Here is a 56,456-nt window from a genome sequence, read left to right on the forward strand (position 1 = left end):
CCTAAATGGCGTTCGCAGCTGTCGCTTCAATGAACGGATCGTTCAGAATGTGACAATTTTCTTACCTGTGTTATTTTTACCACACGGTATATAATGGACGTGCAAAAGCGCGGCCAAAAATGTGGCGGAAAAGCTCGGATTTTCGTGATGTTCGCTTGGCGCAGCGAAGGGCGATCAGCCCAACGCCGCCTGTTTCTCTTCCGCAATCCGGTCGAGTTCGGCGCGGGTCGGCTTGGTTGCGGCGCTTTTCAGCTGGCCGCACGCCGCCATGATATCGCGCCCGCGCGGGGTGCGGATCGGGGCCGAAATCCCGGCCTTGAAAATCAGGTTGCTGAACGCCTTGACCCGCTCGGGCGACGAACATTCATAGATCGCTCCGGGCCAAGGGTTGAACGGGATCAGGTTGACCTTGGCATGCAGGCCATATTCGCGGATCAGCCGCACAAGCTCGCGTGCGTCGTCGTCGCTGTCATTCTTGTCCTTCAGCATCACATATTCAAAGGTGATGCGCCGCGAATTGCCCGCGCCGGGATAGTCGGCGCAGGCTTTCAGCAGCTCGTCGATCCCATATTTGCGGTTGAGCGGCACGATCTCGTCGCGGATCTCCTTCGACACCGCGTGCAAGGATACCGCGAGATTGACGCCAATCTCTTCGCCCGCGCGTGCCATCATCGGCACCACGCCGCTGGTCGACAGGGTGATGCGGCGGCGCGACAGCGCCAGCCCGTCGCCGTCCATGACAATCTTCAGCGCGCCCTTGACCTCGTCGAAATTATAAAGCGGCTCGCCCATGCCCATCATCACGATGTTGGTCAGGATGCGGCCGTCGGCGGTGTAGTGGCCACCCTCTTCGTCATCGTCATCCTCGGGGTCGGGGCCGAAGCCCGCCATCGTCCCCTTGGGCCATTCGCCGAGTTCGTCGCGCGCCAGCATGACCTGTCCGACGATCTCGCCCGCGCCCAGATTGCGGACCAGCCGCATCGTCCCGGTGTGGCAGAAACGGCAATTGAGCGTGCAGCCAACTTGGCTCGAAACGCACAAGGTTCCCCGATCGGCGTCGGGGATGAAGACCATCTCATACTCTTGGCCGTCGGCGGCGGCGAGCAGCCATTTACGCGTGCCGTCGCTCGACACCTGCGCCTCGCGCACCGTCGGACGTCCGATGATGAAGCGGTCGGTCAGCCAGGGGCGCATCGCCTTCGCAATATCGGTCATCGCCTCGAAATCGGTGACCCCGCGGTGGTACATCCAGTGCCAGATCTGCTTGGCGCGCAGCTTCGCCGCCTTGGCGTCCAGACCCGCCTCGACCAGCACCCCGCCGATCGCGTCGCGGCTCAGCCCGACCAGGTCGATGCGGTTGCCCCCGCGCAACGGGACGGTGCCCGTGGTGACGGGGTCGATGTGGCCGGGAATCTGCATGATGCGCGGCCATATAGGGGGGAAGGGGGAAATGTGCAATCTGCTGAACCGGTACATGATTGCGGGTGCCGACGACACGCCGCGCTCCCTAGAATATCGGCAGACATTGAAAAGGTTATGCCATGCGCCGCGCGCTTTCCCTTGCCGCCTTGCCGTTCGTGATCGCGCTCTCCCCGACCGCGTCGGCGGAGGCGGGGCAGAAAATATGTACGCGCCATTCGACGATCGTGCTGGAACCCGGCGAAACGGCGGAGGTCAATGGCGCGGGGGCGAGCGGGGTCGAACTGTTGATCTCCGGCCCTGCGGGGCAGTGGATTTTTGTCGATTACAACGGGCTGCCCGCTCCCGGCGCGGGTGACGTGCCGGTCGCATCGAACAAGACGCAAACGGTCGTCCGTCGCGGCCACACGCCGCTAATCTATGCCATCTATTCGAAGGCGTCGCGGCTGATCGAGGGCAAACAGCTCACCGCGTTCATCAGCGGCCTGTACATCGACCGGCGACCGCTGGCCCAGCCGCGGATCAAGGGCAATGACGCCGACAAGGCGGTGTGGAGCCGCATCCTGCTGGGGCAGACGAGCAGTTGCGACCTGCGCTGGGTGCCGGGGCAGGGGCTGGTGAACTAGCGCGGGCGTCGCACCGTCGCCGCCAATAGGGTGGCGGGGCAACGCCCGCGATATGCGATCATGCCGCTGTGACGGCTTATTTCCGGATCGACGAGACCCGGATCATCTGCGGGCGGGCCGCGTCGGCGATCACCTGTTCGGCCTGTGCCGAGGCAAGCTGCCGCGTGTCGGCGCGGCACTGGCGGACGTCATTCTTGCCTTGAAGGTCGTAATCGGGTGCGCTTCCGCACACTTCGACGACGGCGCGCCAGATGCGGCGATCGAGGCTCTTGGCCCCGGCCTCGGTGCTGAGGTCAAGGTCGCGATGCTGGACGGTGACGCTCGGGTTCGCGAGCGGCGCCGGTTGGGCGAAGGCTGGCTGGCCCACCGATGCGGTAGCCAGCGCGGCGAGGATCAGAAGCTTTTTCATCTTGTGTCTCCATCGACCGGCTGAAGAGGAGGGGAGGAAGCCGGTATCGGAGAGATAAGCGATTGGTCGGCGCGGCAGGAGCAACGATGTTGCGCGGCCATTCTGCAAAATTGCAGAATGCCGCGGCCACGCTTATGACGCACAAGACGCCATGTATGATTGGAACGACCTGAAAGCCTTTCTGGCGGTGGCCGAAACGGGCAGCACCCTGTCCGCGGCGCAGGCGCTGCGCGTCAGCCAGACCACCGTCGCGCGGCGCATCGCGGCGCTGGAGGAAGCGACCGGACTCAACCTGTTCGAACGGCGGCAGGCGGGCTATGCGCTGACCCCGGTGGGCGAGGCGATGCTGGGCAGCGCCGCGGCTGTCCGCGACGCGGCGGCCCGGTTCGGCGAAGCGGCCAGTGCTTCATCGCGCGAAGTCGGCGGCACGGTCAGCCTGACGACGATGGAGATTTTTGCGGTCACCATCCTGCCACCGATCCTGCGCGATTTGCGCGCCGCACATCCCGGCATCCATATCCAGCTCGATACCTCGGACGAGGCGCGCGATCTGGCGAGCGGCGCCGTCGACATCGCGATCCGCAGCAGCAAGCAGCCGACCGGCGCGGGACTGGTCGGGCGCCGCATCGCCGACAATCCGTGGACGGTCTATTGCAGCCGAGATTACGCCGACCGCCACGGCATCCCGCACAGTCGTGAGCAACTTGCCGCGCATCCGTTCATCGGCGGCGGCGGCGGGGTGTGGGAACCCTATCTGGCGTGGCTCAGGCAATATGGGCTCGAGGAGGCGGTGGTGATGAAATATGACAGCGCCACCGGCCTGCTCGCCGGGGTGCGATCGGGCATGGGGCTCACGGTGCTGCCCGCCTTCATTGCCGACCGGGAACCCGATCTGATCCGCTGCATCCCGCCCAAGCAGGAAGACACGACAGGGCTGTGGCTGCTGACGCATGAACGATTGCGCCATGTCCCGCGCGTACGGCTGGTGCTCGATTTCCTCGCGGTCGAGCTGACGAAATTGGCGCGCGCCTAGGCGTCGCCACCCGTCTCGCGATCAACGGATCTTGGCGCACCCCAATGCCGCGGCGTCGATCGCCGTCGCCGCACCACGCAGCCGATAGGTATCGGCGATCGCACCGCCGGTCGCCGTGCTGCTCGTGACGCTCATGCTGGGGGCCGATCGCATCGCGGCGATGATCGCGGCGTCCATCCGCGCGTCGCTGGCCCAGCCATGCGCGCCGTTGCCGGTCAGGATGAAGCGGCGGCTACCGATCGTCAGGCGCAGGTCGCGCCCCGGCGCGCGCGCCTTTGACAGGCGGACATAGAATTGCCCGCGGATCCGCGATTTCGGCCAGTAGCCGACGCTGGCATAGCCCTTGACCGTCGGCGTGCCGATCGTCGCCGCGGGTGCCGCCAGCGCGTAGCAGCGCGGGGTGGCGGGGTCGCGGAAGGCGCCCCAGCCGTCAAAAATGCCGAGCGCGGTCGGGGTGGCGGCAAGCGTCGTCGCCGGCAGCGCCGCCAATGTCGCAATTAAGAAAGTCCGGAGCCGCATCGCGCCTTCGTTCGCGCGATTGGGGATGCTTTGCAAGCATGGCTTGCACGTGCTGATGCGTGCGTTAAGGAAGGTGGGCATTTTCAGGGGCCGGGAATCGGGGCAGCGAATCGCCGCCGACGCCTTGTCCCTCAGGGACTTTTCCCGCGGAACACAGGGATGGCGGATTAGAATGAAAGCGACGATCGAACGCGCGGTGTTGTTGAAGAGCCTTGGCCACGTCCAGTCGGTGGTCGAACGGCGCAATACCATTCCCATCCTGTCGAACGTCCTGATCGAAGCCGACAGCACCGGCCAGCTGAAACTGATGGCGACCGACCTTGACCTGCAGGTTGTCGAAACGATCGCGGCCAAGGTCGAAACCGCGGGGACGACCACCGTGTCGGCGCATACTTTGTTCGAAATCGCCCGCAAGCTGCCCGAGGGCGCCGAGGTCAGCCTGGCCGCCGCCGAGGGCAAGATGCAGGTCAAGGCCGGCCGTTCGAACTTCAACCTGCCGACGCTGCCGCGCGACGATTTCCCGGTGATCGCCGAGGGCGACCTGCCGACGAATTTCGAGTTGCCGGTCGCCGAACTGATCCAGATCATCGACAAGACGCGCTTTGCGATCTCGACCGAGGAAACGCGCTATTATCTGAACGGCATCTTCCTGCACGTCGCCGAGGATGCCTCGGGTCCGGTGCTGAAGGCCGCGGCGACCGACGGCCACCGCCTCGCGCGCTACACCGTCACGCGCCCCGATGGCGCGGCGTCGATGCCCGACGTCATCGTGCCGCGCAAATGCGTCACCGAAATCCGCAAGCTGCTCGACGAGGCCGAAGGCAATGTCGAAATCAGCCTGTCGGCGTCGAAGGTGCGCTTCCAGCTTGGCAATGCGATCCTGACCTCGAAGCTGATCGACGGCACCTTCCCCGATTACAGCCGCGTCATTCCGACTGCGAACGACAAATTGCTCAAGGTCGATCCCAAGAGCCTCTATCAGGGTGTTGACCGCGTTTCGACGATCGCCAGCGAAAAGACGCGCGCGGTCAAGGTCGGGCTCGACAAGGACCGCATCACCCTCAGCGTGACCAGCCCCGAAAACGGCACCGCGGCTGAAGAAGTGGCGGCGGCCTATGACAGCGACACGATGGAAATCGGCTTCAACGCCCGTTACCTCAGCGACATCCTGGGTCAGGTCGACGGCGACAGCGTCGAACTGCACCTCGCCGATGCGAACGCGCCGACGCTGATCCGCGAGAGCGAGAAGAGCCCGGCGCTGTATGTGTTGATGCCGATGCGGGTTTGATGCAATTTCCTTCTCCCTGGATGGGAGAAGGATACGGAGCCTTATCGCGAAGCGATTAGGCGGAGTTGGATGAGGGTGACGGCGCGCCCTTTCGCCGTCATGTCAGGCCGACAGCGCACCCCCACCACTGCGACTAGGAAGCAAGCTTCCAAGTCTCGCTGCCTCCCCCATCAAGGGGGAGGGAACTTTTTTACCCCGCCTTCGCGACCCGCCAGATCACCCCGCCGGTGTCGTCGGCGACCAGCGCGCTGCCGTCCTTCGCGACCTTGACGTCGGCCGGACGGCCGCGGGTGGTTTTGCCGTCCTTGCCCAGAAACTGGTCGAGCAGGGTGACGGGCAGCGCGTCGACGGGCTTGCCGTTGGCACCGAATTTCACGAACACGACGCTGTAACCCGCGACCGGCTCGCGGTTCCATGACCCGTGCAGCGCGATCAATGCGCCGTTGGCCCAGCGCTCGCCGAGGTCGAGTCCCTGGGTAAAGGTCATGCCCAGCGGCGCGGTGTGCGCGCCGAGCCCATATTCGGGGCGCTTCACATATTGGCGGCGATCCTCGGCCTCGGGTTCGACGCGCGGGTCGACGAACCCGCCCCAATAATACCAGGGCCAGCCATAAAAATCGCCTTCGGTGACATCGGTCAGATAGTCGGGGACGAGGTCGCTGCCGAGCATATCGCGTTCGTTGACGACCGCCCACAGTCGCTCGCTGCCCGGATGGAAACCGAGCCCGACGGGATTGCGGATGCCCCCGGCGAAGGTGCGGATATATTTCTGTTCGGGCCTGACTTCGAGCACGCTGGCGCGGCGGAATTCGCGGTTCATGCCCGCTTCGCCGATATTGCTGTCAGCCCCGACGCCGACATAGAGCCAGCCGTTGGGGGCAGCGACAAGGCTTTTCGTCCAGTGACGATTGGTGCCCTTGGCGGGCAAGTCGACGATTTTCGTGGGCTTCCCACTCATCTTCGTTTCCCCCGCGACATAGGGGAAGGCGAGCAGCGCGTCGGTGTTGGCGACGTAGAGCGTCGTCCCGACCAGCGCCATGCCATAGGGCGAGTTGAGCCCGGTCAGATAGGCAGTCCGGACCTCGGCCTTGCCGTCGCCGTCGGCATCGCGGAGCAGGGTGATGCGGTTCGCCGACGGACGGCGGCTGGTGCCGCCCTTGGTCATCAGGCGGTTCATGATCTTGCCTTCGATCCCCGACGTATCGCGCGGCGGGCTCTGCGATTCCGCGACAAGCACGTCGCCATTGGGCAGCACGAGCATCGTGCGCGGATGATCGAGCCCTTCGGCAAAACGGGCGACTGCCAGCCCCTGCGCGGCGCGCGGCGCCTGCCCCGCGGGCCAGCTTGTCGCTTCGGGGACGTTGATCGTCGGGAATGTCTCGGTCTTTTGCGACGCCATCACCGGTACCCGGCCGCTGAGTTCGGCGGTCGAGAAGCGCGCCACGTCGGGCCGCGACATGATGTACAGCGTCACGCCGCCGACGATGATCAGCAGCAGCAGGGCGAGGGCGACATATTTCAGGATCTTGCGCATCGCGCTTATCTACACGGCTGATGCGCGGCGGCAAAGGGTTGAAACATCGGCGGCGCGGCGACGAACGCGGTTAACAGCGGAGCGATCGCGATTAACCTTACCCGAATCTTCATCATGGTTGGGAACGGCGCGGTGAGGGGCGCGGTTTAGAAGGGGCGCTCCAAGGCAACGGACGGGGACTCCATGCATCTGCCTGCACCATTTCTGTCCGATCGCGCCGCGGTCGAGGACGCCCATGCGCTGATTCGCATGCACGGCGAAGAGGCCGGCTTCGCCGCCGCCGCGCGCGCCGAGCAATATCGCGTGCTGGGCAATCACGTCCATTTCGCGCGCTGGCGGCAGATCGAACGACTGATCACCTATCTGGCAGCCGAGGATGTTCTCGACACGGTGCATTGAATATCCTTCCTCCCCCTTGATGGGGGAGGCAGCGAGACTTGCCAGCTTGCTGGCCTAGTCGCAGCGGTGGGGGTGCTGTATCGGCCTGAGATGACCGTGCAAAGACGCACCATCACCCCCATCCAACGTCGCCTAATCGCTGCGCGATAAGGCGACGTATCCTTCCCCCATCAAGGGGGAAGGAGGTCAAATCCGCAGCCCTGCCGTCTCCGGCAATCCCGCCATGATGTTGAGGTTCTGGACACAGGCACCGCTTGCGCCCTTGCCCAGATTGTCGAGCCGCGCGACGAGGCGCGCCTGGCTGGCATCAGCATTGGCAAAGACGAACAGCGCGATCCGGTCGTCACCCGCGTCCGAGGCGCGGAGCAGCATTTCGCCGTCGGTCGGCGCTTCGCCCATGACGACCACCGGGCTCGCTCCGTAAAAATCGGCGAGCGCCGTGCGCAAGGCGTCGGGCGACGCGGCACCGGGCATTACGCCGAGCGGTAGCGGAACCTCGACCACCATCCCGCGATGCGCGGGGATCACTGCGGGCGAAAAGAGCGGGCCGATCGCCAGCCCGCACTGCGCCTGCATCTCGGGCACATGCTTGTGGCAGAGCGTCAGCGCATAGCCGCGCCAAGCGATGTCGCAGTCCGCTTCGAAGCGTTCGATCAGCGCCTTGCCGCCGCCCGAATAGCCGCTGACCGCGTGGCAGATATAGGCCCAGTCGGCAGGGAGCAGACCCGCGCGCACGAGCGGTGCGACGAGCGCAATGAAACCGGTCGAATAACAGCCGGGGTTCGACACGCGCGCGGCGCCGGCGACGGCGTCATGTCCGCTGACCTCGGGAAAGCCATAGACCCAGCCAGGCGCGACCCGATGCGCGGTCGATGCGTCGATCACCCGGGTGCGATCATTGGCGATCATCGCCACCGCCTCGCGCGCGGCATCGTCGGGCAGGCAGAGGATGACGAAATCGGCGTCGTTCAGTGCTTCGCGCCGCGCATCCGCGTCTTTGCGGCGCGTATCGTCCAGCGTCAGCAGCGAAAACTCGCGCCGTCCGGCAAGCCGCTCAGCGATTTCGAGGCCCGTCGTTCCCGCCGCGCCGTCGATGAAAACCGTCTTTGTCATATCTTATCGCAGTCGTTTATATCCGCTCACCGGCGGATCATGATCCTTGGCAGCCGATCGCGCGATGACGTCGGCCAGCGGTTCTGCTTTCACCGCCATCCATCGTCGGCTGGCATGGATGATGTTGCGCTCGTCGGCCATGATGCCGACATGGCCGGGGAAAAATACGAGGTCGCCGCGCGCGAGCGCCGCCGGGTCGACATCCTTGTCCGCGCCGAGCGATGCGAGTTGCAGGTCGCTGTCGCGCGGCAACTGGACCCCCGCGGCAGCCCAGCTCAGCTGGACGAGGCCCGAACAGTCGATGCCCTTCGACGTGCGGCCGCCCCACAGATAGGGCGTGCCGATCAGCTCCTCGGCGCGTCCTGCGGGGTCGCTGTCTTCGGCGCCAACCTCGACCAGCGCGGCCAGCGGAAAATAACCGTGCGCGGTCGCCAGCCATTCGCCCTCGATCTCGCCCATCACCAGCGCGCCGCGCGGCAGTACCGCGGGGCCGCCGCTCGCGGCGTCAGGCGCATTGTGCAGGATCGCCTCGATCATCTCGACGCGGTGCGTCGGCGCGATCGGCGCGGCGAGCGCGTCGGCCGACAGATAGCCAACATAATGGTCGGCAAGGCAATAGCCCCACGCCCAGCCGCCGGTGAGGTCGAGCAGCGCAAAGCCTTCGCCGAACAGCAGCTCGCTCGTCTGGTCGGCGTCGAGCGACGGCGATCCGCGCAGCACCGCGGCGGGCAGGATGCCGCTGCGCATCATCGGCGCAGCATAATGCGGTGCAAAATGCTGCCCCGCGACCGCGATGTCGGCCAGGTCGGGGCGGATCGCGACGATGCGCGGGTCATAGGCCTGCGATGTGCCGGTCAGGCCAAAGCGATCGCGACCCGCGCCGACGGCGCCGGGGCGCCCCATGCGAACGCGATTTGCCGCTGAATTGTCGCCGCTTTGACCTGTCACTTGCCGTCCTGTTGTCATCCGACGTCCGCCGGGCGCGGACAGTCGCGCGCCATTAGACCAGCCGGGGTCCGCATATCAAGAATGTTCAACCCCTGCCGCGCCGGTCGTATCGCGCCTGCAGCATGGCCCATGCGGCGCGCAGCCCCAGCGCGGCGCCGCCCTTGGGCCGCCCGGGCTTTGCCGACGGGCGCCAGGCAAAGGTGTCGAGATGCGCCCATAGCGCGCCCTCGGGTACAAAGCGTTTGAGGAACAGCGCCGCGGTGATCGTCCCGGCAAAGGCCGAGCTGCCGGCATTGCCAAGGTCGGCGACGTCGGTTTCAAGGAGCTCGGCATAGCCGTCCCATAGCGGCATCCGCCACAACGGATCGTCGCGGTCGGTACCGGCGGCCAGCATCCCGTCGGCCAGCGCGTCATCATTGGCGAACAGCGGCGGGAGGTCGGGGCCGAGCGCGACGCGCGCGGCCCCGGTCAGCGTCGCGAAATCGATGATCAGCTCGGGCTTGTCCTCGCCCGCCTTCGCCAGCGCGTCGCCCAGCACCAATCGGCCCTCAGCATCGGTGTTGCCGATCTCGACCGTCAGGCCAAGACGGCTCTTCAGCACGTCACCGGGACGGAAGGCGTCGGCGGAGATGGCATTTTCTGCCGCGGCAACCAGACAGTGCAGCCGCACGGGCAGCCCGCTCGCCATCACCAGCTCGGCAAGCGCCAGCACATGCGCCGCGCCGCCCATATCCTTTTTCATCAGCCGCATGCCCGACGCCGGTTTAATGTCGAGCCCGCCGCTGTCGAAACTGATCCCCTTGCCGACCAACGCGATGCGCGGGTCGCCGTCCTTGCCCCATTCGATCTCGATCAGCCGTGGGGCGTGGTGCTTGGCGGCGGCACGTCCGACCGCGTGGATCATCGGATAGCCCTGTTCCAGCGCCTCGCCCTTGGTGACGGTCAGCTTGCCGCCATGCGCCTTGGCGATCCGTTCGGCGGCCTTTTCGATCGCGGCGGGTCCCATATCGGCGGCGGGGGTGTTCACCATGTCGCGAACCAGCGCGACCGCGCGCATTTCGGCGACCATCGGTGCGATCGCGCCGACATCGCTGGTCAGCAGCACGCGCGGCCCCTTGCTCTCGACCTTCGTGCGATAAGTGTCGAAACGATATTGCGCGCTCATCCACCCGAACAGCGCCTTGCCGGGTTGCTGACCTTCGAGCCGATAGCGTCCGGCGGGCAGGATCTGGCCCAGTTTGGCAAGGCACCACGCCGACAGGCTGTCGACCTTCGCGACGGTGGTGACGACCGCCCAATTGTCGGGGTCGTCACCCGGCAGGATCGCTTGGACATAGGGGTCGGGCTTGAAGCCTACGGCGGCAAGGTGCGCGCGTTCGCGGGCGCTGCGGCTCTTGAGCCATTCGTCATAGCCCTTTTTGTCGACAAGATGGATCGTGCGCGCGTCCTGCCCCTTGTCGGGCTGGATCAGGTCGGAATAGTCGGTCATGCCGACGGTGCTAGGCCGCCGGGGATATTTTGTCGATTCCCGGCGTTATGCTGACATGACGACAGAAATTCGGCCCCGTTCCGCCCTGCTGCTCCTGACCGGTGCGGCGCTGCTTGCCGCCTGTGCCGAGGATCCGCCGACGCCCGCCGAGCAGGCGGCCGCAGCTGCGGTTCCCGGCGCGCCGCCTGACGGCGTCGCCGACGTGGAGGCGAAAAACGCGGCAGCGTCCAACGTCAGCGAAAGCAATGACCTGATCGAGTTCGCTTATGCCTATCCGCGTGATGCCGCCACGATTCCGGAACTCGCCGGGTGGCTGGACAATGACCGCGCGACGAGGCGCGATGCGCTGATCGCGGCGGCGGGGCGCGACAAGGCCGCAGCCGAGAAAGCGGGCTTTCCCTATCGCAAGCATAGCCATTTGCAGACATGGCAACGTGTGTCGAACACGCCGCGCTTCCTGAGCCTGTCGGCGGAGATCCAGACTTATACCGGCGGCGCCCATGGCATGACCAGCTTTGCGACGCTGTTGTGGGATCGCAATCGCGCCAGGCGGCTGCAACCGCTCGACCTGTTCACCAGCGGCGAGGCGTTCGATGCCGCGATCCGCGAGCCTTTCTGCGCAGCGATCAAACGCGCCAAAGCGGCGAAGGGCATCGTCCGCGAAGAGGCGCCCGACAGCCCGTTCGCGGGCTGCCCCCCGGCCTCGGCGCAGACGGTGTGGATCGGATCGTCCGACGGACGTTATCTCGACCGCATGACGATCGCGATCGCCCCCTATGAAATCGGTCCCTTTGCCGAGGGCAGCTATCGGGTGAACGTGCCAATGACCGGCGCGGTGGTCGCGGCGGCGAAGGACGAGTTCAAGCGCGACCTGCTCCCCATCAACTGAGGTGGCCGCACGCCCCGCGCTGCATCGCCAAACGCTATTCGGCGGCTTCGAGTTCGCTCGCAGCGGCTGCCGCTTCGCGCGCATTGGAAAAGGTCAGCACGCCGTCGTCGATCGCTCCGCTGCGCATGTCGATCCGGTCCTGCACATAATTTTGGCTGAGCCGCCAGGGCAGCGCCACCGTGCTCTTGGGCATGATGTGCAGCGAACGCTGGATATAGCCCGACGAGAAGTCGAAGACGTTCTCTTCCTCCAGGCTCGCCGGATCGGCGAGCGCGGGGGTTGCGACCGTCGTCCCGGTGGCCTGCATATGGTTGAGCACGCGGCAGACATATTCCGACACGATGTCGGCGCGTAGCGTCCAGCTGGCGTTGAGATAGCCGAATACCGCCGAGAAGTTTGGCACGTTCGAAAACATGCACGCCTTGTAATAGAAATGATCGTGCCAGTTGACGGTTTCGCCATCGACACGCACCGGAATCTTGCCCGCGACGGCCAGCTTCAGCCCCGTCGCGGTGACGATGATGTCGGCGTCCAGATGCTGGCCCGATTTCAGCTGGATGCCCGTCGCGTCAAAGCGTTCGATATGGTCGGTGACGACCGACGCCTTATCGGCCTTCATCGCCTCAAAGAAATCGGCATCGGGGACGAGGCACAGCCGTTGATCCCATGGGTTATAGGGCGGGGTAAACGCCTTGGCATCATAGCGGTCGCCGAGGCTCGCCTTCAGCTTGTTGGTCAGGAATTCCTTGACCTTTTCGGGCTTTTCGCGCGCGCGCCGAAAGGCGATGTCTTGCAGGCGGACATTCTTGAAGCGGGTGATCTTGTACGCCAGCTCCTCGGGCAGGAATTTACGCAGGAAATTTGCCAGCCCGTCCTTTGCCGGGCGGATGAAATACCAGGTCGGGGTGCGTTGCAGCATCGTCACATGCGCGGCCTTGTCCGCCATTGACGGGACGATCGTCACCGCGGTCGCCCCCGATCCGATCACCACGATCTTCTTGCCCGTATAATCGAGATTCTCGGGCCAGAATTGCGGGTGGATGATCTGGCCCCGGAAATCCTCGCGCCCGGTGAAATTGGCGTCGAACGGCTCGTCATAGTCATAATAGCCCGCGCCGAGGTACAGCCAGCGCGCGGTGGTGGTCGATGTCGCGCCCGCGGCATCCTCCAGCGTCACCGTCCAGCGCGCAGCCGTGCTGTCCCAATCGGCCCCGACGACCTTGCGGTCGAAACGGATGCGCTCGCGGATATGGCGTTCGTCGACGATGCGGTTCAGATATTCCAGGATCGACGGACCGTCGGCGATCGATTTTTCATGCTTCCAGGGTTCGAACACGAACCCCAGCGTATGCATGTCGCTGTCCGACCGGATGCCGGGATAGCGGAACAGGTCCCAGGTACCGCCCAGATTGGCGCGGCGCTCGACCAGGGCAAAGCTGCGATCGGGGCAATGCATCTGCAAATGCACCGCCATGCCGATGCCCGAGATGCCCGCGCCGACGATCAGCACATCCTGATCGACCGGTGCAGCGTTCGCGTTCGCGGGGCGTTCCATCGTCGCCGTGCCTGCCATCATCCTGTCTCCCGACTATGTTTGGAGGCAGATTACGCACCGCGTTGCATTTTGCAATCGAATTGACGTTTACGGAAAGCAGCGACGCGGTGAAGCCCGCTTGTCGCTGTCACAATATTGTCATAGGGGCGTAACGATTTTGTCACCTTGGGCCGCCGCGCCCGCCCTTGCAGGAAAGGATAGAGCCCGTGCGTCAGATCGCTGTCCTTCCCTATCGCTTCAGCGGCGCGGCGCACGATGGCCCGACCGAAATCCTGTTGATCACGTCGCGCGAGACCAAGCGCTGGGTGGTGCCAAAGGGCAATCCATTGACCGGAATGACGCGCCATGCCGCGGCGGCGATCGAGGCGGAGGAGGAAGCGGGCGTAACCGGCTCTGTCTGTCCGACCCCGATCGGCAGTTATGAATATCGCAAGCGCCGCGCGAACGGCGCGGCGATCATGTACAATGTCGAAGTCTTTCCGCTCGCCGTGACCAACGAGCTCGCCGAGTGGAAGGAAATGGACGAACGCGAACGCAAATGGTTCTCGTTCCGCGATGCCGCTTCGGCGGTCGAGGAACCCGATTTGCAGGCGTTGATCCGCTCGTTCGGCGATGGCGGTTTTCGCGCCGTCGCCGCACCGCGCAGCGTTGTCCTGGATGTAGCCGAAAAAGCAGGGGTAAGCCGAATGTTCGCATGGTTTCAGCGATTGCTGCCGCGACAGGGAAATTTCTTTGAATTGTTCGAAAGCCATGCCGCGACGCTGGTCGCCGGCGCCAATGCGCTGTCGCGCATGTTGCAGGGCGGCGAGGGGATGGCCGACCATGTCCAGGAAATCATCGAGCGCGAACATGACGCCGATGCGATCACCCGCGAAGTGCTCCAGACGGTTCGCCGCACCTTCCTGACCCCGTTCGACCGCAGCGCGATCACCGATCTGATCGCGTCGATGGACGATGCGATCGACGAGATGCAAAAGACCGCGGGCGCCGTCGATCTGTATGATGTCACAGAATTCGAACCCGAAATGCGCGACATTGGCGGCATCATCGTCGACGCGGCGCGCTTGACCGCGGAGGCGCTGCCGCTGCTGCGCAATATTTCGGCCAACGCGACGCGCCTGCATGAACTGACCGAGCGACTGGTACGGATGGAAGGTCATGCCGACGAAATCCACGCGGCGGGGCTCAAGCGCTTGTTCAAGGAACATGGGCAGTCGAACAGCGCCCGCTTCCTGATCGGGCGCGAACTCTATCGTCATCTGGAGCGCGTCACCGACAGCTTCGAGGATGTCGCGAACGAGATCGACGGCCTGGTCATCGACCACGCATAAGCGGGGGCGCAAACCATGCACGAACTCGCTTTCCCGCTCCTCGTCGGCCTGATCATCCTGGCGCTGGCGTTCGATTTCCTGAACGGACTCCACGACGCGGCGAACAGCATCGCGACCGTCGTTGCGACGCGCCTATTGCGTCCGGTGCAGGCAGTGGTTTTTGCCGCCTTCTTCAACTTCGCCGCCTATTTCCTGTCGATCATCTTTCCCGAACTTCACAAGGTTGCCGAGACGATCGGCAAAGGGATCATCGACAAGGATCTGGTGACCCCGGCGGTGGTGTTCGGGGCGCTGGTCGGCGCGATGTTCTGGAACATCGTCACCTGGCTGAAGGGCATTCCGTCGTCGTCGAGCCACGCGCTCGTTGGCGGCATCGTCGGCGCAGGCGTCGCGCACGCGGGGTTCGAGGGGATCGAGTGGACGGGGCTCAACAAAACCGTCATCGCGATTTTCCTCTCGCCGATGCTCGGCATGTTGCTGGCGATGCTGGTGATGCTGGTCAGCAGCTGGGCGCTGCACCGCGCCACCGCCAAATTCGCCGAAAAAACCTTTCGCCGCCTCCACCTGCTGTCATCGGCTGCCTATTCGGTCAGCCACGGGCTGAACGACGCGCAAAAGACGATGGGGATCATCGCGGTGCTCCTATATTCGACCGGCTATCTGCAGGGCGAGTTTCATGTCCCGCACTGGGTGGCGTTCAGCTGCTATGTCGCGATCGCGCTAGGCACCCTGTCGGGCGGGTGGAAGATCATCGAGACCATGGGCGGGCGGATCACCAAGCTGTCGCACCATCAGGGTTTCGCGGCCTCGACCGGCGGGTCGATCATGGTGTTCACCGCCAGCCTGCTTGGCATCCCCGTGTCGACGACGCACACGATCACCGGCAGCATCATCGGCGCCGGCGTCGCCCGCCGCGCCAGCGCCGTACGCTGGGGCGTGGCGAGCAATGTCGTCGCGGCGTGGTTCATCACCATTCCCGCGAGCGCGGTGGTGGCGGCAGCGTTCTACGGCATCACGCGGCTGTTCTGATCAGCGCGCCGGGCGGTAGTCGACGCGCGCGCCGCCGACCATGCGCACCGGCAGGTAAAGTCCGTTGCCATAGGCCTTGATTGCGCCGATTTCGAACCCGTCGATCTGGGTACGAATGACAAAGGCGCCTTCGCGGCGCTGGTCGACCGCGCGCTTGATCTTGCCCTGCAACTCGCCAAGGTCGCGGGTGAAATTCTGGGTCAGGGCGTCGGCGATCAGCGGCGCAAAGCCGGGATTCTGTCCGAGCGCGATGAGCAGGTCGCCGCCGACTCCGTCGGTATCGCCGGTGATCAGCAGGTCGGCAAAGCGCACCTCGGCCGACCCCGGTTTGTTGACCGGTACCGCGGTCATCCAGATGCGGCCATGGGTCGGTTCGCCGCTGCGACTGGCGAGCCGCATCGCGACATCGACGCCCAACGCGACGCGCCCGTCCGGCGCGCCATAGATTGTCGACGGCCCGAACTTGACCATCATCGGGCCGACCTTGGGCAGGTCGAACGGCCGCGCCGACCGTTTCTTGAGCGCGCGATCGACGACGGGTTGCAACTGCGCATAGTCGGCGAGCACGGGCACCCGCACGTCAAAGTGCGGCGTCGGTTTTTCGCGAACCATGGTCGGCAAGGGCGTCGGGGTGGGATCGGCGGGTCGGCCCGAGACAAAGGTTTCGGTGATCGCCTCCAGCCCTAGGTTGAGCCGCATTTGCTGCCCTTCCATCCGATACCCGCCATAGAGGATGCGCTGCGGCGTGACGCGCATCCACACCGGCGGGTTTTCGCGATTAAGCTCGAGCGCGGTGAAGCTCTGCCGCCAGACATCGGCGGCTTGTTTGCGGATGTCGATGCGGGCTATTTCGCGGTTCACCTCACGCTCGACGTCGCGCACGACGGGCTTGAGCTTGGCATCGGCCTCGTCGGTAAAGGTGATGCGCTTGCCCAGGAAATCGATCCCGGGCGCCCTGGTCCAGCCATAGCTGATCCGCGCCGTGCCGCGCGTACGCCAGTCGGGGGTGACGTCGATCCTCACGCGCGCATGCGCCATCGCGGCGCCGGTCGCGGTCTCGCCCTTCAGCACCCCGCCGACGTCGCGCGCCGCGATCGTGGCATTGAGCGGCACGTCGACGATAATTTCGTCGCCCACCCCGCGCAGCCGCAACGCCCCGCGCGTGACGCGCCCGACGATGGTGCAGGCGATCGGCGGCGTCACCTTGACCTTCTTGCCAAACACCTTGACCCGCTGCGGCTTGACGCACGCGCGCTCGTGCCGGTTGATCGTCCACAGCGTCTTGGGGACAGCACGCTCCAGCGCCCGTTTGAGCGCGCTGGTATCGGCGTTGATAGGGACCGCGATCAGCGATTTTTGCGACGGGGAAGGGGCTTTATCGGTGGATCGCGGTGGCGGTTCGACATCGACCTTGCGGTCGCACGCCGTGAGCATGCTTGCCGACGCTATGGCCACGGCCAACAAGTTGATCGCCCGCATGTCTCAGCCCCCGATTGATGCCCCCATGGTAACACCAGTCGGTAAAGGTTGTTCCAACAAATGCGCGGATCAGGCGCGGACGACCCCGAACAGGTCATGCTCGTCGGCGTCCTCGATTTCGACGTCGACGATATCGCCCGCCTTCAGCGTCGCCGCGACGTCGCGAAGGTAGACGTGGCCGTCGATCTCGGGCGCGTCGGCCTGTGACCGGCCCGTCGCACCGATGCTGCCATCTTCGTCCGCCTCGCCAACCTCGTCGATGATCACGGGCAGCGTGCGGCCGATCTTGGCTTCGAGCTTCGCGGCGCTGATCGCGGCGGTTTTCGCCATGATCCGCTGGAAGCGTTCTTCCTTGACCTCTTCGGGCACCGGATCGGGCAGGGCGTTCGCCTGCGCGCCCGCGACTGGTTCGAAACTGAAGGCGCCGACGCGGTCAAGCTGCGCCTCGTCGAGCCAGTCGAGGAGATATTGGAAATCTTCTTCGGTCTCGCCGGGGAAGCCGACGACGAAGCTCGAGCGGATTGCGATGTCGGGCGCGATCGCGCGCCAGCTTTTCAGCCGCTCGAGCACCTTCGCCTCGTTCGCGGGGCGCTTCATGCGCTTGAGGACGCTCGGGCTCGCGTGCTGGAATGGGATGTCGAGGTACGGCGTCAGCAATCCCTCGGCCATCAGCGGGATCACCGCGTCGACATGCGGATAGGGATAGACATAGTGGAGGCGCACCCACGGGGCGCGGCCTTCGCTGGTGTGCAGCTGGCCGAGTTCGCGAGCGAGGTCGGTCATGTGGGCGCGGACTTCGCGGCCATGCCACTGGCGCGGATCATGTCTGATATCGACACCATAAGCCGAGGTGTCCTGGCTGATCACCAGCAGCTCCTTGGTCCCCGCGGCAACGAGCTTCTCCGCCTCGCGCAGCACCGCATCGATGCGGCGGCTGACGAGTTTGCCGCGCAGATCGGGGATGATGCAGAAGGAGCAGCTGTGGTTGCAGCCTTCGGAAATCTTCAAATAGCTATAGTGCCGCGGCGTGAGCTTGAGCCCGCCCTCGGGAACGAGGTCGACGAACGGTCCCTGCGTCGGCGGCGCGGCGTCGTGGACCGCATCGACCACCTGCTCATACTGATGCGCGCCCGTGACCGCGAGGACGTTGGGAAAACGAGCGCGGATAACCTCGGCTTCATTGCCCATGCAGCCGGTCACGATGACGCGGCCATTCTCCGCCATCGCTTCGCCGATCGCTTCGAGGCTTTCCTCCTTCGCCGAGTCGAGGAAGCCGCAGGTGTTGACCAGCACGACGTCGGCGCCCGCATAGTCGGGCGACAGGCCGTAACCGTCGGCGCGCAGCTTGGTCAGAATCCGTTCGCTATCGACCAATGCCTTGGGGCAGCCGAGCGAAACCATGCCGACCTTCGGCTGGGTGGGGAGCGTTTTGACTGTCATGATTGCGGGCGCGCATAAGCGATTTTTTGCGGTTTGTCACGCGATGCTGTCGTGGGTGCGGCGCGAAGCGTTCGGATCCAGCCAAAGCCGCTCCTATCGCTCCGCTCCCCCGACCCTCACCCCAAACTGGGCAGGTCGAGCCCCTTTTCGCGCGCGCAGTCGATCGCGATGTCATAGCCTGCGTCGGCGTGGCGCATCACGCCGGTGCCGGGATCGTTCCACAGCACGCGCTCCAGCCGCTTCGCCGCTTCGGGCGTGCCGTCGGCGACGATCACCATGCCGCTGTGCTGCGAATAGCCCATGCCGACGCCGCCGCCATGGTGGAGCGACACCCAGGTCGCGCCCGACGCGGTGTTGAGCAAGGCATTAAGCAAAGGCCAGTCCGAAACTGCGTCGGACCCGTCGCGCATCGCTTCGGTTTCGCGGTTCGGTGAGGCGACCGAGCCCGAATCGAGATGGTCGCGGCCGATGACGACCGGCGCCTTGAGTTCGCCGTTCGCGACCATCTCGTTGAAGGCAAGGCCGAGCCGGTGACGGTCGCCGAGCCCGACCCAGCAGATGCGTGCGGGAAGACCCTGGAACTGAATCTTCTCCCGAGCCATGTCGAGCCAGTTGTGGAGGTGCGTGTTGTCGGGAAGCAGCTCCTTCACCTTGGCGTCGGTCTTGTAGATGTCCTCGGGATCGCCCGACAGCGCGGCCCAGCGGAACGGGCCGATGCCGCGGCAGAAGAGCGGGCGGACATAGGCGGGGACGAAGCCCGGGAAGTCGAACGCGTTCTCGACGCCCTCGTCCTTCGCCATCTGGCGAATGTTGTTGCCATAGTCGGTCGTCGGCACGCCTGCGGCCTGCATTTCGAGCATCGCCTGTACATGGACGGCCATCGACGCCTTTGCCGCCTTGGCGACCGCAGCGGGATCGCTCTCGCGCTTCGAAAACCACTCGTCGAGCGTCCAGCCCGCGGGGAGATAGCCGTTGACGGGGTCGTGCGCCGACGTCTGATCGGTCAAGAGGTCGGGGCGGATGCCGCGGCGCACCATCTCGGGCAGGATCTCCGCCGCATTGCCGAGCAGGCCGACCGAGGCGGGCTTGCCCTCGGCATGGCTGGCGTCGATCATTGCAATGGCTTCGTCGATGGATGAGGCCTGCTTGTCGAGATAGCCGGTGCGCAGGCGCATTTCGATGCGGCTCGGCTGGCATTCGATCGCAAGGCACGACGCGCCCGCCATCACCGCCGCGAGCGGCTGCGCGCCGCCCATGCCGCCGAGGCCAGCGGTGAGCAGCCACTTGCCTGCAAGGCTGCCGCCATAATGCTGGCGGCCCATTTCGACGAAGGTTTCGTAGGTGCCCTGAACGATGCCTTGGCTGCCGATATAGATCCAGCTGCCCGCCGTCATCTGGCCGTACATCATCAGGCCCTTTTTATCGAGCTCGTGGAAATGGTCCCAATTCGCCCATTCGGGGACGAGGTTCGAATTGGCGAGCAGCACGCGCGGGGCGTTCTCGTGGGTGCGGAAAACGCCGACTGGCTTGCCCGACTGAATGAGGAGGGTCTCGTCACCTTCGAGCCGTTTCAGCGTCTCGACGATCCGGTCATAGCTTTCCCAGTCGCGCGCAGCGCGGCCGATGCCACCATAGACGACGAGCTCGTGCGGCGCCTCGGCGACGTCGGGGTGCAGGTTGTTCATCAGCATCCGCATCGGCGCTTCGGTGAGCCAGCTTTTGGCGGTGATTTCGGGGCCGGTCGCCGGGCGGATCACGCGGCTGTTGTCGAGGCGGGTCATGCTTGTCCTTTCGCAAAGTCGAGGGTCGCGGCGATCACTTGCTCCAGCACGGGCCGAATCGCGGGGTTGGGATCGATGGGGGACGGCCAGTTGGCGTGGGTGATCGGGTCGGGTTCCGCCATGTAGCCGCGCTGCGCGAGTTCCATCTGGATGGCGTGAATGCCGTCCTCAGGCTGGCCGTAGTGACGGGTCGTCCAGCCGCCCTTGAAGCGGCCGTTGACGACATGGCTGTACCCGCTCGCGCCGCAGATATTGGCGATAATCGTTTCCAGCCGTGGATCGCAGGTCGTGCCGCCGTTGGTGCCGATGTTGAACTGCGGCAGCTCGCCGTCGAACAGGCGCGGGACGTGGCTGCGGATCGAATGGGCGTCGTACAGGACGACGCGGCCGTGCGCGGCTTTCAGTCGGCCCAGTTCTTCGCTCAGCGCATCATGATAGGGGCGGTGATAGAGATTGAGCCGCTGGGTGATCGACGCCTCGTCGGGCTGGTCGAAGCGATAGAGCGGTTCGCCGTCGAAGGTCGTCGTCGGACAGAGTTCGGTCGTCGCCTGTCCGGGATAGAGCGACGCACCCGACGGATCGCGGTTCATGTCGATCACGCTGCGCGAAATATCGGTCGCGACCAAGGTCGCGCCCAGATCGGCGGCGAAGGCGTAGAGATCCGCGATCCACCAGTCGGTATCGATCTGCGCGTGCCAGGGCGAGACGAACTGCGCGTCCAGACCCGCGAGGTCGGTGCCGCCATGCGGGAAGGCGATGACGAGCGGCGCGTCGCCGCGATGGACGCGCAGCCACTCCATCAGCCGAGACCCGGCAGGTCGGCGGAAACCGCGGCGACTAGGCTGCCGTCGCGGATCAGCGCGGTCGCCGCTTCCATATCGGGATAGAAATGGCGGTCGTCCTCGAGCGTCGGAACCGCGGCGCGGAGATGTCGGCGCGCCGCTTCCAGCGCGTCGCTCGATACGAGCGGCGCGTGGAAATCGACGCCCTGACACGCCGCGAGCAGTTCGATGCCGAGCACCGCGCTGACATTGTCGGCCATCTCAAGGAGGCGGCGCGCGCCGTGCGCGGCCATCGACACATGATCTTCCTGATTGGCGCTGGTCGGGATCGAGTCCACGCTGGCGGGATAGGCGCGCTGCTTGTTCTCGCTGACGAGTGCGGCGGCGGTCACCTGCGGGATCATGAAGCCCGAGTTGAGGCCGGGGCGCGGGGTGAGGAAGGCGGGGAGGCCCGACAAGGCCGGATCCACGAGCATCGCGATGCGGCGCTCGGAGATGGAGCCGATCTCGCACAGCGCCATGGCGATCATGTCGGCGGCGAATGCCACGGGTTCGGCGTGGAAATTGCCGCCCGACAGGGCTTCGTCCCCAAACGGACCAGCGTCGGCGAAGATCAGCGGATTGTCGGAGACGCCATTGGCTTCGACGCCGAGCGTTGTCGCGGCTTGGCGGAGCAGATCGAGCACCGCGCCCATCACCTGCGGCTGGCAGCGAAGGCAGTAGGGATCCTGCACGCGCGGATCGTCGACCGCGTGCGAGGCGCGGATCGCCGATCCCGCCATCAATCCGCGCAGCGCGTCGCCCACCTCTCGCTGCCCGGCATGGCCGCGCAGCGCGTGGATGCGCGGGTCGAACGGCGCGTCGGAGCCTTTGGCGGCTTCGGTCGAGAGCGCGCCAGTGATCAGCGCCGAGCGGAACACCGTTTCGGCGCGGAACAGCCCCGCGAGTGCGTTGGCGGTGGAAAATTGCGTGCCGTTAAGCAGCGCCAGCCCTTCCTTCGGGCCGAGTTCGAGCGGCGCCAGGCCCGCCTGTGCCAGCGCCTCGGCGGCGGGCTTCGTTTCGCCGCCAAACTCGATGTCGCCGACCCCGATCATCGCCGCGGCCATGTGCGACAGCGGCGCAAGGTCGCCGCTCGCGCCGACCGATCCCTGCGACGGGACGACGGGGATCAAGCCCCGGTCTAGCATCGCCTCGAGCATCGCCACCGTTTCGCGCCGCACCCCCGAGGCACCGACGCCAAAGCTCGCGAGCTTGAGCGCCATCATCAGGCGGACGACGGGGGTGGGCGAGGGCGCGCCGGTCCCCGCCGCGTGGCTGAGCACGATATTGCGCTGGAGCGTCGCCAGATCATCGCTCGCGATGCGTACGCTGGCCAGCTTTCCGAAACCGGTGTTGATGCCATAGACGGGGTCGCCCTTGGCAACGATCCGCGCCACCGCGGCGGCGCTTGCGTCGATCGCACCCCATGCCGCGGCATCGAGCGCGGCGCCCGCGCCGTCATAAATGGCGCGCCAGTCGGTCAGCGTCATTGCGCCGGGGGTGATCGTCACAAATGTCATTGGCCGTCCTTGATGCGTTGGTAAAGCGGGTTGAAGCCGATGCGATAGACCAGCTCGGCGGGGTCGCTGACGTTCCAGATCGCGAGGTCGCAGGCCTTGCCGGGCTCGAGCGTGCCGATCTCGGCGCCGAGGCCGAGCGCCGCGGCAGCGTTCACCGTCACCCCGCGCAAAGCCTCAACAACGGTCAGCCCGAACAGCGTCGCGCCCATATTGAGCATGAGGAGGAGCGAGGTCACCGGCGAGGTGCCGGGGTTGCAATCGGTCGCCAGCGCGATCTTTACCCCGTGGCGCCGCATCGCGGCGGTCGGCGGCAATTTCGTCTCGCGCATGAAATAATAGGCGCCGGGCAGCAGCACCGCGACCGTCCCGGCCTCCGCCATCGCGCGGACGTCGTCGTCGGTCGCATGTTCCAGATGATCGGCCGACAGCGCCCCATGCCTTGCCGCAAGCGCACTGCCGTGCAGCGCCGACAATTGTTCGGCGTGGAGCTTCACCGCGAGGCCATGCGCTTTCGCCGCCTCAAACACGCGCTCGCACTGCGCGGGTGAGAAGCCGATGCCTTCGCAAAAGGCGTCGACCGCGGTCGCGAGCGGCGCCGCGGCCGGGATCATCGCATCGACGACAAGGTCGATATAGGCGTCGCTGTCGCCCTTATATTCGGGGGGTAGCGCATGGGCGCCCAGAAAGGTCGGCGCGACGCGGACCCGCCGCCGTTGGCCCAGCGCGTGCGCGGCGCGCAGCATTTTCACTTCGTCGGCGGCGGACAGGCCATAGCCCGACTTGATCTCGATCGTCGTGACGCCTTCGCCGAGCAGCGCGTCGAGGCGGGGCAGCGCGGCTTCGACGAGCTCGGCCTCGGTCGCGTCGCGCGTCGCGCGCATCGTCGACACGATCCCGCCGCCAGCGCGCGCAATATCCTCGTAGCTCGCGCCGTCGAGCCGCATCGCCCATTCGTTCGCGCGATTGCCGCCGTGGACGAGGTGCGTGTGGCAGTCGATCAGCCCGGGGGTGATCAACCGGCCGCCGCAATCGGTGCTGTCCGCCGCCTTGCCCGGCGCGCCGTCGGCGGGTCCGGCATAGACGATGCGCCCGTCCTCGGCCGTGACGACGCCATCGTCGATCAGCCCCAGCCCGTCATCGGTCATCGTCGCGAGTCGCGCGTTGGTCCAGCTATGCTCCATCTGGACAACATCTCCCGAATGGGTCATTATGTCTAGACATAATATGAGGGCATGTGATGATGGCTTACTGGTTTCAGCGCGCGTGGATCGACAACAGCTGGCAGCATGATGTGCGGCTGACCGTCGAAGATGGGCGGATTGCTGCGCTTGAAACCGGGGTCGAAGCGGCGCAGGACGACGAGCGCCACGCGGCGGCGCTGCCCGGTTTGTGCAATGTCCACAGCCATGGGTTCCAGCGCGGCATGGCGGGGCTTTCGGAACGCCGCAGCCGCCCCGACGATAATTTCTGGAGCTGGCGCGAGATCATGTACCGCTTCCTCGACCGGCTGACGCCCGAGGATGTCGCGGCGATCACCGCGCAGGCCTATGCCGAAATGCTCGAGGGCGGGTTCACCCGCGTCGGCGAATTCCACTATCTGCACCATGATCCGGCGGGCGCGACCTACGCCGACCCCGCTCAAATGGCGGGCGCGATCGTTGAGGCCAGCGCGGCGACCGGGATCGGCCTGACCCTGCTCCCGGTATTCTACGCGCACGGCAATTTCGGCTGGGCAGCACCAAGCCCCGGCCAGCGCCGCTTTCTCTGCGACATCGACGGTTTCGCACGGCTGCTCGACGGCGCGCGCGCCAAGCTGGCCGGCGACGCCAATATCGGCATTGCACCGCACTCGCTGCGCGCCGTCGGACCCGACGAGTTGGCGGCGCTCCTCGCCATGTCGCCTACCGGCCCGGTCCATATCCACGCCGCCGAACAGGTGAAAGAGGTCGAGGATTGCGTCGCGTGGAGTGGTGCGCGGCCGGTCGAATGGCTGCTCGACAATGCCGGGGTCAACGAACGCTGGTGCCTCATCCATTCGACGCATGTCGATGCGCGCGAGGCGCCGCGGCTCGCCGCCGCGGGGGCGGTCGCCGGGCTTTGTCCGATTACCGAGGCAAACCTTGGCGACGGTATCTTCCCCGCGATCGACTATCTCGCGGCGGGCGGCGCGTTCGGGGTCGGCACCGACAGCAATATCCTGATCGACGCCGCGGGCGAGCTGCGCGCGCTCGAATATTCGCAGCGGCTCGCGCACCGCGCGCGGGCCTTGCTAGCGGGCGAGGCGTCGCCATTCGTCGGCGCCAACCTCTACGCCCGCGCGCTCGCTGGCGGCGCACAGGCGCTGGGGGTCGAAGCCGGCTTCGCGGTCGGCCAGCCCGCCGACATCGTCTCGCTCGACCTCGACCACCCTAGCTTCGCCGGCACCGACGACGCGACGCTGCTTGATCGCTGGATTTTTGCGGGCGGGGCAGGGACGATCGACTGCGTCTGGCGCGCCGGGGTGAAGCGCGTGGCACAGGGGCGCCATGTCGATCGCGCCGCCATCGCCGCCGCGTATCGCAAAAGCGTCGAGCGGATCGTCGCGTGACGCGCGCGGCGCCGAACCCCGCGCGCCGGATCCGCGAGGATATTGAGGGCCGCATCCACTCGGGCGAATGGAAACCCGGCACGCGCATCCCGATCGAACAGGAGCTCGCGGCACGCTACGGCTGCGCCCGCGCAACGGTCAGCAAGGCGCTGGCCGAACTCGTCGCGGCGGGACTGGTCGAACGGCGCCGCAAGGCCGGGTCGTTCGTCGCGCATCCGCCGGTGCATTCGGCGGTGATGACCGTACCCGACCTTGCCGAGCTGATCGCCGCGCGCGGTGAATCCTATCGCTGGGAAGCGCGCGCGATCCTGAGCCGCAAAAATGCAGGCGGCGGCGACACGCTCCAGATCGACGGCATTCACTTTGCCGCCGACGAACCCTTTGCGCTCGAGAATCGCACGATCGAACTCGCCGAAGTGCCTGCCGCAGCCGAAGCGAACTTCGCCGCCGAGGCGCCCGGAACCTGGCTGCTCGCGCATATTCCCTGGACCTCGGCCCGCCATGTCGTGCGCGCCGTCGCCGCGACCCGCGCCGAAGCCGCGGCGCTGGCGACCGGCAGCGGCGCCGCCTGCCTCCAGCTCGAACGCGATACTTGGCGCGGCGACCGTCCGGTTACCCATGTCCGCCAGCTTTTCCGCGGCGACCGGTTCGACCTGGTGGCGGAATTTCAGGCAGGAACGGGCAAGCGCGAGGGCAATTGAGCCTAGGGTTGCAACACCGCTTGTTTTCGTCCCGACACGCTGTTAGAGGCGCGCCTCGTTGCCGCTTTAGCTCAGTTGGTAGAGCACATCATTCGTAATGATGGGGTCACAGGTTCGAGTCCTGTAAGCGGCACCACTACTTCCAGAAGGCAAATGCGAGACATAAGGCTGAAAGGCCTTTCCCGTGGGAACCCAAATGGGTCCTGCTTGGGACGCTTTAGCTAGGTCGTGTTGACAAAAGATTTCAGCCATAGTCGCATGGCGGCGAGGTTGAGGAAGCTCTCGAACGAGAGCAGGGTTTTGTCATAGCGTGTTGCAATGCGTCGTTGCTGTTTTAGCTTGCCGAACATGCGCTCGACGCGGTTGCGGTCCTTGTAGCGGCGATAGTCGGGATGCTCTGGCACCTTGCGGTTCGAGCGAGGCGGGATGATCGGCAGGATGCCCCGGACCAGCAGGCTTTCCCGGAAGCGATCACCATCATATCCCTTGTCCGCGAGCAGCGCCTTGGGTGTGGCGACGGGGATCGCCATCAGCGGTTCGGCAGCAGTGTAATCGGAAGCCTCGCCGCCGGTCAGGATGAAGCCGACAGGCAGTCCTTGATTGTCGCAGCGGGCGTGGATTTTGCTCGTAAAGCCGCCGCGTGATCGACCAAGAGCGTTCGCACAAGCCCCCCTTTTCCGCCCGCTGCCGAGACGTGGCCGCGAACGCTGGTGCTGTCGATCATGTGTTGCCAGTCGTCGGTTAGACCCAGATCGACCAGTGTTTGCAGCAGGGCATCCCAGACACCCTGTTCGGCCCAGCGCCGGAAGCGGACATAGACCGAGTTCCACTTGCCGTAGCGCTCGTGCATGTCGCGCCAGGGGCAGCCGACCCGCAGCACGTGAAGCATTCCATTGAGGAACCGCCGGTTATCGCCCGCCGGCCGCGCCCAACGACCGCGCTCAGGCGGCAGCAGCGGCCCAATCAGATCCCACTCCGCTTCCGACAAATCCCCGCGACCCATGACTGCTCCTCAAAAAGCAGTCTTGAATCAGAAGTCGACGCGATTGGGAATCCCTTTTGTCAACACGGCCTAGACTGTTATCCCTGAACAATGCAACAGCATGCATCGGCAAACGGGGAGAAGACATGCAGCCGAATTATAGCTCGATCGGGCAGATTTTTAGTGCGCAAACCCGCTACATTGTCCCGTTGTTTCAGCGCCCCTATGTTTGGAACGAAGAGGATCAGTGGCGCCCTCTTTGGGATGATATCGAAGCACTAGCCTCTCGGGTCTTAAATCCACCATCTCACAAGCCAGTCGCAGGCCACTTTCTTGGTACCGTGGTCTTGGAGCAACTTCGAACCGCGGCTGTCGCCATGCCTCAGCGCCAAGTCATCGACGGCCAGCAGCGCTTGACGACGCTTCAAATCTTCCTTCGGGCAGCTGAACATGCGCTAACAATAGCAGGCACGCGCGTGGATGAGGCATCGGCGCTCTCGTTCCAGCTCGCGGCTGGCCAAGTGTCTCAGCTCTCCCGCAACCAATATGCGGGATCAGCGGAAGAGGCTTACAAGGTCTGGCCAACAAACGATGATCGCGAAGCCTTCAAGGCGGTAATGGACTGCGAAGCGAAAGAGGGGGTGGGCCAGGAGACGTCGCGAATGGCGGACGCGTACCGGTTTTTCAAGCGTGCAGCCCTCGAATGGTTGGATGGTGACAAGCCAGCAGAGCGAGCGCTGGCGTTTGCATCGGCTTTGAAGGATCACCTCCGCTTGGTGGTGTTGGATCTCGATGAAAATGACGAGCCCCAAGCAATCTTCGAGACCTTGAACGCACACGGCACGCCCCTGCTACCGGCCGATCTCGCCAAAAACTGGTTGCTATGGAAAGCTGGTGAGCAGGGTCTTTCGCCTGAAGAACTCTACTCGAATTTTTGGTCCGGCTTCGATCGCGACCACGAATATTGGCGGAAGAAGATCGGTACGGGCCATGCAGCCCGGCCACGTGTCGATACATTCCTGCAGAATTGGCTGACGTCGGCGATGTTGGAATCAATCTCGGCCAAGCATCTCTACGATCGCTTTTTGGCTTTCGCCAACAATCCTGAAAACTCCGACATCGCAGGTCTGATGGCTGAAATTCATCGCAACGCTGCACTCTACCGCCAGATTGATGCACCCGATGGTGCAACCGAGATCAGCAAGGTTTTTCAACGCCTAAATCGCTTGGACTTCATCGTTTTTAGGCCTGTGTTGATAGCGATACTTTCGCGTCCAGGGAGCGATGAAGCGGACAAGCTTGCCGCCGCAATCGCACTTGAGAGCTTTTTGGTTCGCCGTATGGTCTGCGATCTTCAGACGCGAGGATATGGCATGCTCGCGCTAGAATTGGTGCGGGTCGTACAAGAAGCGCCGACAGACGAGCCCGTCACCATCCATCTGACTTCATCGCTTGCAGGCGCCCCGGCCGGTGGCTGGCCAGACGACGAAGCTTTCATGCAAAACTGGACCACGAGAAAATTCTACGGATGGTTTCGGCGTGATCGCGTTGCGATGCTTCTGCAGGCGATTGAGGAACATTATCAGAGCGAAGCGTCCAAGTCGGAGCCCGTGCTGAAGTTTGATTATTCAAAGCTGACCATCGAACATATTATGCCACAAACTTGGCAAACTCACTGGCCGTTGACCGACGGGATGGAGATCCCTGAACGGGAGAGATGGATCCAAAACATAGGCAATCTGACTTTGGTCAGCGGAAAGTTAAATCCGTCTCTTTCAAACTCGCCTTGGCATGCCGAGGGCGCCGGGCAGTGCAAGCGCATCGGCTTATCGGCACACAGCGATTTGAAGTTGAACAAGCAGTTGCTCGCCACGACGGATAACAAGTGGGACGAGAGCTTGATTGCCCAGCGCTCTAAAGCCTTATTTGTCGCCGCTACGGCGCTCTGGCCTCCGTCGTCGAAGAACGCCTAGAAGATCGACTGCAAACGGCGTTGGTTATCCGTCGCCCGGCATGGTGTTGGTCGACGAATAATCTTTGAACTTGTCTGTGAAGTTCGCGTGATAATCATCGACCTGCATTTCGGCGTTATCGGCGGCGTCCGCGGCGGAATCTCCACCTGCTCGGTTCGCAGCTGTGACGGCCGCTTTGAACGCGTTCTGCTGGGTCTCGCACGCAGACTTAACCGACAACGAAAACTCACCTTCACCGACCTTCGCCTCAAGCTGCTTCTTCAGGTGCTCACGAAGACATTTGGTGAAGGCGGCACGGGTGCTGTCCACGTTACCGGCCGGTGCGGGCGCCATAGCGGCCAAGAGAATTGAAGCGATAAGCATCCTGCGACTCCCCGATTGCAGTTATGTTGTGGTGTGAAAGCTATCTCAGCTCGGCCGAAAATGGGAGCAGCATTTTGCGGGGTCTGATCGATCTTTTCGCCGCTTCACCAACAATTGCAACTTTCGGTCGGGCTGCGCGATGATGAATATAAGTCCTTGCCCATAGGTTGCTCCCAGCCAGCCGATATGTCTGGCTTGATGGGTGTCCGGCTTCAGCGTCCGTTCCCCCCTTCGGCGCTAGGCCGGGCACCAATCCTATTTTTCAACCGATGATGCAGAAGGGCTTTCCTACAATATATTGCAGTGGCATCGCCCGGCACATGGAGCGACCTGACCCCAAAACGCGCGACCGGGCGTTGGCCATCGCATATTGGATTGCTACGATCCTTATAAGTGGCGCGTTCGTCGCGGGGCTGATCGGAGGCCTCACCTCCTTAATTGGTGGATGAACGACAGGATCATCACATCATCTCATCGAGCGAGGCCAGCATGTCAGTGAGAAGACGCTTTAGCGATATCATGCTTGCTCCCAACGACATCTCCGGCCGGTCCGCGACGAGCATGATCGCCTTGAGGATAGCGTTCGATTCCCGCGCCAGCAGCACGAGATGAACCCCGTTCGGGGCATGCGTTCCATTCAACCAGTTCTTTGCTGTGCGCTGGCTTGCCCCAGTCCATTTCATGATCGTTTTTGTACCATTCCGCGTCGAGCCGAACTCGACCTTCAACGCTGACGCGATGACCTGAGCAAACTCCGCATCAGTGAGGATGTCCCTTCCGATTGGAAACGAACTGCCCTTCTTTGGAAACATGTTGCCTCTCCTTTGCTGTTACGTGGGGAGGCCACGCGGCCAGTGGCAATTACGGGCTTTCCCAAGGCGCTCCGATGGTCATCGAATGGACGACAGACGACGACAGCCAACCCGGCAATCCGCCGAAGAAGCGGGCGGCCGAATATGTCCGCATGTCCACGGAACATCAAAAATACTCTACCGATAATCAGGCGTCCGAAATCAGAGCCTACGCAGAGCGCCGCGGGTTCGAAATTGTTCGCACCTATGCCGACGAGGGCAAGAGCGGTCTCAGCGTTGACGGCCGCGCGTCGTTGCAGCGCCTGCTAGCCGACATCGATTCCAACAACATCGATTTTGAGGCGTTGCTGGTTTACGATGTCAGCCGACTGGGCCGGTGGCAGGACACCGATGAAGCGGCTTATCACGAACTGCGGTGCAAGCGCGCGGGCATCACGGTCCACTACTGTGCCGAACAGTTCGAAAACGACGGCACCATAAGCTCCTCAATTATCAAGACGGTCAAGCGGGCAATGGCTGGCGAGTACAGCCGCGAACTCTCGGTGAAAGTGTTCGCCGGGCAGTGCCGTCTGATCAGCTTGGGCTATCGACAAGGCGGCGCCCCCGGCTTTGGGCTGCGGCGCATGTTGGTGGATGAGCGAGGCCAACAGAAGGGGATGCTTGAGCGAGGCGAGCACAAAAGCATCGCAACTGACCGGGTCGTGCTCGTGGAGGGACCGGCCGAAGAAGTGGCAGTTGTGCAGGAGATCTATCATCAGTTTGTGGACGGGCAGCGATCGGAGCGAACAATTGCCGAGTGGCTGAACTCTGAAGGAATTCTATCCGATCTCGGCCGCCGGTGGACACGCGGCGCTGTGCATCAAATTCTGATCAACGACAAATATGCTGGCCATAACGTGTGGGGACGCACGTCGTTTAAGCTGAAATCGAAGCATGTGCGCAACGATCCGGCCGACTGGATCAGGCACGATCAGGCGTTTCCGGCTATCGTGTCCCAACTGCAATTTGATCAGGCGAGGCTCATAATTGAGCAGCGGTCGAAGCGCCTGAGCGACGAAGAAATGCTCGCGCAGCTTGCCCGCATTCTTGACGCCAGTGGATACCTGTCAGGTCTCATAATCGACGAATTTGATGAGAGCCCTTCGAGCAGCGCGTACCGATCCAGGTTCGGCAGCCTGCTTCGCGCTTACGCCCTCGTTGGCTTCGATCCTGCCCACGACTACCGCTATCTGGAAATCAATCGGGCGCTTCGCCAACTGCATCCCACGATCGTGAAGAGCGTCATTGAAGGCATACACGCCGCTGGCGGCACCGCGGTGCAAATGCTGGAAAGCGATGCGCTTTTGATCAACGATGAAATATCGGCATCGGTCGTAATCGCACGGTGCAAATTGACGCAAGGGGGTCACCGGCGCTGGAAAATTCGCCTTGAACAAAGTCGCCAGCTCGACCTTGCAATCTGCGTCCGGATGGACGCGGACAACTCGAAACCTCACGATTTCTACATTCTGCCCCGCATGACGCTTGCCGAAAGCGTGATGAGACTGGCCGACCACAACGGGCTGTCGCTGGACGCGTTTCGATTTGACACCCTGGACGGGCTGTTCGCGTTGACGGAACGCGTACCTGTCCGGCGGCAGGCGGCCTAACCATGGCCCTTCCTGCACAGCGCGTTGAAATGATCCCCATCGATTGCATCACAATCGTCAATCCGCGGTTGCGCAATAAGAAAGGGTTCAAAGACATTGTCGACAACATCGCGGATATCGGCCTCAAACGACCGATTACCGTGACGGCCAGACAGGGGCCTGAGGGTCCATTATACGACCTAGTCTGTGGTCAGGGGCGGCTCGAAGCGTTTCGCCAGCTCGGCCAGACCGAGGTGCCCGCGTTAATTGTTACGGCCGATGCCCAAGACTGCCTTGTCGCCAGCTTGGTCGAAAATTGCGCGCGCCGCCAGCATCAAGCCGTCGATCTGCTTCAAGACATAGTGGGGATGAGGAAACGCGGTCATTCCGACAGCGACATTGCTGAAAAGACGGGGCTTACAACCTACTACGTCAGCTCAATTGCGAAACTACTGGAACAGGGCGAACGTAGGCTCGTTGCGGCCGTCGAAGCAGGGTATCTGCCCATCTCCGTTGCTCTGGAAATCTGTGAATCCGACGATCAAGGTGTCCAGGCCGCCTTGCACAAGGCGTATGAGGGCAAGCTTTTGCGTGGCCGAAGTTTGATCGCCGCCCGCCGTCTCGTCGAGGTTCGAAAACGGTCGGGGAAATCGACCAATCTGGAGAAACGGCTACGCAAGCAATCTATGACGCCGGAAGCGCTCGTCAAAGCGTTTCAGGAAGACACCGAACGCAAGCGCATGATCATCAAAAAGACCGAAGCGACCCGCAACCGCCTAGTCTTTGTCGTTGAGGCGCTCGGTCAGCTGGCGAACGACGAAACCTTCGTCGCCCTGCTGGAGGATGAAGGGCTGGAGACTATGCCCAAACGTCTTGCCGAACGCATTCATAACACGCGGGTGATCGTGTCGTGAAGTCGCCTAGCCGTCACCCGAAAATTCGGTTGGCCTTCGAGGCAACCAGTTTGCGGATTGCGCTTGCCGATATCGAGCCGTTGCGAGAGGTGACTGCCGCCGTCAGAAACTCCAAAAAGTTCGCGCAGATTGCGGCCTCAATCCGCGAGGTCGGCATCATTGAGCCGCCGGTCGTCGTTAGGCTTCCAGGAGCGGACGATCGGTATCGGCTTTTAGACGGCCACTTGCGCCTCGATATTTTGAAGGACCGTGGCGACGTTGATGTGGTGTGCATCGTGGCGACCGATGATGAGGCGATCACGTACAACAAGCGGATCAGCCGAATTGCGATCGTTCAGGAACATAAAATGATCCTGAAAGCGATTGAAAAGGGAGTTTCGGAAGAGCGGCTTGCACGCGCGCTCAACGTCAACATTGGAAGCATTCGGAACAGGCGCCGTTTGCTTGACGGAATTTGTGATGAAGTGGCGAAACTGCTTGAGGAGCGGATGGTCCCGATCATGACGTTCCAGGAGTTACGGAAGCTGCGCCCCATGCGGCAAATCGAAGTTGCCGAGACCATGATCGCTATGAACAGGTTCTCGTGGCCATACGCGCAGTCGCTCGTTGCAGCGACACCGCAGGGTCAACTCGTTGACGAGCAGCGGAAGGCGATCCGCGGTCTGACGGACGAGCAAATAGACCATATGGAGCGCGAGGCAGGCAACATCGATCGCGAATTTCGAATGGTTGAACAGTCTTATGGGACCGATCATCTCGATCTGGTTTTAGCGATGGGCTACGTTTGTCGGCTGATCGAGAATGTACGCATCGTCCATCATCTGGCAAAATGTCACCCGGAGCTACTGGCTGAGTTTCAGCGCATCGTCCTCTTGAGAAATGCGGCATAGTGCAGGCCGGAAAATCGCTGATCCCGTTTTTTCGAACTGTTTCAAACGGGTCTGGCCGGGGTCGTTTTTCCGAACTTGATCGGACCAAAGATCGTTCGACTGGGAAACGCCAAATCCGGAACTCACTTGCGTTTAGGAAGCGTTTGGGTGGGGGCCAATTTGGGGGCTTAAAAACGACCTAACTACATAGTAAAGATTGTATTTTGTTGATCAGTAAAAGGTCTTCGTAATGATGGGGTCACAGGTTCGAGTCCTGTAAGCGGCACCACCCTCCCGTTCATTCGCGCGCAATCGGCGGGTTGCGATAGCTGGCAGGCCGCATAAGCCATTTGCTTATGCTGTATTGCGATTGTAATACGGCGAGTGAGCATGACGTGGTTTCGTAAATCCCAAACGCCTGAACCAGCGCCCGCTGCGCCATCGTTCGCGATGCCGGACACCCCCGGTTTCGACGCGCCGCCGCCGGTTGTGCCGGAAAGCCGCCGCAGCAAATGGCTGCGCCGCGTATCGCGCGGGTTTGCGGTCTTCTGTATTCTGCTGCTTCTGCTCGTCGGCTGGCTGGCGCTCACCGCGCCGCTGTCAAAGTCGCTCGAACCAATTGCTCCGCCGCAGGTTACGCTGCTCGCGTCGGACGGCACCCCGATCGCGCGGTCGGGCGCGATCGTCGATGCGCCGGTGAAGGCCGCCGACCTGCCGAAACATGTCACCGGCGCCTTTCTCGCGATCGAGGATCGGCGTTTCTATACCCATATGGGCGTCGATCCGCGCAGCATCGGGCGCGCGGTGTGGAGCAATCTCACCGGCGGGCGGACGCAGGGCGGCAGCACGATCACCCAGCAGCTGGCGAAATTCACCTTCCTGACCCCGAAACGCACCCTTGGCCGCAAGGCGCGCGAGGCGCTGATCGCCTTCTGGCTCGAAGCGTGGCTGTCCAAGGACGAGATCCTCGAACGCTATCTGTCGAACGCCTATTTCGGCGACAATACCTATGGTCTGCGCGCCGCGTCGCTGCATTATTTCTATCGCCAGCCCGAAAAGCTGACTCCGGCGCAGGCGGCGATGCTGGCGGGGCTGGTGCAGGCGCCGTCGCGGCTTGCGCCCACCAAGAACCCCGACCTGGCTGAAAAGCGCATGAAGCTGGTGCTGAACGCGATGGTCGACACCGGCACCATGACCGCCGCCGAAGCCAGGGCGATCCGCACCCCGCGCATCGACGTGCGCACCCGCAACACGCTGCCGACCGGGACCTATTTCGCCGACTGGGCGCTGCCCGAGGCGCGCAAATTGAGCGACGTCGGCTATTCGCGCCAGACGATCACGACGACGCTCGACGCGCGGCTCCAGTCGATCGCGCGCCGCGTTACCGGTCGGGCGGGGCTGGGCCAAGCGCAGGTCGCGCTCGTCGCGATGCGCCCGAACGGCGAAGTCGTCGCGATGATCGGCGGCAAGGACTATTCGGCGTCGCCCTTCAATCGCGCGACGCAGGCGAAGCGCCAGCCGGGCTCGACCTTCAAGCTGTTCGTCTATCTCGCGGCGCTCAAGGATGGCTGGGACCCTGACGACATGATCAGCAACGAGGCCATCGTGACGGGGGCGTATCAGCCGAAGAACTCGGGCGGCTCATACTCAAAGGAAATCAGCCTCGAGGACGCCTTTGCGACGTCGAGCAATGTCGCCGCGGTGCGCCTGCTGCGCGAGGTCGGCGACGACAAGGTGATCGACATGGCGCGCGACCTGGGCGTCACCGCGCCGATGACGAAGGGCGACCCCAGCCTCGCGCTCGGCACGACGAGCATGACCTTGCTCGAACTCACCGCCGCTTATGCCGCGGTCGCCGCGAACAGCTATCCGGTCGTTCCGCACGCGTTCAAGGGCGAGGAAAAGGGCTGGTTCGAAAATCTGATTTCGGGGCCGAGCCGCTTCGGGTCGGGGGTGCATGAAGACATCGAACAGATGCTGCGCGCCGCGGTCAATCGCGGCACTGGCCGCGCCGCGCGGTTGCCGCAGGCAAATTTCGGCAAGACCGGAACCAGCCAGGACAATCGCGACGCGCTGTTTGTGGGCTATGCCAACGGGCTGGTCGTCGGGGTGTGGATCGGCAACGACGATAACAGCCCGCTGCGCGGCATTTCGGGCGGCGGACTGCCGGCGCGGATCTGGCGCGACTTCATGATGCAGGCGTCGGGACAAAAAGCGACACCGCGGCGCGAGACGAACCCGCGCGGCCCGGTCGAGCCGCAGGATATTCCCGACGTCGGCGCGATCCCAGTGGGCGAAAATAGCAGCGTCGGTATCGAAGGCGGCGATGCGGTGATCTCGACCGAAATCAACGGCAGCCGGATCGACGTGCGGTTGCCGCTGCCGAAAGAGACGCCTGCGGAGCCTGTCCCGCCGCCGCCGTAAGGGGCGGCGGAAGCCAAATCTCATCGATGTCGCCGTCTCCGTGGCCCTGAGCTTGTCGAAGGGCGCTTCTCGGATAAGCGCCCTTCGACAAGCTCAGGGCTACGGTTCGAAATCAGCCGGGTTTATTGGGCACCGTCCGCCAACAACTCGAACCCGCTTTCCCCCATCGTCTCCCCATTGACGATCAACTCGATCGCGTGCCGCCCCGGATGATGGCGCCGGGTACTGAAGTCGCGGATGACCTGGCTGATACGCAGCGCTGCGGACTCGCCTGCCGCGAGGTCAAAGCTCTTCCACTTGAATACCTTTGCCGCCGTCTTGCCACCGCCGCGCGCATAATGGACGCGATAGTCGACCACGAGCGGTTGGTTTTCGGCAGCGGTGGATGCGATGTCGACGCTGATCGCAATCCGCTCGCCCAGTCGCACCACCGCTGGCTCGACGACAAATTTGCCTATGGTTACCGCCGCGCCATGACCGACGCCGATCAGCGCGAGCGCGCGCGGCTCGCCCTGCTTGATCAGCGTGCGCAGCGCGTGGCGGATGATCCAGGCGGTGTGCGGATCGTCCTGCGGCCAGTCCGCCAGCCGGTCGAGCAGCCAGTCGGGCTGGTCCTTGGCGATGTCGTTCAGATGATTGGCGACCGATTTGCGGACATAGATGGCGGAATCGGCCTTCAGCGCCTCCAGAATCGGCGCCGCGCGGGTCGGATCGGCCTTGAGCGCGGGAACGCGCGCGGCCCAGGGCAGCCGCGGGCGGGCGCCTTCACTCGCGAGGCGGCGGACATGCTCGTCGTCGCTCGCGGTCCACCCGGCCATCGTCGCGAGCGCCCGATCGGCGTCGAGCGCCAGAAACGGCCGGATTGCGAATTCGGCGGTGCCGAAGCGCGTCAGCGCGGCGAGTGCTTCCATCGACCGGTCGAAATCGTCGAGGCCGTATCGCGCGACATATTCGGTCACCGCGACTGCCTGAAACCCGTGGCTCAGCCGCGGCGCCATAACGGTAATCACGCCCAGCGCCGCATCATAATCGCTCGGAAGGGCCGGACGCAGCGCATCGGCGATATGGCGCACTCGTTCCATGATCGACAGTGCCTGGAGGCCGTCGCTGGCAGCCGCAACGAACACCTCCCGGTCAAAGCGCGGCGAAGCAGCGGCGCCCGCGTCGGCGATCGTCGCCAGCGCTTGCGGACCCAATATGTCCTTCAGCAGGGCAGGGCTGGCACTATCCGAAATCGGTCTGGTCCTTTACCGCCGCTCGACCAACCCGCCGCCGAGCGCCACATAGAGCGTCACCAGATTATCGACCTGCGCGCGGCGGATTTCCACCAGCGCCTGTTCGGCGGCGAACAGATTGCGTTCGGCGTCGAGCACTTCGAGGTAGGTCGACACGCCTTCGCGGTACCGCTTGCGCGCCAGATCGGCGATGCGCCGCTGCGCCAGCGTGCCGCGTTCCTGCGCCTCGACCTGCTCGGCGAGGAAGCGGCGCCCGGCGAGCGCGTCGGCGACTTCGCGGAACGCGCCCTGCACTGTGCGCTCATAGGTGGCGACCGCGATATTCTCGCGCGCTTCGGCGACGGTCAGATTGCCCTTGTTGCGCCCGAAATCGAAAATCGGCAGGCGGATCGACGGGCCGAAACTCCACCCGAACCCATCGTTGCTGAACAGATTGTCGAGCGAGCCGGACGCAAAGCCCAGGTTGCCGGTCAGCGAGATCGAAGGGAAAAACGCCGCCCGCGCCGCGCCGACATTGGCGCGCGCAGCGCGCAGCCGTTCCTCTGCCGCCAATATGTCGGGCCGCGCGACGAGCAGGTCCGACGGCAGACCCGCGGTCAGCACCGGCGACTGCGCCTGCGCGACGAGCGGCAATGGCGCGGGCAGGGGACCGGACACCGGTCCGCCGGTCAACACGGCCAAGAAATTGTCGGCCTGCGCCTTGCCGAGCTTCAGGCTCGCCAGCTGTGTTTCGGCCTGTGTCAGCAGCGTTTCCGACTGGCGGTAATCGAGCGCCGAGGTCACCCCGGCATCGAGCCGCCGTTTCGCGATTCGCAGCCCTTCCTTGCGGCTGGTCACCGTCGCTTCGGCGAGCGCGATCTGCTCCTCGGCGCCGCGCGATGCGAAATAGGTCGACGCGACATCGCGCACCAGCGCCAGCCGGAACGCGCGCTCGGCCTGTTCGGTCGCGAGGTACTGGCTGCGCGCCGCTTCGGACAGATTCTTGACCCGGCCCCAGAAATCGAGCTCGAACGAGGTCACCCCGACCCCGACCGAATAGCGGCTCGTGGTGTCGGTCCCTGCGCCGGTCAGCGATGGGCCGCGCGTGCGCGCCGCATCGGCGCTGGCGCCCACCGTTGGCAGCCGGTCGGCGTCCTGGATGCGGTAGAGCCCGCGCGCTTCCTCGATCTGCGCCACCGCCACCGCCAGATCGCGGTTGCGTTCGATTGCTCGCGCGATCAGCACTTCAAGCTGCGGGTCGGCGAAGAAATCCTGCCACGCGACGTCGGTGGCGCGCTGGCCCAGCGTCACATCGCCCGCAAAGGCCTGCGGATAGTCGGGTGCGGTCGGCAGCGCCGGGCGCTCGTGCGGCGGCGCCATATTGACGCAGCCGGCGAGCGCGGACGCGGCGAGCAGGACGATCAGCTTACGCATGGGTCGGCTCCTCGCTATGATGGCCCTTTTCGGCGGGTGAGGGCGGGCGTTTGCGGCTCAGCCATTTGCGCACCGACAGATAAAAGAGCGGGATGAAAAAGATGCCGAGCAACGTCGCGGCGATCATCCCGCCCATCACCCCCGAGCCGACCGCGATGCGGCTCGCCGCGCCTGCACCGCTGGCGATGACGAGCGGCACCATGCCCAAAATGAACGCCAGGCTGGTCATGATGATCGGCCGCAGGCGGAGCTTCACCGCCTCCATCACTGCATCGAGGGTCGATTTGCCCTCGGCCTCCTGCTCGATCGCGAATTCGACGATCAGGATCGCATTCTTTGCCGACAAGCCGATGATCGTGATCAGCCCAACGTTGAAATAAATGTCGGCGGAAAGCCCGCGGAACATCGAGAACAACACCGCGCCCAGCACCCCGAGCGGCACCACCAGCAGCACCGACACCGGCACCGACCAGCTTTCATAGAGCGCCGCGAGCAACAGGAAGACGACAACCAGCGACAGCCCGAGCAGCAATCCGATCTGCCCCGCCGACTGCTTCTCTTCATAAGAAATGCCGGTCCATTCATACGCGAAGCCCGGCGGCAGCTGCTCGGCCAGCCGTTCCATTTCGGCCATCGCCTCGCCGGTCGATTGTCCCGGCGCGGGCTCGCCCGAAATCGTCATCGCCGGATAGCCGTTATAGCGTTGCAACTGCGGCGCTTCCGCCGACCATGCCGCCTTGCTGAACGATCCAAACGGCACCATGTCGCCATTGGCGCTGCGCACGCGCAGGTCGAGCACGTCCTGCGGCGTCATCCGGCTCGCGGCGTCGGCCTGGAGCAGCACGCGCAGCACGCGGCCTTCGCGGGTGAAGTCGTTGGCGTAGGCGCTGCCGAAACTGATCGCCAGCGTCGCGTTGACGTCGCCGATCGACAGGCCGAGCGCGCGCGCCTGTACGCGGTCGATGTCGACCTTCAGCACCGGCGCATCTTCCTGTCCTTCGGGGCGGACGTTGGCGAGCAGCTTGCTCTGCATTGCGCCGCCCAGCATCTGGTTGCGCGCTGCGACCAGCGCCTCGCGCCCGTTGGCGCCGCGGTCCTGCAACTTGAAGGTAAAGCCGCTCGACGTGCCCAGTTCGGGGATCGACGGCGGGCTCAGCGAAAAGGCGAACGCCTCCTTGATCCCCATCAATGTCCCCATCGCCTTGCCCGCGATCGCATCGGCGCTGTCGCCGTCGCCCGTGCGTTCGTCCCAGGGCTTCAGCGGCGTGAACATGATCGCGTTCGCCTGACCCTGCCCGAAAAAGCTGAAGCCATTGACGAGCACGATGTTCGCGACCTGCGGCTGCTCGGCGAAGAAGGCCTTGACCTGCTTCGTCGCCTCGGCGGTCCGCTGCGACGTTGCGCCCGGCGGCGCCTGCACCACGGTGATCAGATAGCCCTGATCCTCCTGCGGCAGGAAAGACCCGGGCAGGCGGGTGAACAGCAGGCCGGTCACCAGCACCATCGCTGCGAACACGCCCAGCCAGCGCAGCGGCGCCGCCAAAATCTTGCCGACGCTGCCCTGATAGCGATCGGTCGTCCGCCCGAACCAGCTGTTGAAGCGCGCAAAGAAGCGATCGAAGAAGGCGCCGATCTTGCCCTTGCGCGCGGTGTCGTCGTGCGGCTTGAGCAGCGTCGCGCACAGCGCCGGAGTCAACGTCAGCGCGAGCAGCGCCGAGAAAGCGATCGAGATCGCGAGTGTCATGGAAAACTGGCGATAGATGCCGCCGGTTGATCCGGGGAAAAATGCCATCGGAATGAACACCGCGATCAGCACCAGCGTGATGCCGATGATCGCGCTGGTGATCTGCCCCATCGCCTTCACCGTCGCGTCATAGGGCGACAGATGCTCTTCGTTCATGATCCGCTCGACATTTTCGATCACGACGATCGCGTCGTCGACGAGGATGCCGATCGCCAGCACCATGCCGAACAGCGTCAGCACGTTGATCGAAAATCCGAACATCCACAGGCCAAGGCACGCGCCTGCCAGCGCTATCGGCACCACCACGGTCGGGATCACCGTCGCGCGCCAGTTCTGCAGGAACAGGAACATGACGAGGAAGACGAGGACCATCGCCTCGACGAGGGTGATCACCACCTCTTCGATCGACAGCTGGATGAAGGGCGTCGTGTCATAGGGGATCGACCAGGTGATGTCGGGCGGAAAGCCCTTCGCCAGTTCGTCCATTTGCGCGCGTACGCCTTCTGCCGTCGCCAGCGCGTTGGCGCCGGGGGTCAGCTGGACCGCCAGCCCCGCCATCGGCTTGCCGTTGAGTTCGGAGGAAAAAAGATAGCTTGCCGATCCCAGCTCGACGCGGCCGACATCGGCCAGCGTGACCGCCGACCCGTCAGGATTGGCGCGCAGGATGATGCTCTCGAACTGCTCGGGCTTGGTAAAGCGGCCCTGCGTGGTGATCACCGCATTGAGCTGCGCGCCCTTGGCGATCGGCTGGTCGCCCAGCTGCCCGCCCGGGGTCTGGCTATTCTGCTCCTGCACCGCGCCCAGCGCTTCGGCGGCGGACAGATTGTACGAAGCCAGCTTTTGCGGATCGAGCCAGATGCGCATGGCATATTCGGGGGCGAAGGCCTGCACATTGCCGACGCCGTTCACCCGCCGCAGCTCGTCGAGGACGCGCGTGTTGGCGAAGTTGTTGACCTCCATCGGATCGGTGTTGCCGCTTTTCGAGGTGATCGCGACGATCAGCAGAAAGCCCGAATTGGCTTCCGTCACCGAAATGCCCTGACGCCGCACATCCTCGGGCAGTCGCTGTTCGACGCGGCGCAGGCGGTTTTGCACCTCCATCTGCGCATTGTCGATGTCGGTCCCGGCCTCGAAGGTCAGGTTGATCGACGCGGTGCCGTTCGATTCGCTGGTCGAGGCCATGTAGAGGAAGCCCTCGACCCCGTTCAGCTCCTGCTCGATGACCTGCGTGACATTCTGTTCCAGCGTCTTGGCGTCGGCACCCGGATAGGTGACCCCGATCGACAGCGATGGCGGTGCGACCGACGGATATTGTTCGACGGGTAGGCCGCGCAGCGCGATGATCCCGGCAAGCAGGATGCCGATGGCGATGACCCAGGAAAAAATGGGTCGGTCGATGAAAAAGCGGGGGGTCATCGATCAGCGCTTTGCCGCAGGCGTCGATGCCGTTCCCTTGGGCGGCGCGATGCGCACCGGCTGCCCCGGCTGGACCTTTTGCAGGCCATCGACGATCACCCGGTCGCCGGGTTTCAGGCCGTCGAGCACCGCCCACTGGCCCGCGACCATGGCACCCAGCTTGATCGGGCGCGGCGTCGCAACATTTTTGGCATCGAGCACCATCACGCTGGCTTCGTCGCCGGTCAGCTTGACCGCGCGCTGCGGGATCAGCATCCCGTCGGCGCGATTGCCCGCAAAGATGCGGGCGCGCACGAACTGGCCGGGCAGCAACGCGGCATTGGGGTTCGGAAATTCGGCGCGCAGCGCCGCGGTGCCCGTCGCCTCGTCGATCGACAGGTCGAGGAAGTCGAGATGGCCGACCACCGGATAGGCGCTACCATCCTCCAGGATCAGCTGCACTTCGACGCGCTCGAGCGCGGGGGCGCTGACCTTGCCTGACCCCATGTCGCGGCGCGTCGCCAGCAGGTCCGAACTCGACTGGCCGAAATTGACGTACACGCGATCGATCTGCTCGATCGTCGTCAGCAAGGTTCCCTGCGCCGCGCTCACCAGCGCGCCCTCGGTCACCTCGGCGCGGCGCGCCCGGCCCGAAATCGGCGCGGTCACCGACGCATAGCCAAGATTCAGGCGGGCCGATTCGAGGTTTGCCTGCGCCGCCTGGACATCGGCCTCGGCGGTGCGCTGGGCGGCGACCGCCGCGTCATATTCCTGGCGGCCGATCGCCTGGTCGGCAAGCAGCGGCTGGTAGCGCGCGACAACCTGCCGCGCGTTGGCGGCGGTGGCTTGCGCCCGCGACAGCTGCGCGCGCGCCGCATTGGCGTTGGCGGTAAGCTGGCGCGGGTCGATCCGGAACAGCGCGGTTCCGGCACGCACAAAACTGCCCTCGTTGAACAGCCGCCGTTCGACGATCCCATCGACGCGGGCGCGGACTTCGGAGGTGCGAACCGCCTGTACCCGGCCGGGCAGCTCGATGACGTTCGGGACCGCCTGCGACCGGACCGTCACGATAGTGACTTCGGGCGGCGGCGGGGCCGGGGGCGCTTCGGGCGAACAGGCGGTGAGCAACAGGGCCAACGCGGCGGCGCTGACGCTGGCAAAGGAACGAGCGCGACTCATGAGAACCCCTGAATAATGCTGTATTATGACGCGTGGATGGCGCAGAAAACGCCTTGCACTTATCTGTGTGTAATTTAGATTACAGAAAAGCACAAGGGAGAGAATCGCGGATGACACAGTCCGACTTGCTGGAATGCGTCGCAGAGCCGATGTCGCTGCGCGAACGCCGCCGCGACGCGATCCTCGACGCCGCCGAGGCGCTGTTTCTGGAACAGGGCTATGACCGCACCAGCCTCGCCGAAATCGTCAAACGGTCGGGCGGGTCGCTCGCGACGCTCTACGACCTGTTCGGCAACAAACAGGGGTTGCTCCACGCCATCGCCTCGCGCTGGGGCAATGAAGCGCGGTGCCAGCCGGCCGAGTGCCTCGCGATGGCGGACCTGTCGAATGTCGAACTGCTTCGCGGCTATGCGCACCGGCAATGCGACCGGATGCGGTCGCCGCGCGCCGTCGCCTTGATGCGGATGCTGATTTCGGAAAGCCTGCGCGACCGCGACTTCGCCCTGCAAATCTACCGCGATCTCCACATCCCGGCGATCGAGGAACTGGCGACGCTGTTCGCCGAATGGGCCGCGACGGGCGAGGCTGAAATTGACGACCCCGAAGCAGCGGCAAAACTGCTGCTCAGCATCGTCATCGGCGATTCGATGCTCCACACGCTGGCCGGGCTCGAGGATGAATGGCTCGACAATGACCAGCTCGACTGGCGCCTCCAGCCGTTTCTGTCGCATTTCAAAATTGGTTAGCCAGAGCGCGTTGCTGGGCGTCTCGACCAATCACCGTAGCCCTGAGCCTGTCGAAGGGCGCTTCGCGGCGAGGCGCCCTTCGACAGGCTCAGGGCTACGGAGATGGACGATCGAGCTGAACGGAACAGGCTTCGACAAGCTCGGAGCAAATGGCCCGGCTATTCTGTGATCGTCCACACCCGCACCTGTTGACATGACTGTCAATAACTGAAAGCCTGCTCGCCTCGGCATCGGGAGCATCGCATCGTGGCCAATACTGCCCCCGACCGGACCGAGGCATTGCGACCGCGTACCGTCGCCGCTTATGCCGCGACCGCCGGGCCGACGGTCATCCTCGGCCTGCCGTTCAGCGTCTATCTGCCGCCCTATATTGCCGAGGGCGGGGTGATTTCGGTGGCGCTGGTCGGGCTGCTCTTTTCGCTCACCACGATCTGGGACGGCGTTGTCGATCCGCTGATCGGGACGATGGTCGATCGCGTGCGCACCGGCCTGGGTGCGCATCGCCGCTGGATGCTGCTGGCGCTCGTGCCGCTCGCGTCGCTGTTGCTGGCGCTCGTCACGATCGGCGACCGGTTGCCCTTCGCCGCGCTGTTCCTGATGATGGTGCTCTTCTATTCCAGCTACAGCCTGTACGAGGTCGCGCAGCTCTCCTGGGGTTCGGCGCTAGTCCGCACCCCGCGCGACAGCGCCTTGCTCTATGGGATGCGCGACTGGTTCGCGAAGATCGCGCTGATCCTGGCGTTCGCGGCCCCCGCCGCCGCGCAGCTGCTGGTCCCCGGGGTCAGCTTGCAGGGCCGGATCATGGCCTATGCCAGCCTGTTCATGCTGATGGTGCCGATTGCGCTCTACGCAATCCGCCAAGTTCCGTTACGCGCCGTCGTCGCCGAACCCGGTATCGGGTGGCGCAGCGAGCTGCGGGCCTCGCTGTCTTTCCCGCCGCTCATGCTGCTGCTGGGGGTACAGTTTCTCAATAGCTTCGCCTTTGGTTCGCTGACCTCGCTGTTCGTCTTCTTTGCAGCGGCGGTCCTTGATCTGGATGCGCAAAGCGCATTGTTGCTGTTCGCCAGCTTCATCGGCGGCGCCATCGCTTCGCCGATCTGGACCATGGCGGCGCGCCGTTTTGGCAAGCCGCCGATGATGATGGCGATGGGGTTGCTGATCGCCAGCCTGCTGGTTACGACCTTGCTTCAGCAACCGCGGGGGATTGTGCAGGCGACCGGCTTTTCGCTGATGCTGGGGACGGGGTTCGTCGGCTTGCTGTTCACCTATTCCATGCTGGCCGACATCATCCCGCGCGATGCCGCGCGCTGTGGGCGCAATCGTTCGGCCTTCCTGTTTGCGCTGCTCAACCTGATGCAGAAATTCGGCGTCGCCGCTGCCATCGCGGTCAGCTATTTGCTGCTCGACCTTCTCGGCTTCGATCCGAAAAACGGTGCCGTGGCGGCGCGCGAACTGCATCTGGTGTTCGCGCTTCAGCCGACGGCGAGCTGGATCGTGATGATCGGCTTGCTGATTTTGATGCGCCGGGCGCTCGCGCGCGATGCCGACCCCGCACTTGCAATCGCCGCAGCGCGCCAGTAAAGGGCGCTTTCATTCGGACAGATGCGCCGTTTTCTTTCCGCCTTTCGCCGACATCGTCGGGGAGGGTGGGCGGACTATTGCCCAAAGCGCGCTTGACGCGCGGGGCACGGCAACCCATCTGGCCCGAAGCATTAGTTTGTAGGACAGGACGATCGACATGGCGAAAACCAGCCCGGCTGAGTTCATCAATCAGGTGCGCGCCGAAGCCAAGAAGATCGTCTGGCCCACGGGGCGCGAGACGGTGCAGACGACGATCATGGTTCTGATCATGACGACGATCCTGGCGCTGTTCTTTTTCGGCGTCGACACGGTTTTCAACGCGATCGTCAGCTGGCTGACGTCGCTCGCGCGCTAAACGCCGCGGCTTTCAGGGACAGGATACGGGATAGACATGGCGCGCTGGTACATCATTCACGCCTATTCGGGTTTCGAGAACAAGGTACGCGATTCGGTGCTCGCCGAAGCCGAGCGCATGGGGCTCACCGATTTTGTCGAAGCGGTCGAGGTGCCGGTGGAAACCGTCACCGAGGTCAAGCGTGGCAAGAAGGTGCAGGCCGAACGCAAGTTCTTCCCCGGCTATGTCCTCGCCAAGCTGACGATGACCGATGACATCTATCACCTGGTCAAGAACACGCCGAAGGTCACCGGCTTCCTGGGGTCGATGGGCAAGCCGCAGGCGATCAGCGAAGCCGAAGCCGCGCGCATCCTGAACAGCAAGGAAGAGGCTGCGGCCCGTCCGAAGCAGGAAATCCGCGTCGATTACGAAATCGGCGATCAGGTCAAGGTACTCGACGGTCCCTTCGCCAGCTTCAACGGGCTGGTCGAGGAACTCGATTTCGAAAAGGCGCGCGTCAAGGTGTCGGTGTCGATTTTTGGTCGCGCCACCCCGGTCGAGCTCGACTTCGAACAGGTCGAACGCATGAAATAGTCGGCGTCGCCCTCGCGAAGGCGGGGGCCGCTGGCGGCATTGCCTGGCAGTGCTGCATCAACCGATGGCGGCCCCCGCCTGCGCGGGGGCGACGGATAGGGGCTAGCCCGTCTTATGAGTTCGCTCACTCCCGCCGAGATTCAGGCTCGCATCGATCGCGCACGGCACATCCAGTCGACCTTCTCGCCCGAAAAAGTCGTCAGCGCGGTCACCCGGCTGTTCGATCTCGTCCCCGCCGACGAACCCGACGAGTTCACCTTTCCCGCGTTCGCCAAGCCAACGCGCGACCGCATCTTTGGCGGCCAGGTGATCGCGCAGGCGCTGGTCGCCGCGGCGCGCACCGTCGATCCGGGCAAGTCGGCGCATTCGCTCCACGCCTATTTCCTGCGCGGCGGCGACGAAGCCAAGCCACTGCACTTCCGCGTCCACCGCGATTTCGACGGGCGCAGCTTCGCCAATCGTCGCGTTGTCGTGCGGCAGGATGGCAAGGTGATCTTCAACCTCACCGCGTCCTTCCACGCCCCCGAACCCGGCGCCGCGCACCAGGTACCGATGCCCGACCTGTTGCCGCCGGGCCAATGCGTCGAATTTACCGAGAACCTTGCCGCCGACCCGAATGTCAGCGACGCGCAGCTCGACCGCATGGCGCGCCTCCGCCCGTTCGAGATGCGCAGCTTCCGGCCGCCCTCGACCGAAAAGGCGTCGGCGCATTATCAATGGTATCGCCTCGCGGCGCCGATCGGTGACGACCCGCTGCTCCACCGCGCGTTTCTCGCCTACGCCTCCGATATGGGGCTGCTGTCGTCATCGCTGCTGCCGCACGGCTTCACCTGGTCGACGCCGGGGCTGTTCTCGACCAGCCTCGACCATGCGATGTGGTTTCACGACGACATCCGCGTTGATGAGTGGTTCGCTTACGTCATGGACAGCGACTGGACCGGCGGCGCGCGCGGGATCAACCGCGGGCTCGTCTATCGTCAGGACGGCACGCTGATCGCGTCGGTGATGCAGGAAGGCTTGCTGCGGCTGGTGCCTCCCGCCGCCTGACCGCGCCACAAGGCTTGTTTTCTGCGCCGTTTCGGTCTAACGGCGCCGCTTCGCGTCAGATAAGGGCGTGATTCCGCGCGGGAGGAAGGGGTGATGCCCTTCTGCTTGACCGCTAATTTTGAGGTTCACCGGCAACGGCGGACCGACAGAAAGACAGGAGGCCATCATGGCTAAGAAGATCAGCGGCTATATCAAGCTGCAAGTTCCGGCAGGGACCGCAAACCCCTCGCCGCCGCTCGGGCCGGCGCTCGGCCAGCGCGGTGTCAACATCATGGAATTCTGCAAGGCGTTCAACGCCGCGACGGATGGCATGGAAAAAGGCACCCCGACCCCGACCATCATCACCGTGTTCGCCGACAAGAGCTTTTCGTTCGTCACGAAGACGCCGCCGGCAACCTATCTGATCAAGAAGGCCGCAAACCTCAAGTCGGGTTCGAAAGAGCCGGGCAAGATCAGCGGCGGCAAGATCGCGCGTTCGAAGCTGACCGAAATCGCCGAGATCAAGATGAAGGATCTCAACGCGAACGATCTGGAACAGGCAACGAAGATCATCGAGGGCAGCGCGCGCTCGATGGGCCTCGAAGTGACGGAGGGCTGAACCGATGGCCAAGCTGACCAAGAAGCAGAAGGCGCTCGAGGGCAAGGTTGACAGCCTCAAGCTGCACACTGTCGACGAAGCGCTGAAGACCGTCCGCGAACTCGCCTCGGCGAAGTTCGACGAAACGCTCGAAATCGCGATGAACCTGGGTGTCGATCCGCGCCACGCCGACCAGATGGTCCGCGGCGTCGTGACGCTGCCCGCCGGTACCGGCAAGGACGTCAAGGTCGCCGTGTTCGCGCGCGGCGACAATGCCGACAAGGCGCTGGCCGCCGGCGCCGACAAGGTCGGTGCCGAAGACCTGATGGAAGACATGCTCGCGGGCAACCTCGACTACGGCCGCGTCATCGCGACGCCGGACATGATGGGCATCGTCGGCCGCCTCGGCAAGACGCTGGGTCCGAAGGGCCTGATGCCGAACCCGAAGCTGGGCACCGTGACCCCGAACGTCGCCGAAGCCGTGAAGGCCGCCAAGGGCGGTCAGATCGAATTCCGCGTCGAAAAAGTCGGCATCATCCACGCCGGCCTCGGCAAGCTGTCGTTCGGCGAGGAAAAGCTCCGCCAGAACTTCGACGCCTTCGTCGACGCAATCGTCAAGGCGAAGCCGGCTGGCGCGAAAGGCAAGTACGTTCGCAAGATCGCGCTTTCGTCGTCGATGGGTCCGGGCGTGAAGGTCGATACCGCCGACGTCACCGGCGCCTGATCGAAGCGCCAACGAATTAAGGAAGGGCCGGGGGAAACTCCGGCCCTTTTCTTATGGGCGAAATGCCACTTTGAGGCGGTTTCGAGACCATCCCTTATTTCCGTTCGTGTCGAGCGAAGTCGAGACACGCTTGGGAAGCACCAGCCTTCGCGTGTCTCGACTTCGCTCGACACGAACGGGATTATAAGTTCGGCTTGACCACGATGGCCCGCAACCGGTCGCTAGCGGTCATTCCCTAAGCCCCCGCATTGCCGCCCCCGCCGCAAACGGCCCGATCATCGTCAGCAGCAAGCTCGTCGCGCCCAGCAACTTCATCGCCCCGCGCCCCGACGGGTCGAGCATCCCGGCGCCAAAGATCAACAGCGGCACCGCCAGCGGCAGCACCAGCAGCCCGCCGATCGCACTTCCGCCCTTCAGTCCCGCGGTCAGCGCCGCGCTCAGGACCGCGAGCGACGCCAGCGCCGGGACCGCGGTCGCAATCCCTATCGCCAGCACTTCCACCCGCGCCGCATCCTGCGCCAGCAACGCCGCCGCGGGGAACAGCGCGATCATCAACGGCACTCCGAACGCGATGGCATGCGCCAGAATTTTCACCGCCGCGATCACCTCGTCGGCGATTCCGCGCACTGCGAGCTGGTCGAGCACCCCGGCGTCGCGGTCGGGCCGCACCAGCCGGTCGATCGGCAGCAGTGCCGCGAGCAGCGCCGCGACCCAGACCATCCCGCCCCCCGCGCGGCGCAGCAGCGGTGCGTCGGGGCCGACCGCGAAGGGAAAGGCGGTCGCGACGAGCAGGAAGAACAGCACCGGCAACCACAGCGCTCCGCTGCCCCACGCGCGCCGCAGATCGCGCCAGAACAGGGCGAGGAGGGTGGTCACGCCAGCGCCCCCATATCGAGCTCGGCCAGGTCGGGCAGCCCCAGCGCAAAATGCGACGCCAGCAACACCACCCCGCCATTCGCCCGATGCGCCGCAATCGCCGCGACCAGCCGGGCCTGCGCCGCATCGTCCATGCCGTTGGCCGGCTCGTCGAGTAGCCAGATCGGCGCTCCGCTTGCGATCACGCGCACCATCGCGGCACGCTTGCGCTGCCCGGTCGACAGCATCGCCACCGGCACCTCGCTGAGCGGCGCCAGCGTCATCGCCGCCATTGCGCGGTCGACCGCATGGCCATCGACGGTATCGACCCGCGCCCAGAAATCGAGCGCGCGGCGCAGCGGCAGTTCGGCGTCGAGCGCCGCCGCCTCGTCGATCAGCGCGATACGCCCGCGGCGCTCGACCGTCCCCGCCGCGGCGCGCAACAATCCGGCCGCCAGCCGGATCAGGCTCGACTTGCCCGCGCCATTCGGCCCGCGCAGCCACAGCGCCTCGCCGGGCGCCAGCGCCAGCGACAGATTTTCAAACAGCAGCCGGTCGCCGCGAATACACGCCACCCCATCAAGCTGCAAAAGCGCACTCACGCCATATCTTCCAGCGCGTGCATATCGTCGTCCGAAAAACCAAAATGATGCCCGATCTCGTGGATCAGCACATGGCGCACCAGCCAATCGAGCCTCTCGCCGGTTTCGATCCACTCGACCAGGATCGGCACCCGGTACAGCGTCACGCGGTCGGGCATCCCACCGCTTTCGCTGACGCTGCGCTCGGTCAGCGGGCGGCCTTCGTATAGGCCGGTCAGGTCATAGGGATGCTCGATGTCGAGCGATCGCAGCACCTCGTCGTCGGCAAACTCCTCGATTGCGATGACGACGCCCTGAATATGCGGCAGGAACACCGCGGGCATCGTCGCCAGCGCCGCCTCGGCCATCGCGAACATCGCGTCGGCGTCGGGCGCGACGCCAGTCCAGCCGGCTGGCAAATCGGGAAGGGCGGTCTTGTCGCTCATCGCGCCCTTCCTTATGGCGGCGGCACGGCCTTTACCAGCGGGAGAAACCAGATGGTCCAGAAACTCGACGACACCGCCCGCACCGCCTTGCTCGCCCGCTTCCCCGACTGGACGCACGAACCGGTGCGCGATGCGATCACCCGCCGCTTCACCTTCGACGATTTCGCGCAGGCGTTCGGCTTCATGGCCAGCGTCGCGATCATCGCCGAAAAAATGGATCATCACCCCGAATGGTCGAACGTCTATAACCGCGTCGACATCCTGCTGACCACGCACGACGCCGACGGCCTGTCGGAACGCGACGCGAGGCTCGCCGAAGCGATCGAAGGGTTGCTTTGAGCCGATGCTCCGTTTCGACCCCTCGCACCAATTACTCGCGGTCGGGGTGGCGATCCTTGCCGGGTTCGTCGATGCGATCGGGTTCGTCGAATCGGCGGGATTTTTCGTTTCCTTCATGACCGGCAATTCGACCCGGCTCGCGGTCGGGCTGGCCGAGGGGCAACATGCCGCACTGGTCGCCGCGATCATCATCGCGACGTTCGTTTTCGGCGTGGTCGCGGGGGCGCTGGTCGGGGCGCAGGCCGGGCGGCGGCGCTCGCTCGCGGTGCTGATCGGCGTCACCATCCTGCTGGCGATCGCCACGCTGCTGCGGCTCGAGGGCGAGGGATGGAGCGCGATCCTGTCGCTCGCGCTCGCGATGGGGGTCGCCAATGCCGCCGTTGCGGGGCGCGACGGGTCGGTGATCGGCGTCACCTATATGACCGGGACGCTGGTCCAGATGGGGCAAAAGATCGCCAACGCCCTGCGCGGGGAAGGGGATCGCCGCTGGCTACACCATCTGGGCCTGTGGGCGGCGCTCGTCGGCGGCGCGCTGCTCGGCGCGCGCGCCGTCATCTGGTCGGCGCCGCTCGCCTATGGCTTTGCCGTCATGATGGCGGCGCTGCTCGCCGCCCGCGCGGGCTGGATTGTCCGCGACGCCGGATAGCGGGCGCCCGATAATGGCCGTAAAACGATGCGCTTGCCGAGCCAGGCGGGTCGGTGACAGCAATTCGGACGGCGCATCTTGCGCTCGTGCCACACCGGTCTAAAAGGCAGGAAAAATTTTTCCTTTAGGAGAGGGGTCCGCATGTCTGGCAGCCTGCTGCGTCGCAAACCGATCGTCCCGGAACAGCAGGAGGGGCAGCACGCGCTCGCGCGCACGCTCGGCTGGCCGCACCTCATCGCACTCGGTGTCGGGGCGATCGTCGGCACCGGCATCCTGACGCTGATCGGCGTCGGCGCCGACAAGGCCGGTCCCGCGGTCATCCTGTCCTTTGCCATCGCCGGGCTGATCTGTGCCTGCGCCGCGCTCGCCTATGCCGAAATGGCGACGATGATTCCCGCGTCGGGCAGCGCCTATACCTACAGCTATGTCGTGATCGGCGAACTGATCGCGTGGGTCGTCGGGTGGAGCCTGATCCTCGAATATTCGCTCGTGGTCAGCGCCGTTGCGGTCGGCTGGTCGGGCTATGCCGCGCCCTTGCTGGAGGCGTGGGCGGGGGTGCCGATGGCGCTCATGCAGGGGCCGGAGCTGGACGGCATCGTCAACCTGCCCGCGATCGCCATCATCGCGGTCGTCGCCGGATTGCTGCTCGTCGGCACGCGCGAGAGCGCGACGCTCAACGCCATCCTCGTGCTGGTCAAGGTGCTGGCGCTGGTGATCTTTGTCGCCGTCGCGCTGCCCGCGTTCAATGCCGCCAATCTCGAACCGTTCAGCCCCTATGGCTTTGCCAAGCATATGGGGCCGGATGGCGTCGAGCGCGGGGTCATGGCCGCCGCCGCGATCATCTTCTTCGCCTTTTACGGCTTTGACGCCATTGCCACGGCGGCGGAGGAAACGCGCAACCCCGACCGCGATCTCAAGATCGGCATCGTCGGATCGATGTTTGTGTGCGTCGTCATCTACATCGCGGTCGCGGTCGCCGCGGTCGGGGCGATCGCCTACACCCGCTTCGCCAACAGCCCCGAACCGCTGGCGCTGATCCTGCGCGAACTCGGCAGTCCGCTCGCGGCGCAATATCTGGCGGTGTCGGCGATCATCGCGCTGCCCACCGTGATCCTCGCCTTCTTCTATGGTCAGAGCCGCATCTTCTTCACCATGGCGCGCGACGGGCTGCTCCCCGCCAGCCTCGCGAGACTGTCGGCGCGCGGAACGCCGGTGCGGATTACCATCTTCACCGCGATCGTCGTCGCGGTGCTCGCGGGCTTCATCCCGCTTGGCGAACTGGCGGCGCTCGCCAATGCCGGCACGCTCGCAGCGTTCACCGCGGTCGCGATCTGCATGCTGATCATGCGCGTCCGCGCCCCCGACGCCCCGCGTACCTTCCGCGCCCCGATGCCATGGGTGATCGGGCTCGGCGCGATCGTCGGCTGTATCTATCTGTTCTTCAGCCTGCCGATGCAGACGCAGCTGTGGTTCCTGGTGTGGAACGTCGCCGGGCTGGGGGTTTATTTCCTCTATGCACGGCGGAATGCCCGAGTGGCTTCGGCGTAGCGGCCACGCTTCAGCGGCAGCCACCTTCCTGCAAGGCCCGGTCGACCGACGGGCTGACGCTCGCTTCGAAAACCTGGTTTTCCAGCTCGCGTGCCGGCGAGCTGTCGGCCTTGATCGTGAAGGCGAAACTGGGGGTCGATACGCGCATCGCTCCACCAGGCTTCATGGTCTGGACCGTATAGGCGACGGAATAATCGTAGAGATAGCGTAGCGGTGGCTGGGCAGGGCAAACCAGCCGCATCAGCACGTTCTTGCTGGCGTTGGCGCAATTCTTGCGATGGTTGGTATATTCGGGATTGGCGCGATAGGTGCGGTCGAGCTTGGTCACCGTCAACCCGATGGCGCAGGCCCGCTGCGCGTCGGCCCCATAGGTGAGCTGGACATTGGGCTTGTCCTGCAAGGCCTTGACCGCCAGCAGGTTCCAGTCGTCGCGTCGGGCCCGTCCAAACATCACGGGAAGCAGGGCGATGCGCGTGCGCAATCCGTCGGGCTGGAAAATGGCCGGCCAAAGCTGGAGCGCGGTGAGCAGCGAGGTGGCGTGCACTTCCCCGCGGCCAGCATCAAGCCTGGTTGCGATCGCCATGGGGCGATTGTTCATCAGCACCATCGAACCGCTGTAGCCCGTCGCGACGGTACCTTTGCGCTGTTCCGAAAATGTGAACCCCGACGTGTGCGATTCGCTCACCCGCAGCGGGACCTGGCGCAATGCGGTTGGGGATGTGCGGTGCAGCAGCAGCGCCTGGCTGTTGGCGCGATAGTCGAACCCCCGCGTCCATGTGGGGTCGATAAAGGTCTCGACGCAGCTCGGGATGCCACCGGCCGCGACCGTTGCATAGGCGATGTCCAGATCGCTGTGCGGGGTCCATTCGCCAGCGCGGATTGTGACCCTCGCCCGGTCGTCGGCGACGACCATGTCGCCCTTGCCCTCGACAACATGGGCAGCGGTCAGGATCACGCACTGTTGACCGATACGAAAGCCATAGCCGCCGCCCTGGCTGTCATCGCTGGTGATCGCGAGCGGTCCGGCGTTGCCCGGCGACGCCTGTGCAAGGATCAGCAGAGCAAAGCAGGAGAGGGCGGCCTTGATGGTCGGGGCGCGCTGCACGTCATGGCTCCTTTGTTCGAGATTGTCCGTCGGCCTTGCGCGGTGCCCGGCGTCGCGGCTTTTGTTCGGCCCGCCCGGATGGGGCGGCCTGCGGCGCTGCTGGCGATGCAAGCAGCTGCTCCTCGTCCTCTTCTTCTTTTCGCAGGGCAAGGATCGACGCGATGAGGCCGCCGATCGTGACCAGCGTCGCCGCCATCGCGAAAGCGGCCTGCAATGCCGGAGACTTGACCACACGCGACCAGGACGACACCTGGATCAGCTTGGGCAGTCCGGAGACCGGCGTCACTTCGCCCATTGTGGCCAGCCCGATAGCATCCGTCCGGCGCATCATGCTGACGGCGAGCAGCGGCGCGCCCGCCGCTTCGTCGGCGCTGGTGCCGAAAGCGAAGAAGGCGAGCGGCTGGCGCCGGTCGGGCCCCGGGTCCGCGCAATTGGCGGACAGCAGCTTGTCATAGGTTTTGCGGTATCCGCCCGATTGGGCATCGTCGGCAACGATGAGCTCGGGATGCGAATAGATGATGCTGAACTGTTCGACCTTTTCATCGACGAACCGGATGCGCTCGGTCCCGATATAGGGGGATTCGATTGCGGTAACCTGTGCCTCCGACGACAGGCGGGCGCCCGCACCTGTTTGTCCGTTCAGACCACCGATTTCGATGACGCCGCGGCTCGCGACGGTAAAATCGCTTTTATCGGTCGCGATCAGGATGCGGCTCCCCGATGGCAACTCTTGGACCTGCGATCCGGTATCGATGGTGGCGACCGGTTCGGGATCGGACGACGATGCTTGCCCCCAATTGTCGAGCAGATCGCCGTCGATGCCTTGGCGGAGAAAAATCTCCAGTCCTTCGGGTGTGGCGCGATAATCGGCGGTCACATTCGCCGCGATGCGCATCCGGCTGGAATCGACGATCGTCAGATCGCTCTCGGCGTTCGGTGCCATGATCGTGATCGGCGGCAGGGTGATGGGGTCGGTGGCTTCGCAGCCGGTGAATTGGGAAATCGATCCGGTCCGTCCGGTGGCGATGAATTGCACGATTTCGACGCGCGAACTGGCCGCATAACCGGCCAGAAAGATCAACAGCATGGCGAGCAGCAAGCACAGGCCGAGCAGTTGCCACCCGGCGATCCGGCCAGCTCTGCCCGCTAGGCGTGGCAAGATGCGACGTTTTCCCCCGTTCGCCATTGTCATAGCAGCGGACGCTGAACCCGCCTGACATCCATACCCTGGACAATTTCGATCGTCAGAGCCCTCATCGCTTCAAGCTCCGCCAGCGAAAGGCGGCAAACGGTGTTGTAAACCGGTGACGGCCCGCGGCCGAGGCCGGTGACGCAATCACGCTTTTGGCGGTCGGGCAGGACCAACCGGACGCGTGAGCTGGCGCCCAGATTCTGGAACGCAACGGCGATCGTGTCGCCCTTGGGCGGTTGGCCGTCCGCGGTCCAGGCCGCGAGCATGACGCCGCGGCCGCTGGCGGAGGGCGTCTCGGCAAGCGACGCGAACAATGGGTCGGCACGGGCGGAACGAATGGCCGCAGGCTTTCCCTTGTCGGGAAGGGTCAGGACGTTGGTCCACTGACGCGCGACCGACTTGCCGCTGAACTCTCCGATACCCGAATAGAGGCCGTCGTTGGTAACGGCCGAAACCTGAACCTTGCCACTGAAATTGGCGAGCGGACGAACCCACAAGGAAAGCCGCTTTTCGCGCGGATTCTGCCGTGCGAGCGTCAGGCCGACGATCGTGCCGCCACTGATCGCGCGGATCTGGCTGGAGCGCTCGACGAAGCTGGGTCTGGACGTTGCCGTGAATTGCGCGGCGGCAGTACTGATGGTCAACAAACCGCCGAGAACGGCTGCGCCGAGCAGGCCCAAATTCGCACGAAACATCAATGCCCCCAAATACATCTGTTCCGAAATGAGAGCAGAGCATGGCAGAAGGCGACACCAAATCCAAACATAATGTCTTGGTTTGGCGTGATAACAACAGGGTTCGCGGTTCCCCTCCCCATGGTTTCGCCACGGGGAGGATCGTTCAGCTCAATCGAACAATTCGCTCAGGAAACTCTTCTTGTAATTCTTCTTGTAGGGCTTGCCGCCATAATAGCGGTCGTCATGGCCATGCTCGCGATATTGCGGCTGCTGTTGATAGGACGGCTGGGGCGGCGGCGGGGCCGACGCGCGCGGGGCCGGGGCGGCGGCTTCGCTGCGCTCGATAATCTTGTCGAGCTCGCCGCGGTCCAGCCACACGCCGCGGCATTGCGGGCAATAATCGATCTCGATCCCCTGGCGCTCGGACATCGTCAGATTCACGCGGCAGGTCGGGCACAGCAGCCCTTGGGCATCGGTCACAGATTTTCCTTTCGTCGGTCGCGAAAAAGGCGGCGCAGATCCGCTGCCTCGTTCAACGCACGATCGCAGATTCGCGTTCCGCTTCCAAGACGAAGAAACCCCGCTCCGACCGGGGGCGGAGCGGGGTCAAGGGTCTGGCTGGC

The 56,456-nt window shown here is 64.4% G+C and carries 50 protein-coding genes, 1 tRNA gene and 3 pseudogenes; 26 read left to right on the top strand and 28 right to left on the bottom strand.

The window, feature by feature from the left end; genetic code table 11:
- Positions 1-174: 174 nt before the first annotated feature.
- The gene (gene rlmN, locus SPYCW_RS04175) at positions 175-1,419 is read right to left on the bottom strand and encodes a 23S rRNA (adenine(2503)-C(2))-methyltransferase RlmN (protein WP_120215733.1); all 1,245 of its coding nucleotides are present in this window, start codon (positions 1,417-1,419) and stop codon (positions 175-177) included.
- 122 nt (positions 1,420-1,541) lie between these two features.
- Here rlmN and SPYCW_RS04180 point away from each other — a divergent pair, with 122 nt between their 5' ends.
- The gene (locus SPYCW_RS04180) at positions 1,542-2,045 is read left to right on the top strand and encodes a hypothetical protein (protein ID WP_120215734.1); all 504 of its coding nucleotides are present in this window, start codon (positions 1,542-1,544) and stop codon (positions 2,043-2,045) included.
- A gap of 76 nt (positions 2,046-2,121) precedes the next feature.
- On the opposite strand, the gene SPYCW_RS04185 is transcribed toward SPYCW_RS04180, so the two are convergent.
- Positions 2,122-2,454: a UrcA family protein gene (locus tag SPYCW_RS04185; RefSeq protein ID WP_120215735.1), complete on the bottom strand. Its 333-nt coding sequence runs from the start codon at positions 2,452-2,454 to the stop codon at positions 2,122-2,124.
- A gap of 151 nt (positions 2,455-2,605) precedes the next feature.
- Between SPYCW_RS04185 and SPYCW_RS04190 the strand changes: the two genes are divergently transcribed.
- Entirely contained in the window at positions 2,606-3,487 is an 882-nt protein-coding gene (locus SPYCW_RS04190) for a LysR family transcriptional regulator (RefSeq protein WP_120215736.1), read from the top strand.
- 21 nt (positions 3,488-3,508) lie between these two features.
- On the opposite strand, the gene SPYCW_RS04195 is transcribed toward SPYCW_RS04190, so the two are convergent.
- A complete protein-coding gene (locus SPYCW_RS04195) occupies positions 3,509-4,006 on the bottom strand; it encodes a hypothetical protein (RefSeq protein ID WP_120218093.1) in 498 nt (165 codons plus the stop codon).
- A gap of 172 nt (positions 4,007-4,178) precedes the next feature.
- On the opposite strand from SPYCW_RS04195, the gene dnaN reads away from it, so the two are divergent.
- The gene (gene dnaN, locus SPYCW_RS04200) at positions 4,179-5,294 is read left to right on the top strand and encodes a DNA polymerase III subunit beta (protein WP_120215737.1); all 1,116 of its coding nucleotides are present in this window, start codon (positions 4,179-4,181) and stop codon (positions 5,292-5,294) included.
- Between the two features lie 190 nt (positions 5,295-5,484).
- Here dnaN and SPYCW_RS04205 read toward each other — a convergent pair whose 3' ends face one another.
- Positions 5,485-6,828 (bottom strand): PQQ-dependent sugar dehydrogenase, encoded by a 1,344-nt coding sequence (locus SPYCW_RS04205; protein WP_120215738.1) that lies wholly within the window; start codon positions 6,826-6,828, stop codon positions 5,485-5,487.
- A gap of 183 nt (positions 6,829-7,011) precedes the next feature.
- On the opposite strand from SPYCW_RS04205, the gene SPYCW_RS04210 reads away from it, so the two are divergent.
- Positions 7,012-7,227 (top strand): hypothetical protein, encoded by a 216-nt coding sequence (locus tag SPYCW_RS04210; protein ID WP_120215739.1) that lies wholly within the window; start codon positions 7,012-7,014, stop codon positions 7,225-7,227.
- Positions 7,228-7,413: 186 nt separating this feature from the next.
- Here the strand turns inward: SPYCW_RS04210 and argC are convergent, their stop codons facing one another.
- From argC to SPYCW_RS04225, 3 genes are all read right to left on the bottom strand, one after another.
- Entirely contained in the window at positions 7,414-8,340 is a 927-nt protein-coding gene (gene argC / locus SPYCW_RS04215; protein ID WP_120215740.1) for an N-acetyl-gamma-glutamyl-phosphate reductase, read from the bottom strand.
- Positions 8,341-8,343: 3 nt separating this feature from the next.
- Entirely contained in the window at positions 8,344-9,243 is a 900-nt protein-coding gene (locus SPYCW_RS04220) for a C40 family peptidase (RefSeq protein ID WP_120215741.1), read from the bottom strand.
- A 130-nt stretch (positions 9,244-9,373) separates the two neighbouring features.
- Positions 9,374-10,777, bottom strand: coding sequence for a leucyl aminopeptidase family protein (locus SPYCW_RS04225; protein WP_120215742.1), 1,404 nt, complete (start codon positions 10,775-10,777; stop codon positions 9,374-9,376).
- A 55-nt stretch (positions 10,778-10,832) separates the two neighbouring features.
- Between SPYCW_RS04225 and SPYCW_RS04230 the strand changes: the two genes are divergently transcribed.
- The gene (locus SPYCW_RS04230) at positions 10,833-11,666 is read left to right on the top strand and encodes a DUF4163 domain-containing protein (RefSeq protein ID WP_120218094.1); all 834 of its coding nucleotides are present in this window, start codon (positions 10,833-10,835) and stop codon (positions 11,664-11,666) included.
- A 34-nt stretch (positions 11,667-11,700) separates the two neighbouring features.
- On the opposite strand, the gene SPYCW_RS04235 is transcribed toward SPYCW_RS04230, so the two are convergent.
- Positions 11,701-13,239, bottom strand: coding sequence for a flavin-containing monooxygenase (locus SPYCW_RS04235; RefSeq protein ID WP_232014916.1), 1,539 nt, complete (start codon positions 13,237-13,239; stop codon positions 11,701-11,703).
- 188 nt (positions 13,240-13,427) lie between these two features.
- On the opposite strand from SPYCW_RS04235, the gene SPYCW_RS04240 reads away from it, so the two are divergent.
- Entirely contained in the window at positions 13,428-14,552 is a 1,125-nt protein-coding gene (locus SPYCW_RS04240; protein ID WP_171005249.1) for a DUF47 family protein, read from the top strand.
- Between the two features lie 15 nt (positions 14,553-14,567).
- Positions 14,568-15,581, top strand: a complete 1,014-nt coding sequence (locus SPYCW_RS04245; protein ID WP_120215743.1) for an inorganic phosphate transporter — start codon at positions 14,568-14,570, stop codon at positions 15,579-15,581.
- Here the strand turns inward: SPYCW_RS04245 and SPYCW_RS04250 are convergent, their stop codons facing one another.
- The 6 genes from SPYCW_RS04250 to hutI form a co-directional block, all read right to left on the bottom strand.
- Positions 15,582-17,060 (bottom strand): DUF4403 family protein, encoded by a 1,479-nt coding sequence (locus SPYCW_RS04250; protein WP_120215744.1) that lies wholly within the window; start codon positions 17,058-17,060, stop codon positions 15,582-15,584.
- Between the two features lie 69 nt (positions 17,061-17,129).
- On the bottom strand, positions 17,130-18,500 hold the full coding sequence (gene rimO, locus SPYCW_RS04255) for a 30S ribosomal protein S12 methylthiotransferase RimO (RefSeq protein ID WP_120215745.1): 1,371 nt from the start codon (positions 18,498-18,500) through the stop codon (positions 17,130-17,132).
- Positions 18,501-18,616: 116 nt separating this feature from the next.
- A complete protein-coding gene (hutU, locus tag SPYCW_RS04260) occupies positions 18,617-20,281 on the bottom strand; it encodes a urocanate hydratase (RefSeq protein WP_120215746.1) in 1,665 nt (554 codons plus the stop codon).
- The gene (gene hutG, locus SPYCW_RS04265) at positions 20,278-21,081 is read right to left on the bottom strand and encodes an N-formylglutamate deformylase (protein ID WP_120215747.1); all 804 of its coding nucleotides are present in this window, start codon (positions 21,079-21,081) and stop codon (positions 20,278-20,280) included. Before hutG ends, hutU begins: the two co-directional genes overlap by 4 nt.
- Positions 21,081-22,622, bottom strand: coding sequence for a histidine ammonia-lyase (gene hutH, locus SPYCW_RS04270; RefSeq protein ID WP_120215748.1), 1,542 nt, complete (start codon positions 22,620-22,622; stop codon positions 21,081-21,083). Before hutH ends, hutG begins: the two co-directional genes overlap by 1 nt.
- On the bottom strand, positions 22,619-23,830 hold the full coding sequence (gene hutI, locus SPYCW_RS04275; protein WP_120215749.1) for an imidazolonepropionase: 1,212 nt from the start codon (positions 23,828-23,830) through the stop codon (positions 22,619-22,621). The genes hutH and hutI overlap by 4 nt, the downstream gene beginning before the upstream one ends.
- Positions 23,831-23,859: 29 nt before the next feature.
- On the opposite strand from hutI, the gene SPYCW_RS04280 reads away from it, so the two are divergent.
- The 3 genes from SPYCW_RS04280 (at position 23,860) to SPYCW_RS04290 (ending at position 26,046) form a co-directional block, all read left to right on the top strand.
- Positions 23,860-25,209, top strand: a complete 1,350-nt coding sequence (locus SPYCW_RS04280; RefSeq protein WP_120215750.1) for a formimidoylglutamate deiminase — start codon at positions 23,860-23,862, stop codon at positions 25,207-25,209.
- Positions 25,206-25,910, top strand: coding sequence for a UTRA domain-containing protein (locus SPYCW_RS04285; RefSeq protein ID WP_120215751.1), 705 nt, complete (start codon positions 25,206-25,208; stop codon positions 25,908-25,910). The genes SPYCW_RS04280 and SPYCW_RS04285 overlap by 4 nt, the downstream gene beginning before the upstream one ends.
- A gap of 60 nt (positions 25,911-25,970) precedes the next feature.
- A tRNA-Thr gene (locus tag SPYCW_RS04290) sits at positions 25,971-26,046 on the top strand.
- 85 nt (positions 26,047-26,131) lie between these two features.
- Here the strand turns inward: SPYCW_RS04290 and SPYCW_RS04295 are convergent.
- A pseudogene (locus tag SPYCW_RS04295) lies at positions 26,132-26,913 on the bottom strand (IS5 family transposase).
- 125 nt (positions 26,914-27,038) lie between these two features.
- On the opposite strand from SPYCW_RS04295, the gene SPYCW_RS04300 reads away from it, so the two are divergent.
- A complete protein-coding gene (locus SPYCW_RS04300) occupies positions 27,039-28,865 on the top strand; it encodes a DUF262 domain-containing protein (RefSeq protein ID WP_120215752.1) in 1,827 nt (608 codons plus the stop codon).
- Between the two features lie 24 nt (positions 28,866-28,889).
- On the opposite strand, the gene SPYCW_RS04305 is transcribed toward SPYCW_RS04300, so the two are convergent.
- On the bottom strand, positions 28,890-29,228 hold the full coding sequence (locus SPYCW_RS04305) for a hypothetical protein (protein ID WP_120215753.1): 339 nt from the start codon (positions 29,226-29,228) through the stop codon (positions 28,890-28,892).
- Positions 29,229-29,689: 461 nt separating this feature from the next.
- Positions 29,690-30,040, bottom strand: a complete 351-nt coding sequence (locus SPYCW_RS04315; protein ID WP_120215755.1) for a hypothetical protein — start codon at positions 30,038-30,040, stop codon at positions 29,690-29,692.
- A 74-nt stretch (positions 30,041-30,114) separates the two neighbouring features.
- Here SPYCW_RS04315 and SPYCW_RS04320 point away from each other — a divergent pair, with 74 nt between their 5' ends.
- The 4 genes from SPYCW_RS04320 (at position 30,115) to SPYCW_RS04335 (ending at position 35,875) form a co-directional block, all read left to right on the top strand.
- Positions 30,115-31,689: a recombinase family protein gene (locus SPYCW_RS04320; protein ID WP_120215756.1), complete on the top strand. Its 1,575-nt coding sequence runs from the start codon at positions 30,115-30,117 to the stop codon at positions 31,687-31,689.
- Positions 31,690-31,691: 2 nt separating this feature from the next.
- Positions 31,692-32,582, top strand: coding sequence for a ParB/RepB/Spo0J family partition protein (locus SPYCW_RS04325; protein WP_120215757.1), 891 nt, complete (start codon positions 31,692-31,694; stop codon positions 32,580-32,582).
- A gap of 50 nt (positions 32,583-32,632) precedes the next feature.
- On the top strand, positions 32,633-33,472 hold the full coding sequence (locus tag SPYCW_RS04330; RefSeq protein WP_232014829.1) for a plasmid partitioning protein RepB C-terminal domain-containing protein: 840 nt from the start codon (positions 32,633-32,635) through the stop codon (positions 33,470-33,472).
- A gap of 369 nt (positions 33,473-33,841) precedes the next feature.
- Complete coding sequence (locus SPYCW_RS04335; RefSeq protein WP_172595419.1) at positions 33,842-35,875, top strand: transglycosylase domain-containing protein; 2,034 nt, start codon at positions 33,842-33,844, stop codon at positions 35,873-35,875.
- A gap of 122 nt (positions 35,876-35,997) precedes the next feature.
- On the opposite strand, the gene SPYCW_RS04340 is transcribed toward SPYCW_RS04335, so the two are convergent.
- From SPYCW_RS04340 to SPYCW_RS04355, 4 genes are read right to left on the bottom strand one after another with little or no spacing between them, the layout of a single operon-like run.
- Complete coding sequence (locus tag SPYCW_RS04340; RefSeq protein ID WP_232014830.1) at positions 35,998-37,071, bottom strand: DNA alkylation repair protein; 1,074 nt, start codon at positions 37,069-37,071, stop codon at positions 35,998-36,000.
- A 51-nt stretch (positions 37,072-37,122) separates the two neighbouring features.
- Positions 37,123-38,523, bottom strand: a complete 1,401-nt coding sequence (locus SPYCW_RS04345; protein WP_120215761.1) for an efflux transporter outer membrane subunit — start codon at positions 38,521-38,523, stop codon at positions 37,123-37,125.
- Complete coding sequence (locus SPYCW_RS04350) at positions 38,516-41,683, bottom strand: multidrug efflux RND transporter permease subunit (protein WP_120215762.1); 3,168 nt, start codon at positions 41,681-41,683, stop codon at positions 38,516-38,518. The genes SPYCW_RS04345 and SPYCW_RS04350 overlap by 8 nt, the downstream gene beginning before the upstream one ends.
- 3 nt (positions 41,684-41,686) lie before the next feature.
- The gene (locus SPYCW_RS04355) at positions 41,687-42,841 is read right to left on the bottom strand and encodes an efflux RND transporter periplasmic adaptor subunit (protein ID WP_120215763.1); all 1,155 of its coding nucleotides are present in this window, start codon (positions 42,839-42,841) and stop codon (positions 41,687-41,689) included.
- Positions 42,842-42,990: 149 nt separating this feature from the next.
- On the opposite strand from SPYCW_RS04355, the pseudogene SPYCW_RS19495 reads away from it, so the two are divergent.
- The 8 genes and pseudogenes from SPYCW_RS19495 to rplA form a co-directional block, all read left to right on the top strand.
- Positions 42,991-43,149: pseudogene (locus SPYCW_RS19495) on the top strand (TetR/AcrR family transcriptional regulator); the annotation flags it as partial.
- A gap of 147 nt (positions 43,150-43,296) precedes the next feature.
- Positions 43,297-43,587, top strand: a pseudogene (locus SPYCW_RS19500) (TetR/AcrR family transcriptional regulator C-terminal domain-containing protein); the annotation flags it as partial.
- A 246-nt stretch (positions 43,588-43,833) separates the two neighbouring features.
- Positions 43,834-45,168 carry an MFS transporter gene (locus SPYCW_RS04365; RefSeq protein ID WP_171005248.1) on the top strand — a complete coding sequence of 445 codons (1,335 nt, stop codon included), beginning with the start codon at positions 43,834-43,836 and terminating at the stop codon, positions 45,166-45,168.
- Between the two features lie 157 nt (positions 45,169-45,325).
- On the top strand, positions 45,326-45,523 hold the full coding sequence (gene secE, locus SPYCW_RS04370; RefSeq protein WP_120215766.1) for a preprotein translocase subunit SecE: 198 nt from the start codon (positions 45,326-45,328) through the stop codon (positions 45,521-45,523).
- 36 nt (positions 45,524-45,559) lie between these two features.
- A complete protein-coding gene (nusG, locus tag SPYCW_RS04375) occupies positions 45,560-46,096 on the top strand; it encodes a transcription termination/antitermination protein NusG (RefSeq protein ID WP_120215767.1) in 537 nt (178 codons plus the stop codon).
- Between the two features lie 114 nt (positions 46,097-46,210).
- Positions 46,211-47,143, top strand: a complete 933-nt coding sequence (locus SPYCW_RS04380; protein ID WP_120215768.1) for an acyl-CoA thioesterase — start codon at positions 46,211-46,213, stop codon at positions 47,141-47,143.
- A 166-nt stretch (positions 47,144-47,309) separates the two neighbouring features.
- Positions 47,310-47,741 carry a 50S ribosomal protein L11 gene (rplK, locus tag SPYCW_RS04385; protein ID WP_120218097.1) on the top strand — a complete coding sequence of 144 codons (432 nt, stop codon included), beginning with the start codon at positions 47,310-47,312 and terminating at the stop codon, positions 47,739-47,741.
- A gap of 4 nt (positions 47,742-47,745) precedes the next feature.
- Complete coding sequence (rplA, locus tag SPYCW_RS04390; RefSeq protein ID WP_037516057.1) at positions 47,746-48,444, top strand: 50S ribosomal protein L1; 699 nt, start codon at positions 47,746-47,748, stop codon at positions 48,442-48,444.
- A 228-nt stretch (positions 48,445-48,672) separates the two neighbouring features.
- On the opposite strand, the gene SPYCW_RS04395 is transcribed toward rplA, so the two are convergent.
- From SPYCW_RS04395 to SPYCW_RS04405, 3 genes are read right to left on the bottom strand one after another with little or no spacing between them, the layout of a single operon-like run.
- Positions 48,673-49,320 (bottom strand): heme exporter protein CcmB, encoded by a 648-nt coding sequence (locus tag SPYCW_RS04395; protein WP_120215769.1) that lies wholly within the window; start codon positions 49,318-49,320, stop codon positions 48,673-48,675.
- Positions 49,317-49,901: a heme ABC exporter ATP-binding protein CcmA gene (ccmA, locus tag SPYCW_RS04400; protein WP_120215770.1), complete on the bottom strand. Its 585-nt coding sequence runs from the start codon at positions 49,899-49,901 to the stop codon at positions 49,317-49,319. The genes SPYCW_RS04395 and ccmA overlap by 4 nt, the downstream gene beginning before the upstream one ends.
- On the bottom strand, positions 49,898-50,326 hold the full coding sequence (locus tag SPYCW_RS04405; protein WP_120215771.1) for a metallopeptidase family protein: 429 nt from the start codon (positions 50,324-50,326) through the stop codon (positions 49,898-49,900). Before SPYCW_RS04405 ends, ccmA begins: the two co-directional genes overlap by 4 nt.
- Positions 50,327-50,377: 51 nt before the next feature.
- On the opposite strand from SPYCW_RS04405, the gene SPYCW_RS04410 reads away from it, so the two are divergent.
- The 3 genes from SPYCW_RS04410 to SPYCW_RS04420 all read left to right on the top strand — a co-directional run bounded on the left by SPYCW_RS04410 (position 50,378) and on the right by SPYCW_RS04420 (position 52,859).
- Positions 50,378-50,665: a 4a-hydroxytetrahydrobiopterin dehydratase gene (locus tag SPYCW_RS04410; RefSeq protein WP_120215772.1), complete on the top strand. Its 288-nt coding sequence runs from the start codon at positions 50,378-50,380 to the stop codon at positions 50,663-50,665.
- 4 nt (positions 50,666-50,669) lie between these two features.
- Positions 50,670-51,311: a YoaK family protein gene (locus SPYCW_RS04415; protein ID WP_120215773.1), complete on the top strand. Its 642-nt coding sequence runs from the start codon at positions 50,670-50,672 to the stop codon at positions 51,309-51,311.
- Positions 51,312-51,452: 141 nt separating this feature from the next.
- Positions 51,453-52,859 (top strand): amino acid permease, encoded by a 1,407-nt coding sequence (locus tag SPYCW_RS04420; RefSeq protein ID WP_120215774.1) that lies wholly within the window; start codon positions 51,453-51,455, stop codon positions 52,857-52,859.
- Between the two features lie 10 nt (positions 52,860-52,869).
- Here SPYCW_RS04420 and SPYCW_RS04425 read toward each other — a convergent pair whose 3' ends face one another.
- From SPYCW_RS04425 to SPYCW_RS04440, 4 genes are all read right to left on the bottom strand, one after another.
- On the bottom strand, positions 52,870-53,964 hold the full coding sequence (locus SPYCW_RS04425) for a trypsin-like peptidase domain-containing protein (RefSeq protein WP_120215775.1): 1,095 nt from the start codon (positions 53,962-53,964) through the stop codon (positions 52,870-52,872).
- Position 53,965: 1 nt separating this feature from the next.
- Entirely contained in the window at positions 53,966-55,123 is a 1,158-nt protein-coding gene (locus SPYCW_RS04430) for a hypothetical protein (RefSeq protein WP_145985937.1), read from the bottom strand.
- Between the two features lie 29 nt (positions 55,124-55,152).
- A complete protein-coding gene (locus tag SPYCW_RS04435) occupies positions 55,153-55,836 on the bottom strand; it encodes a hypothetical protein (RefSeq protein ID WP_145985938.1) in 684 nt (227 codons plus the stop codon).
- Positions 55,837-56,001: 165 nt separating this feature from the next.
- Positions 56,002-56,262 carry a zf-TFIIB domain-containing protein gene (locus SPYCW_RS04440; protein ID WP_232014917.1) on the bottom strand — a complete coding sequence of 87 codons (261 nt, stop codon included), beginning with the start codon at positions 56,260-56,262 and terminating at the stop codon, positions 56,002-56,004.
- Positions 56,263-56,456: the final 194 nt, after the last annotated feature.

The sequence above is a fragment of the Sphingopyxis sp. EG6 genome, from assembly GCF_003609815.1.
Classification (GTDB): Bacteria; Pseudomonadota; Alphaproteobacteria; order Sphingomonadales; family Sphingomonadaceae; genus Sphingopyxis.

Excerpts from the sequence above, each read along its gene's own strand:
- rlmN (WP_120215733.1), bottom strand. The coding sequence starts at position 1,419 with ATGCAGATTCCCGGCCACATCGACCCCGTCACCACGGGCACCGTCCCG.
- SPYCW_RS04180 (WP_120215734.1), top strand. The coding sequence starts at position 1,542 with ATGCGCCGCGCGCTTTCCCTTGCCGCCTTGCCGTTCGTGATCGCGCTC.
- SPYCW_RS04185 (WP_120215735.1), bottom strand. The coding sequence starts at position 2,454 with ATGAAAAAGCTTCTGATCCTCGCCGCGCTGGCTACCGCATCGGTGGGC.
- SPYCW_RS04190 (WP_120215736.1), top strand. The coding sequence starts at position 2,606 with ATGTATGATTGGAACGACCTGAAAGCCTTTCTGGCGGTGGCCGAAACG.
- SPYCW_RS04195 (WP_120218093.1), bottom strand. The coding sequence starts at position 4,006 with ATGCGGCTCCGGACTTTCTTAATTGCGACATTGGCGGCGCTGCCGGCG.
- dnaN (WP_120215737.1), top strand. The coding sequence starts at position 4,179 with ATGAAAGCGACGATCGAACGCGCGGTGTTGTTGAAGAGCCTTGGCCAC.
- SPYCW_RS04205 (WP_120215738.1), bottom strand. The coding sequence starts at position 6,828 with ATGCGCAAGATCCTGAAATATGTCGCCCTCGCCCTGCTGCTGCTGATC.
- SPYCW_RS04210 (WP_120215739.1), top strand. The coding sequence starts at position 7,012 with ATGCATCTGCCTGCACCATTTCTGTCCGATCGCGCCGCGGTCGAGGAC.
- argC (WP_120215740.1), bottom strand. The coding sequence starts at position 8,340 with ATGACAAAGACGGTTTTCATCGACGGCGCGGCGGGAACGACGGGCCTC.
- SPYCW_RS04220 (WP_120215741.1), bottom strand. The coding sequence starts at position 9,243 with ATGGGGCGCCCCGGCGCCGTCGGCGCGGGTCGCGATCGCTTTGGCCTG.
- SPYCW_RS04225 (WP_120215742.1), bottom strand. The coding sequence starts at position 10,777 with ATGACCGACTATTCCGACCTGATCCAGCCCGACAAGGGGCAGGACGCG.
- SPYCW_RS04230 (WP_120218094.1), top strand. The coding sequence starts at position 10,833 with ATGACGACAGAAATTCGGCCCCGTTCCGCCCTGCTGCTCCTGACCGGT.
- SPYCW_RS04235 (WP_232014916.1), bottom strand. The coding sequence starts at position 13,239 with ATGGCAGGCACGGCGACGATGGAACGCCCCGCGAACGCGAACGCTGCA.
- SPYCW_RS04245 (WP_120215743.1), top strand. The coding sequence starts at position 14,568 with ATGCACGAACTCGCTTTCCCGCTCCTCGTCGGCCTGATCATCCTGGCG.
- SPYCW_RS04250 (WP_120215744.1), bottom strand. The coding sequence starts at position 17,060 with ATGCGGGCGATCAACTTGTTGGCCGTGGCCATAGCGTCGGCAAGCATG.
- rimO (WP_120215745.1), bottom strand. The coding sequence starts at position 18,500 with ATGACAGTCAAAACGCTCCCCACCCAGCCGAAGGTCGGCATGGTTTCG.
- hutU (WP_120215746.1), bottom strand. The coding sequence starts at position 20,281 with ATGACCCGCCTCGACAACAGCCGCGTGATCCGCCCGGCGACCGGCCCC.
- hutG (WP_120215747.1), bottom strand. The coding sequence starts at position 21,081 with ATGGAGTGGCTGCGCGTCCATCGCGGCGACGCGCCGCTCGTCATCGCC.
- hutH (WP_120215748.1), bottom strand. The coding sequence starts at position 22,622 with ATGACATTTGTGACGATCACCCCCGGCGCAATGACGCTGACCGACTGG.
- hutI (WP_120215749.1), bottom strand. The coding sequence starts at position 23,830 with ATGACCCATTCGGGAGATGTTGTCCAGATGGAGCATAGCTGGACCAAC.
- SPYCW_RS04280 (WP_120215750.1), top strand. The coding sequence starts at position 23,860 with ATGATGGCTTACTGGTTTCAGCGCGCGTGGATCGACAACAGCTGGCAG.
- SPYCW_RS04300 (WP_120215752.1), top strand. The coding sequence starts at position 27,039 with ATGCAGCCGAATTATAGCTCGATCGGGCAGATTTTTAGTGCGCAAACC.
- SPYCW_RS04305 (WP_120215753.1), bottom strand. The coding sequence starts at position 29,228 with ATGCTTATCGCTTCAATTCTCTTGGCCGCTATGGCGCCCGCACCGGCC.
- SPYCW_RS04315 (WP_120215755.1), bottom strand. The coding sequence starts at position 30,040 with ATGTTTCCAAAGAAGGGCAGTTCGTTTCCAATCGGAAGGGACATCCTC.
- SPYCW_RS04320 (WP_120215756.1), top strand. The coding sequence starts at position 30,115 with ATGGTCATCGAATGGACGACAGACGACGACAGCCAACCCGGCAATCCG.
- SPYCW_RS04325 (WP_120215757.1), top strand. The coding sequence starts at position 31,692 with ATGGCCCTTCCTGCACAGCGCGTTGAAATGATCCCCATCGATTGCATC.
- SPYCW_RS04335 (WP_172595419.1), top strand. The coding sequence starts at position 33,842 with ATGACGTGGTTTCGTAAATCCCAAACGCCTGAACCAGCGCCCGCTGCG.
- SPYCW_RS04345 (WP_120215761.1), bottom strand. The coding sequence starts at position 38,523 with ATGCGTAAGCTGATCGTCCTGCTCGCCGCGTCCGCGCTCGCCGGCTGC.
- SPYCW_RS04350 (WP_120215762.1), bottom strand. The coding sequence starts at position 41,683 with ATGACCCCCCGCTTTTTCATCGACCGACCCATTTTTTCCTGGGTCATC.
- SPYCW_RS04355 (WP_120215763.1), bottom strand. The coding sequence starts at position 42,841 with ATGAGTCGCGCTCGTTCCTTTGCCAGCGTCAGCGCCGCCGCGTTGGCC.
- secE (WP_120215766.1), top strand. The coding sequence starts at position 45,326 with ATGGCGAAAACCAGCCCGGCTGAGTTCATCAATCAGGTGCGCGCCGAA.
- nusG (WP_120215767.1), top strand. The coding sequence starts at position 45,560 with ATGGCGCGCTGGTACATCATTCACGCCTATTCGGGTTTCGAGAACAAG.
- SPYCW_RS04380 (WP_120215768.1), top strand. The coding sequence starts at position 46,211 with ATGAGTTCGCTCACTCCCGCCGAGATTCAGGCTCGCATCGATCGCGCA.
- rplK (WP_120218097.1), top strand. The coding sequence starts at position 47,310 with ATGGCTAAGAAGATCAGCGGCTATATCAAGCTGCAAGTTCCGGCAGGG.
- rplA (WP_037516057.1), top strand. The coding sequence starts at position 47,746 with ATGGCCAAGCTGACCAAGAAGCAGAAGGCGCTCGAGGGCAAGGTTGAC.
- SPYCW_RS04405 (WP_120215771.1), bottom strand. The coding sequence starts at position 50,326 with ATGAGCGACAAGACCGCCCTTCCCGATTTGCCAGCCGGCTGGACTGGC.
- SPYCW_RS04410 (WP_120215772.1), top strand. The coding sequence starts at position 50,378 with ATGGTCCAGAAACTCGACGACACCGCCCGCACCGCCTTGCTCGCCCGC.
- SPYCW_RS04415 (WP_120215773.1), top strand. The coding sequence starts at position 50,670 with ATGCTCCGTTTCGACCCCTCGCACCAATTACTCGCGGTCGGGGTGGCG.
- SPYCW_RS04420 (WP_120215774.1), top strand. The coding sequence starts at position 51,453 with ATGTCTGGCAGCCTGCTGCGTCGCAAACCGATCGTCCCGGAACAGCAG.
- SPYCW_RS04440 (WP_232014917.1), bottom strand. The coding sequence starts at position 56,262 with ATGTCCGAGCGCCAGGGGATCGAGATCGATTATTGCCCGCAATGCCGC.